Below are 53926 nucleotides of genomic sequence, written 5' to 3'. Positions count from 1 at the left end.
CTGCCCTACATGGACAGGCCAGCCGACACGAAAGCCGGGTGCAAGCACCGCTGTACCGACGCGGCCTTGCGCTACTTCAAGTCCGAAGTCATGGAGATGTGCCACCGGGAGGGGCTTTACCAAATCGACCTCTTGAACGGCAGCAAGAACCGCGTCACAGACCGGGAGTATTGGGCGCAGAAAAAGGGACAGGCCGCGCTGGACAAGCAGAACGCCCCCATGATTGCAGGCGGTATCACGCCCCGGCAGACCAAGTTTGAAACGAACAAAGAGAAGCTGCGGCAGACCATACGCGCCGCGCTGTCTGCGGCGGCCTCATTCGAGGATTTTTCCTCTCTGCTGCTGCGGGAGGGCGTGACCGTCAAGGAGAGCCGGGGGCGGCTTAGTTACCTCACGCCGGACAGGACAAAGCCCATTTCCGCCCGCAAGCTGGGCGACGATTTTGACCGCGCCGCTGTCCTTGCCGTTTTGGAGCAGAACGCCGCCAGAGCCGCAGAAAAGGCCGCGGCTATATCCAGCACCCCGCCCTCTATCCAAGACCAACTGCGGGCAGACAGAGCCGCCCGAACCGCCCCGAATGTGCAGCGGCTTGTGGACATTGAGCAGAAGAAAGCCGAGGGGAAAGGCCGGGGCTATGAACGCTGGGCGACCATGCACAACCTCAAACAGATGGCCGCGACGCTGAATGTGTATCAGGAATACGGCTTCACTTCCCCGGAGCAGTTAGAAGCCGCCGTTGATACCGCCTATCAGGAAATGCGCCAGACCAGCGGCGAACTGAAAGCACTGGAAACGAAGCTGCAAGGGAAAAAGGAATTGCAGCGACAGGTGCTGGCCTACGCCAAGACCAAACCCGTCCGCGACGGCCTGAAAGCGCAGAAATCCCCCAAAGCCCGCGAAGCATACCGGCAGGCGCATGAGAGCGATTTTATCATAGCCGACGCAGCCGCCCGGTATTTCAAGGCACATGGCATTACCAGGCTGCCCGCCCGGAAAGCGTTGCAGGACGAGATCGAGCAGCTTGTTTCCAAGAAATCCGGCCTGTATAACACCTATCACGCACAGAAACAGCGGTTTAAGGAGTTGCAGACCGTCAAGCGGAACATCGACCAGATTTTGCGCCGGGAGGAACCCCGCCGCAGAAAGGAGCAGAGCCATGAGCGATAACCTGCCCCGCATGGACTACCGCCAGCACCGGCGGGCGCGGCGGCTGGTGCATGAGTGCTGTAACTACGACGAGGGGAACTGCCTGCTGTTGGACGACGGGGAGCCTTGCGTATGCGTCCAGAGCATTTCCTTTTCCCTCATGTGCCGCTGGTTCCGTGTGGCTGTCCTGCCCCTTGACGGGGAGCTGGCCGCAGCCCTCTTGTACCGGGGGAGCCGGAAACGGTGCGCCGTCTGCGGCGCGGCCTTTGTCCCCAAATCCAACCGGGGAAAATACTGCCCCGGCTGCGCCGGACGCATGAAGAAAATCAAAGCCGCCGAGCGAAAGCAGAAACAAAGGCAGAAATGTCACGCTTTAGAGCCTTTCAAACCCGCATAAATCAAGGCTTTTTTCGTGGGTGTCAAAGGGTACGCGATACATTTATCCTTTTCCCCCGGAAACAGCGTTCTAAATGCGTACAAACCGTCAAAATCAACCCGAACACAGGGAGGTGATCCTATCGCTGATTATATCATGGCAGACACGAAGCTGCCCGCCTATCTGCCCTATCCCCGTTTCCTGCTGAAAATGGAGATTTCCCAGACCGCCAAGCTGCTCTATGCGCTGCTGTTAGACCGCTCCACCCTCTCCCAGAAGAACAAGTGGCAGGACGGCGAGGGCAGGATTTATATTATCTATCCCATCGCGGAGATAGCCGAAATACTGGATAAAGGCAGCACCACCATAAAGGGGGCGCTGAATGAACTGGACATGGCGGGGCTGCTGGAACGGGAACGGGGCGGCTTCTCCGCACCGAACCGACTGTATGTGAAAGTGCCGCGTGTGCCACAGGTACAGTTTTCCGACCAACTGATGGCCGGAAAACCGACCCTCATAGAGCCGGAAAACCGACCAACTGATGGTCAGAAAACCGACCTTATGATGGTCGGAAAACCGTCCCCTAACCAAACTACTATAAACAACCTTACAGAGAACCAAACAAAGGGAGTGAGTGGGGAGCCGCCCGCGCCCTATGGCCGATACCAGAATATTTTTCTGTCACAGACCGAATACGACGAGTTGCAGGCAGAGTACCCCGACAGGCTGGAACGGTTCATCGAGGAAATGAGCCGCTACCTTGCCGCCAGCGGGAAAAGCTACCAGAACTATGCCGCCGCCCTTCGGATATGGGCGGGGAACGACAAAAAGGGCGCCCCGAAAAAGGGCATCCCTGACTACTCATGCAAGGAGGGCGAGAGTTTATGAAGAACGAAATCAACGCTGTTTTGGAGAATATGACGACTGCCACCCCGGAGCCGGAGGACTACACCGGCGAGGACGGTTTACTGTACTGCGGCAGGTGCCGCAAGCCGAAAGAAGCCTATTTTGCGCCGGATAAGGCCGCTATCTTTGGCCGCGACCGCCACCCGGCAGAGTGCGACTGCCAGAGAGCCGCCCGCGAGGAACGGGAGGCCGCCGAGAAGCGGCGCAGGCACTTTGACACCGTGGAGGAACTGAAACGCCGGGGCTTTACCGACCCCACCATGCGGGACTGGACTTTTGAGAACGACAACGGCAGGAACCCGCAGGCCGGGATTGCCCGCCGGTATGTGGAACACTGGGAGGATATGCGAGCCGACAATATCGGCTGCCTGTTCTGGGGCGGCGTGGGAACCGGGAAAAGCTACCTTGCGGGCTGTATCGCAAACGCCCTTATGGAGAAAGAAATCCCCGTCCACATGACGAATTTTGCCCTTATCCTCAACGACCTTGCCGCCAGCTTTGAGAACCGCAACGAGTACATTTCCCGCCTTTGCCGCTATCCGCTGCTTATCATTGACGACTTCGGCATGGAGCGCGGCACCGAGTACGGGCTGGAACAGGTTTTCAATGTGATTGACAGCCGTTACCGCAGCGGCAAGCCGCTGATCGTCACGACCAACCTCACGCTGGACGACCTGCGGAACCCGGAGGACACCGCCCATTCCCGGATTTATGACCGCCTGCTTTCCATGTGCGTCCCGGTACGCTTTACCGGCGACAACTTCCGGCAGGAAGCCGCGCAGCGGAAAATGGAGAGCATGAAGAAACTGATTACCGACTGAAAGGAGTATTGCCTATGACAGATAACAAGCAGCACGACACCCGCACCGCCCGCCGCCCCGACTGCGTGACGGAAATCCGCATGGGCAATTCCGTCCTTGTCGTGTCCGGCTATTTCAAGAAAGACACTACCACCACCGCCGCCGACAAAATGGCGCGGGTACTGGAAGCGGAAGCCGCTGCTACACAAAAACCGGCAATTTGACAAACCATAAAGAAGCAGATTTTACACTTTTGCCGCTATACAGCCCCCGCTATTCCGTGGTACAATAAAGCTACGGAATAGTGGGGCTGGCTGTCGGAAACGGAGGATTTTATGTTAAGACAAGCCACCCAAAACCTCATTACCGCCCTTTATCCGAGATTGTCCCATGAGGACGAATTGCAAGGTGAGAGTAATTCCATATCGAACCAAAAAAGGATACTCGAAGCCTTTGCAAAACAGAATGGCTTTACCAACCTGCGCTGGTACACCGACGACGGCTTTTCCGGCGCGAACTTCCAGCGCCCCGGTTTTCAAGCCATGCTTGCAGACATTGAAGCCGGGAAAGTGGGTACGGTCATCGTCAAGGACATGAGCCGGTTAGGGCGAAACTACTTGCAGGTAGGGTTTTACACGGAAATGCTGTTCCCTCAAAAGGGAGTGCGTTTTATCGCTGTCAACGACAATGTGGACAGCGCAAACGGCGGCATGGACAACGATTTTACCCCTCTGCGAAATCTGTTCAACGAATGGCTGGTGAGAGATACGAGCAAGAAAATCAAAGCAGTAAAACGAGCAAAAGGCATGAGCGGCAAGCCCGTTACCAGCAAGCCGGTCTATGGCTATCTCATGGACGAGGACGAGAACTATCTCGTTGACGAGGAAACCGCGCCGGTTGTCCAGCAGATATACCAGCTTTGCCTTGCCGGGAATGGCCCGACCAAGATTGCCCGTATGCTTACGGAGCAGCAAATCCCTACGCCGGGAACGCTGGAATACCGCAGGACGGGCAGCACCCGCCGCTACCACCCCGGCTATGAGTGCAAATGGGCGACGAACACCGTTGTTCATATCCTCGAAAACCGGGAGTACACCGGCTGTCTGGTAAACTTCAAGACGGAGAAGCCCTCTTACAAGGTCAAGCACAGTGTAGAGAACCCCGTAGAGAAGCAGGCCATTTTTGAGAACCACCATGAGCCTATCATAGACCGGGAAACATGGGAGCGCGTGCAGGAGTTACGCAAGCAGCGCAAACGCCCGAACCGCTATGATGAAGTGGGGCTGTTCTCCGGTATGCTGTTCTGCGCCGACTGCGGTCATGTGATGTACCAGCAGCGGTATCAGAACAAGAACCGCAAGCAGGACTGTTACATCTGCGGCAGCTACAAGAAGCGCACCCGCGACTGTACGGCGCACTTTATCCGCACCGACCTGTTGACCGCCGGTGTCCTCTCCAATCTCCGGCAAGTGACCGAATACGCCGCCAAGCACGAGAGCCGCTTTGTGAAGCTGCTTATCCAGCAGAACGAGATCGGCGGCAAGAGAAAGACCGCCGCAGCCACCAAGCAGCTTGAACAGGCGCAGGAGCGCATTGCCGAAGTGAGCCGCATTATCAAGCGGCTGTATGAGGACAATGTGAACGGCAAAATCAGCGACGAGCGTTTCATGGAACTGTCGGCAGACTATGAGCAGGAACAGCGGGAACTGAAAGACCGCGCCGCCGCTTTGCAGGCCGAACTGGACAAGTCGCAGGCCGCCACCGTCAACGCGGAAAAGTTTATGGGTATCGTCCGAAAGCACCTTGCCTTTGAGGAACTTACCCCCACCCTCTTGCGGGAAATGATTGAGAAAATCGTCGTGCATGAGTGTAGCTATGACGAGAACGGCACCCGCAGGCAGGACATTGAGATTTATTACAGCTTTGTCGGCAAGATTGACTTGCCCGAAGCCTAACGCCCGACCTATCCGACACAATGGCCAAGTGCCGGATAGGAACGGCAAAATTTTTTACACTTCTATTACTTCTTTATCACACATAAGCAAAAAGCCAGGGTATGAAGCAGCTCATGGCGGGCGGCGGCATCATTCTGCTGGGCACCACCCTGATCCCTCTGCTGAGCGGCCTGTTCTAAGGTAACGGCCTATGGATTTTCTCACCGACTGGCTCACGGACTGGCTCAAAGAGCTGTTGATTGGCGGGATCATGGGGAACCTGGAGGGGCTCTTTGATTACGTCAATACCCAAGTCGGAGAGATCGCGGTACAGGTGGGGACTACCCCGGCGGCGTGGAACGCCGGGGTATTTTCCCTCATCCGCCAGCTTTCCGAAACGGTGATCTTGCCGATTGCCGGGCTGGTACTGACCTTTGTTGCCACCTATGAGCTCATTCAGATGCTTTTGGAAAAGAACAATATGCACGAGTTTGACGTGGCGAATATCTACAAATGGATGTTCAAAACGGCTTGTGCCATCTTCATTCTCTCAAATACCTTTGACATTGTGATGGCCGTCTTTGACGTGTCGCAGACGGTGATCGCCCAGGCGGGCGGTCTAATTCAGGGCTCCACGGACATCACGCCGGATATGATGACAGAGCTTCAAACCACCCTGGAGGGGATGGACTTAGGACCACTTCTCGGCCTATGGCTCCAGTCCTCGATTATCGGCGTTACCATGTGGGCGCTGGGCATCGTCATTTTTGTGTTGGTATATGGCAGAATGTTGGAAATCTATTTACTCACCAGTTTGGCCCCCATCCCTATGGCAACGATCTCCCATCGGGAGATGGGACAGATCGGGCAGAACTATCTGCGCTCCCTGTTTGCCGTGGGCTTCCAGGGGTTGCTCATTCTGGTGTGTGTTGCAATCTATGCGGTGCTGATCCAGGGAATTGCCACGGGCGGAGATCCCATCGGGGCGATCTGGGGCACCGTGGGCTATACGGTTTTGCTCTGCTTCATGCTGTTCAAAACCGGGACGATAGCGCGCAGTATCTTTAGCGCGCACTAAGGAGGTTTGATTTTATGGCAAATATGCAGACGGCGGCACAAGGGGCCCCCGTTATGGACGAGGCGGCGATGGCGGAAATGCGCCGCCTGATTTTCGACGCGCCCATCCAGGAGCTGGCGGATGCCCAGGGCATTTCCATTGACGAGGCCGTACAGCTCCGGGTGGAGAAAAACCTGGAGGCCGCCGAGGTGCCCATCGAGGTGTCGGTGCGGCCCATTGAGCCCCAGGGCAAGCTGATTGGCTTTGCCAGCGTGAATATCGGCGGCATCGTGATTGACGATTTTAAGGTAGTCAACGGGAAAAACGGGATTTTCCTGGGGGAACCCAGCAAGCCCGATCCCACAACCCGGACAGGCTACCGCTCCACAGCGCGGGTGACAAACCGGGCCTTGCAGGAGCGGCTGAGCGCGGCGGCGGCAGACGGCTATAACGTGGCTGTGGAAAAGCTGATTGCCCGCGCCGAGGCCCTGCGCCCGAAGCCTATCCGGGAGCAGATGGCAAACGCGGCGAAGGAGGCCGCCCGTGAAAATGCCGCCCGGCCCGCCCCGGCAAAGGGCAAGGAGGCCAGGGATGACCGATAAGGGCACCTCTGGACAAAGTGTCCAGAAGTCCCCGGAACCCCCGGAGGGGCTGTTCCTCATGGATGGCATCGAGGGCCTGCGCTCCCTGCCCCGCCATTCTGTGGATATGCTCTTGACCGATCCGCCCTACGGCACAACCCGGAACTTTTGGGATGCTCCCCTGCCGCTCCCGGAGCTGTGGGAGGCGGTGAAATGGGCGGTCAAGCCGGACGGCGCGATCCTGTTTTTCGCGCAGTGCCCCTATGACAAGGTGCTGGGGGCATCCAACCTGTCCATGCTCCGCTATGAGTGGGTGTGGTACAAAAGCCGCTCTACGGGCTTTCTCAATGCCCGCCGCGCCCCGCTGAAAAAGACGGAGAACATCCTGGTATTCTACCAGAAGCTCCCTCTTTACAACCCGCAGTTTGAACAGGGCAAGCCCTACAAGCGGAGTCTGACCAACAACGGGGACAGCCCGAACTATGGAAAATTCGTCCGTACCACGGGCGGCTCGGAGGACGGCCTGCGCTTTCCGGGGAATGTGCTCACGTTCCCCACCGTCCAGCGCACCGTCCACCCCACGCAGAAGCCGGTGTCCCTGTGTGAGTATTTCATCAAGACCTATACGCGGCCCGGCGAGCTGGTGGCGGACATCTGCGCGGGCTCTGGCACAACGGCGGTGGCCGCCCTCAATACGGGCCGCCGCTTCATCAGTTTTGAAACCGTCCCGGCCTACTATGCTGCCGCCAGCGAGCGCATCCGTGTGGCAGGCGCGGCGGTGGAGGCTGGGGAGAAAGGAGTGTAACTATCAGGAAATATTCTGTGATCTACGCCGATCCCCCCTGGCGGTATGCTCAAAAGGGCTTGCAGGGGGCGGCGGAAAAACACTACCCCACAATGGGGATTGACGAGTTATGCACGCTCCCGGTGGCGGATTTGGCCGCCCCGGACAGCGTGCTTTTTTTGTGGGCTACGTTCCCGCAGCTCCCGGAGGCCCTGCGGCTCATCAAGGCGTGGGGCTTCACCTACAAGAGCGTTGCTTTCGTCTGGTTGAAGAAAAACCGCAAGTCCGAGGGCTGGTTCTATGGCCTGGGCTTCTGGACGCGGGGCAACGCGGAGGTCTGCCTGCTGGCAACACGGGGACACCCGAAACGGCAGGCGGCAAACGTCCACCAGTTTATCATTTCCCCCATCCAGGAGCACAGCCGCAAGCCGGAGGAGGCCCGTGAAAAGATCGTGGCCCTTATGGGCGACGTGCCCAGGGTGGAGCTGTTCGCCCGGCAGTCCCCGCCCGGCTGGGACGTGTGGGGGAACGAGGTGGAAAGCACCCTCCCGGACTTCTGGACAAAGTGTCCAGAGGTGGCCGGGGACAGAAAGGAGTGATTGAAATTCCCTATGTAAATGTTCCCAACGACTTATCCAAAATCAAGACCAAACTTGCCTTTAACCTGACGAAACGCCAGCTTGTGTGCTTCGGGATCGCGGCGGCGGTGGGCATCCCGTCCTACCTGCTGGCCCGGAGCGCCATCGGCAACACCGGGGCCATGTTCCTGATGATGGGGGTGGCGCTCCCGGCGTTCCTGCTGGCGATGTATGAGAAAGACGGGCTCCCCTTTGAAAAGGTGGTGCGGAACGTCCTGCGGGCGAAGTTCCTGCGGCCTGGGGTGAGGCCCTACCAGACGGAAAATATCTATGCCCCGTTCACCCAGCGGGGCGCTGTGCGAAAGGAGGATGCGATTGCAGAAAGCAAAAAGCCCAAAGCGCGGCCCCGGAAAGGCCGCTAACCGGAAAGCTGTTTTGTCCGCCCAGCAGACTATTCCCTACTTGGTGATGCACCCGGACGGCGTGTGCCAGCTCCCCGGCGGGCTCTACACAAAGACGGTGGAATATGAGGACATCAACTATTCGGTTGCGTCTACGGAGGATCAGACGGCGATTTTCAGCGGGTGGAGCTCGTTCCTCAACTACTTCGACAGCTCCCTGCCATTCCAGCTCTCCTTTATCAACCGCCGCTCCCGTTCCAGGAGCCGCTACAAGGTAAACATTCCCCCGGCCCAGGATGACTATGACAGCATCCGGGCGGAGTTCACGGGGATGCTGAAAAACCAGATTGCCAAAAGCAACAACGGCATCGAGCGGTCAAAATATATCACCTTTGGCCTGCCCGCCGAGGGGATCGCGGAGGCCCGCCCCCGCCTGGAACGGGTGGAGGCCGATGTGACAGGCAACCTCAAACGGCTGGGCGTTCCCTCCGTCCCGATGGACGGGCAGGCGCGGCTGGCCCTGCTCCACGGCCAGATGCACCCCGGCAACCGGGAGCCGTTCCGCTTCTCCTGGCAGGACATCCCCAAAACCGGGCTTGGCACAAAGGACTACATCGCGCCGGACAGCTTCGACTTCCGGCAGGCCCGGACGTTCCGCATCGGCCAATACTGGGGTGCGGCGTCCTACTTGCAGATTTTGGCGTCCGAGCTTTCTGACAAGCTCCTGGCGGAGATCCTGGAGTTGGATGCGGAAATGACCGTAACCATGCACATCCAGACGGTGGATCAGCTCAAGGCCATTAAGACCATCAAGGGCAAAATCTCCGACATCGGCAAAATGAAGGTGGAGGAACAGCGCAAGGCGGTGCGGGCCGGGTACGATCCCGACATCCTGCCCCCTGACCTCATCACGTTTTCAAAGGATGCGGCGGAGCTTTTGGCTGACCTGCAGTCCCGAAACGAGCGGATGTTCCTGCTCACGTTCACGGTGGTAAACCTTGCCCCCACCCGCCAGCGGCTGGAGAATGACGTGTTCACGGTGGGCGGTATCGCACAGAAATACAACTGCGCTTTGAAGCGGCTGGACTGGCAACAGGAACAGGGCTTTGTGTCCTCGCTGGCCCTGGGCTATAACGAGGTGGAAATCCAGCGCGGCATGACTACCAGCTCCACGGCGATCTTCATTCCCTTTATGACCAGGGAGCTGCGGATGGCCGGGCCGTCCCTCTACTACGGCATGAACGCTCTTTCCCACAACGTCATTATGGCGGATCGGAAAAAGCTGAAATCGGCCAACGGCCTGTATCTCGGCTCCACGGGCTCCGGCAAGAGCTTCGCCGCAAAACGCGAGATCATCAACGTGTTTCTGGCTATCCCAAAAGACAGGATCATCATTGTCGATCCGATGGGGGAATATGCCCCGCTGGTGCGTAGGCTGGGCGGCCAGGTGGTGGAGATCGCGCCCGGCTCCCCCAACCATATCAACCCGATGGACATCCAGCTTGATCTGGACGATGACGAAAGCCCGCTTTCCATGAAAGCGGATTTTTTGTTGTCCCTGTGCGAGCTGGTGGTGGGCGGCAAGGACGGTTTGCAACCCATCGAAAAGACGGTGATTGACCGCTGTGTGCGGCTCATTTACCGGGACATGGCCCTGGGCCTGGGGGACGGCAAGCCGCCCTTGCTCCAGGACTTGTACGAGGAGCTTCTCAAACAGCCGGAGCCGGAGGCACGCCGGGTGGCAACCGCCCTGGAGCTCTACTGTACGGGCTCCCTTAACCTGTTCAACCATCAGACTAACGTAAAACTGACGGCGCATATTGTCTGCATCGTCCTCAAAGGGCTGGGAGAAAACCTCCGCAAAATCGCTATGCACGTTACCAACGACTTTGTAACTTCGGCGGTCAATGTGAATTTCCACAACGGCGTTTCTACCTGGTGCTACTTTGACGAGTTCCACATCCTGCTCCGGGACGCGCTTACCGCCAGCTACTTTGTGGCCGTGTGGAAGATGCTCCGCAAAAAGGGCTGCGTCCCCTCAGCTTTAACGCAGAACGTGAAAGACCTTTTGGCCAGCCGGGAAATCGAGGCCATTCTGGACAACACCGACTTTATGATCCTGTTGTCCCAGGCTCAAAGTGACCGGGCGATTTTGGCGAAACAGCTCGGCATTTCCGAGCATCAGCTCTCCTATATCACCCACTCCAATTCCGGCGAGGGCCTGCTGTTTTATGGCGATGTGACCATCCCCTTTGTGGATAGGTTCCCCCGTGGGGAGATCTATAACCTGCTGACCACGCGCCCGGAGGACTTGAAGAATGAAGCGAAAACCGAATAAACCCGAACAAGAGCCCAGGGAGCGCCCCGGCTCCTGGGAGGAGCCCGCCGATCCCGGCGGCGCTTCTTCCGGGGCCGCTGGGGACGGCTCTCCAGGCGGTGCCGGGACAGAGGGCACTTCTGGACAAAGTGTCCACAAGTCAAAGTTCCGGCAGAAAAGCAAACAGGAACAGGCCGCCGCTTCTAAGCTCCGCATGGAAAAGCGCGGGGAAAAGCTGGAGGCGGCCAAAGACAAGCTGGCAAAACAGAAGCCCCCGAAAAAGCCAGGCCCCATCCGGCGGGTGGGCCGCGCCGCTGGCGGGGCCGCTCACGGTTTTGTACATGGGAAGATTTATGAGAACGAGCAGGAAAACGTGGGCATCGAGGGGGCCCACCGCTCCGAGCTGGTGGGCGAGGCCGCCCTGCGGCATGGCTCCCGGTTTGTGAAGCGGAAAGTCCGGGAACACCCGGCAAAGGCCGTCCAGCGGGCTGAGTCAAAATATGTCAAGGCCACGGCGGACTATCACTTCCGCATGGCCGCCCAGGAACACCCGGAGATGTCCGGCAACCCCGTTTCCCGGATGTGGCGCAGGCACCGCTTGAAAAAGCAGTACCAGAAGCGGGCGCGGCAGGCGGTCAAGACCGGGGCGGCAGGCGCGGCGAAAAAGACAGCCGCCGCCACGGAAAAGGCCGGGGCAAAGGCGGTGGGCTTTGTGAAGCGGCATCCCGTAGGGGTAGTGCTGGCCCTGGCCTGTGTACTCCTGCTCTTTATGATGCAGTCCTGTTCGTCCTCCCTGGTGACGCTTGGCAACGCCGGGGCGGGCGCGGTGGGCGCGACTACTTACCCATCCCAGGACGAGGAAATGCTGGCGGCGGAGGCGGCCTACTGCGGCATGGAGGCGGAGCTCCAGGACTACCTGGACAGCTACGAAAGCACCCATGACTATGACGAGTATCACTTCGACTTGGACAGCATTGAGCACGATCCCTATGTGCTGATCTCCATTCTGTCTGTGCTTCATGAGGGGGCATGGACGCTGGATCAGGTGCAGGGGACGCGGGAAACCCTCTTTGACCGCCAGTACATTCTCACCGAGGATGTGGTGGTTGAGGTGCGCTATCGGACGGAAAGCCGAACGGACAGCGAGGGCAACTCCTACACGGTAGAGGTGCCCTACAATTACTATATCTGTTATGTCACGCTGGAAAACCGCAACCTGTCCCATCTGCCCCTGGAAATGATGAACGAGGAGCAGATGTCCCGGTACTCCCTCTATATGTCCACCCTGGGAAACCGGCCTGACCTGTTCCCGGAGTCGGCCTATGTGGGGAAATACGTTACCAACCCGCCCGCCGGATATGACGTGCCGGGGGAATATCTGGACGATGAAACCTTTGCGGCCATGCTCACCGAGGCGGAGAAATACCTGGGCTATCCCTATGTGTGGGGAGGCTCCAGTCCGGCCACGTCCTTTGATTGCTCCGGCTTCGTGTCTTGGGTGATCAATCACTCCGGCTGGAATGTGGGCCGCCTGGGGGCTCAGGGGCTCTATAACATCTGTACCCCTACCAGCAATCCAAAGCCCGGCGATCTGGTGTTCTTTGTCGGCACCTATGACACGGCGGGCGTGTCCCACTGTGGCATCTATGTGGGGGACGGGATGATGATCCACTGTGGCGATCCCATCCAATATGCAAATTTGAATACAAGTTACTGGCAATCTCATTTTTACGCCTACGGGCGTTTACCCTGATAAGGAGGTATCTATGGCGGTAAGCAAAAGCCAGAAAATCCAGGCCGAGATTGATAAGGTCAAGGCCAAAATCAGCGAACAGCAGGCCCGGCTCAAGGAGCTGGAAAAGAACAAGCAGGAGGCCGAAAACAGCGAGATCGTGGACATCGTGCGGGGCATGAGCATTTCCCTGGAGGAGCTCCCCCTGGTGCTCCAGCGGCTCCGGGACGGCACTTCTGGACAAAGTGTCCAGAAGTCCGAGGATGGCGGAAAGGAGGAAAATTGAAGATGAAACGCTTTCGGGTGATGGCGGCGGCGCTGTGTGCCGCCGTTCTTTTATGCGGATTTAGCGTCCCGGCCTATGCCTATGCGGACGGCGGCGAGGGCGCGGACTATGGTGATCCCACCATGACCGAGGAAACCCAGGCCCCGGAGCCGGAGCCCACCATCGAACCGGGCGAGGGCTTTTCGGAGGAGGGCAACCTTGTAACCCGCGATCTGCTCTATGACGAGCACACCAACAAGCAGTTTATTACGGTGCAGACGGCGGGCGGGAATACCTTTTACATCGTCATTGACTACGACAAGCCCGTGGACGAGGAGGGCGAGCAGTATGAAACCTACTTCTTCAGCGTGGTAGACGAGGCCGATCTGCTGGCCGCAGCCGAGGCCGCCGGGGTGGAGCAGGCGGTCTGCTCCTGCTCTGAAAAATGCGCGGCGGGTGCCGTGAATACGGAGTGCGCCGTCTGCTCGGTCAATATGAATAAATGCGCGGGCGCTGAGCCGGAGCCGGAACCCACGGAAACCGAGGAACCCGCCCCGGAGGAGGCCGAGCCGGAAACGGGCGGCAACATGGGGATGCTCCTGGCAGTGCTGGCCGTGGCCTTAGTGGGCGGCGGCGCGGCGTTCTATTTCAAGGTACTGCGTCCCAAACAGCAGAAAGCCGCCGAGCCCCAGGAGGACTACGGCGGGGAGCTGGATGACTATGACGGGCCGGACGGCTACGGGGACGAGGACGATGACGGCCCGCCCTGGGACGAGGAGGACGATGACGGAGAGGAGGCTGAAAAATGAGGTTTACCGACAGCCCCTTTGAAAAAATGATGAAGCAGAAGCCCCGTCCCCAGGCTCCTGCCCCGGCAAAGCCGCCCAGGGGCTCCCGGTGCTCCGGGTGTCCCTACTGGCGGGGCATCGGCTGTGTGTCCTGCTACCGGGAGCTCATGCGGGCCCCGGCTGGCGGGAGGTGACGGCTTGGCCCGTGAACTGACACGCGAGGAAAAAAGGGCGATCCGCGCCCTGGTAACAAAGTGGTGCGCCAACTATGACCGGGAGTGCGGGTGTCTGCCCCTGGACTGTGAGTGCTATATGCTGGGGAAATGCTGGACGGGCGCTTACTGCCGCTACTTCCGGGAGGCCGTCCTGCCCCTTGATCCGGCGCTGGAGGCGGCCCTCTTGACCGAGGGGCCCAGGCCGGAGTTTAAGCCCTGTCCCATCTGCGGCGGGGCTGTCCCCGCTGATGGGCGCATGGCCTACTGTTCCGAGTCCTGCGCCCGGATTGCCCTGCGGCGGCAAAAGCGGGACTATATGCGGAAAAAGCGGAGGTGATGTGTGGAAAATTAGGCCCCGGAAAACCCGCTTGTATCAAGGCTTTCCGGGGCCACTTTTGGGGTGGGCCGTATCTTTCTATGGCTTACCTCTGGTTTGCTCAAATGCTTTCCACATCTATCCCCGCCACTTCTGGACACTTTGTCCAGAGGTGCGGGACATTTAAGGAGGTGTTATTCTGGAGGAAAATCAAGGCTATGTGATCCGCCGCACAATCCTGTTTGACAATCAATGCGGCTTTGCCCTGGGGGAAAACAGTAGGGCCCCTAACCCCTTTGTGACATGGCAGTTTAACGAGCAGGACGGACACCGGGATTACTTTTGGGGCCACTATATGAATGAGCCGGATAAGGCAGAACGGGACTTACTCAACCGGGCCGGGGACTACCAGCGGCGCTACCATGTGCAGGAGGTGGAACAGGCCCCGGACAAGGAAACCTATCTGTATTACTCCACCCAGCGGCCTATCGACATCGGCACCTACCCGAACAGCTACTTTAACCGCCCCGTCCACATGGATTTATACTTTGCCCGCCAGCAAGTGACGGGCGAGGCGTTCCAGGCGTGGGGAGCCATCACCTATGCCCATCCCCTGACGGAACGGGAAATGCAGGACTATGAGCTCCGGCCCTCCCGCAATAACCTGGATATTCGGCGGCAGATGGATGCTCAGGCCCAGGTGGTGGGAAAATGGGAGGACGCTCACCGCGTCCCGGATCAAAAGCGGCTGACGTGGTTCTACCCGGACTTCGGCAGTTATGTGGTGAAAGAATACATTACCCCGGATCAACTGGCCGTCCGCGTCCGCAGCATTGAACGCCAGGAGGCGGCGCGGGCCCACAAGGAAGCCAAACGCCAGCCCCCGATTGCGGAGCAACTGAAAGCGGCCCAGCGGGAGGCCCAGGAGCACCGGGCCCCGGACGGCCCCAAAAAGAAAGCCCCTGACCGGGGCGACAGATAGGAGGAAGATTATGGACAAAAAGCGTGAACAGGATTTTGCCAACCAGGAGGCCCTGCGGCTCTCCGGGGTATTCAATACGCCGATCCCCGCCCAGCCCCCGGAACGGGAAAAGGCGCTGGACAAGGTAAAGGAACCGCCCCGCGTCTGCCGGAGCCTGGAACGGGAGGAGCGGTGACAAAGAAACGCCGCCGCCCCATCCATCTCCATGTGATGGTGTCCGAGGAGGAGCTGGCGCTGATCCGGGAGCGCATGGCCGAGGCGGGCATCCGCAATATGGGGGCCTATATGCGGAAAATGGCCCTCAATGGATATGTGCTCCATGTTGACCTGTCGCCCGTCCAGGAGCTGGTGTCGCTTCAGCGGCGGTGCTCCAACAATCTAAACCAGGTGGCGATCCAGGCGAACACCTACGGCGGCATTTACCCGGAGGAGATCACAGCCCTCCAGCGGGACTATGAAAAGCTGTGGCGGCCCCTTTCCGATCTGCTGGAAAAGCTCTCCGCCATCGTGCGGCTCTGACCTGCCGGGGAGCGGTTTTGCCGTTCCCCGGCTATCTCGACTTCTGGACATTTTGTCCAGAGGTGGGGATAGCCGAGGCATCCTTGTTGGCCCCCTCCCGCAGAGTTATAATATACATATAGAGGCGAACAACGAACTTTTGTAGGAGGTATGAACCATGCGGACAATCTTAAAAATCATCGCGGCTCCCTTTGTCCTGGCCCTGATCCTCATTGTGGTGGTGCTTACGTTCCTGTCCTGCGTGGCGGGGGCGGTGTGCATTGTGGCTTGTGTGGGCCTGTCCCTGCTGGCGATCCTCTGCCTGCTGGCCGGGCAGACAGTAGGCTGCATCGCCATGTTTGTGCTGGCGTTCCTGGTTTCCCCCTTTGGGCTCCCGGCCCTGGGCGGCTGGCTGGTGGAGCGTCTGCATGGTGTGAAGTATGCGGCGATGGACTTTATGGCGAGCTGATACTTATGGAGAAAGTGTCCAGAAGTTCCGGGCGGCGGGTGAAACAGACCGCCGCCCGCTTTTTCTGCTGGGAAAGGAGGTGCGGCTATCGCTACAACTTACATCCGGCCCTACAAGGTAGCGGCGGGGAAAACGGCTGTCCAGACGATGGAGGATCGGTTTGCCTACGGGCTCAATCCGAAAAAGCTGGGGGCTGTGTCTGCCTACCTCTGCGATCCGGCATCGGCCCCCGCTGAGTTTCTCCTGACAAAAAGCCAGTACCAGGCGGAAACGGGCCGGGCCGTGGAGCGCGGGGCCCTGTTCTTTCAGATCCGGCAGGCGTTCCCTCCCGGTGAGGTCACGCCGGAGGAGGCCAACAAAATCGGCTATGAAACGGCCATGCGCTGGACAAAGGGCAAGTACCAGTTTTTCGTCTGTACCCACATCGACAAGGGGCACATTCATAATCACATTTATTACAACTCCACGGCCCAGGACTGCTCCCGGAAGTTTCACAACTTCATCGGCTCCAGCTTTGCGGTGCGGCGGCTCTCTGACCGGGTGTGCATTGAGCACGAGCTGTCTGTTATCCAAAATCCCAAACAGCACAGCAAGGGCCGCTTTCTCCATTATGGCCAGTGGATTGGAGAAAAGCCGCCCACCGCACAACAGAGGGTGCGTCTGGCCATCGTGGAGGCCCTGGGGAAAAAGCCCGCCGACTTCCCGGCGTTCCTGCGGTTTATGGAGGAGTCCGGCTTTGCGGTGAAGCATGGGCGGGGCGGCGTGATCTCGTTCCTGGCTCCTGGGCAGGATAAGTACACCCGCCTGCGGGCTTCTGTCCTGGGCCCCGGCTTTGATCCCGATGACATCCGGGCAGTGATTGCCGGGGAGCGTCCGATCCCGGAGCTCCCGAAGGACAGCCCAGCTCCGCCCCGGCGCGTCAATCTGATCATCGACATTCAAGAGCGCATGGCCCAGGGCAAGGGCCCGGCCTATGAACGGTGGGCCAAAGTTTACAACCTCAAACAGATGGCCGCCGCGCTCCAGTATCTCCGGGAGCATGATCTGATGGATTATGACGCGCTGGCGGCCAGCACCGAGGCGGCGGTAGATCGCGCCCACAAGCTGGCCAGGGAGCTGCGTGACACGGAGGCCGCCCTTGCCAAAACTTCCGAGCTCATGGGTGCGGTGGTACAGTACGCAAAGACACGGCCCGTGTTCGATGGTTACAAGGCGGCCCGGTACAGTAAAAAATATCTTGCCCAGCACGAGGCGGAGCTGGCGGACTACCGGGCGGCCAAAGCTACTATGAGCGATCTCCTGGGCGGCGCAAAGCTCCCGAAAATGGACACGCTGAAAAAGGAGCGGCGGGCGCTCTCCGAAAAGAAAAAGGCCCTCTATGCTGAATACCGCAAGGCCCAGGCGGATATGCGGCAGGCTGTTGCGGTCAAGGCGAACATTGACCATCTGCTCGGCCATACGGACGGGCGAGAAAATAAGGCCCAGGAGCGATAGCTCCGGGACGCAGACAACCAGGGACTTCTGGACAAATTGTCCAGAAGTCCGGCGGGTTTGGGGAGCTCCCCAACAAGCATTTTTGCGGGGCCCTCGGCCCTGCAAAAATTTCGAGTGTGCCCACACTCGAATTGCTTGCCGTTTTGTGCAAGCCCCGAAAATGGCGCAAAAAAACGGAGGTACACGCTTTTCTTACGCATCCTCCGTTTCGCGGGCTTTTTGCAGTCCCTCTGCTGTGTATTTCATTACGGTCAGCTCTTTTTCGTCCATTGAATTAAGCATGACATCTATCTGTTTCCGGCAGGTGCTCTCTCCGTTGAGCTTGTCCGGGAAAAAGAATTGATCCACGGAAATCTCCAGCAGGGTGACAAGCTGGTAAAAAACATTGAGGCTTGGTTTCTGGCCCCGGTTTTCCATATACATGATGGAGCGCGGGGTGCGATCCACAAGCTGAGCCAGGTACTCCTGCGTCCAGCCCTTTGCCTCCCGTTTTCGTTTGATCTCACGGCCCAGGGCGTGAAAATCAAGATGTTTGTCGTATTGGTACATTCTCATATCACCCTATATTATTCTACATTTCGGGTGAGCCTATGAGAACGAAATGCAATTTGACTTGAAGTAGTATTTTATTTCATATTATTGATCGAAAAGCCTGCTTTTATATTTGGCGATCATTTGTTGTGTAACTGTGATTTCAGTTTCAACAATAAGCGCATTGTGCTGCACATTTCCGATGACATAATACGGAATATCCTTTTCCACCTCCAATTCTTCTATTTGCCTTGTAAGCCCTTTGCTATTTTTTTTCAAATAATCAAGGCGTTCTTCCAAACACTTTATAGCTTCGTCTACTCCAATACTTTCGGCAAAAAAGCTCGCAATCATAAATGGAATAAGATCGTAATCAAAATGAGTAAGAAAAAATTTAATAGCTGTATTCCATTCTTTCGTGCCAGCATCGGTTAGCGAATAGACTGTTTTATCAGGCATATTTCCATCTTTTTGTACTCTGCCAGTGATATATTGTTTTTTTTCTAAGGATTTAAGTGTTGCATAAACTGTGGAGTCTGCAATATCATACCAATCTTTTAATTGAAAGCGCGATAGCATTTTGATAAGTTCATACGCATTAACTGGATGTTTTTGGATTATCCCTAAAATAATAGTTGCCGTTTTCGTAAGCATAGTTTTACTCCCTTGACATTAGTCTTGAATTGTAGTACTCTATATATAGAGTACTACAATTACATATTAACTTTAGTATATCAGCAAAAGCAAGGAATGTAAAGGAGGAAAACTATGCCGCAATTAAACAAAGGCGGGAAATATGTATTTGGATGGTCGGTAATAGGAGCAGAAGGGACAATACATTTTCCGACAATGGCGCTATCTGAATACAATTTGACCAGTGAACCGGAAATCATTATTTTCACTGGTAGTAAAATAACTGGCGGTTTTTGCGTCACAAATCAAAGGATGTTAGCATCTTCAAAATTAAAGCACATCATAGATGATTTGCCGGGATTGACAGGGGAACATTCAAGTAGTGCGGGTCAGTTTATTCCATATAAGGGAAGAAGCTATGCATGGCTTCCATTATCCAAAGAAGGAACAGTGCAGCTACCCCAAAAAACGCTGAAATTTCTTAATCTTAAAGCCGGTGATCGGTTAATGTCCATTCGTAGTAGCGACATCGCTTTTACAATGGGAGCTAAAGGGCCTCTTATTGAAAAGGGAATGAATTATCCTGGACAGATAGAAGTTTTCTGACTTTTCTAAACCTCATACAAGATTTACCGCCCAACGGGATAATAAAAAAACCGTTGTTTCGGCGGCTGGATCATCACGCGCCAAAACAAAATACAGTAGCCTTACGGCGGTTTTGAAATAACAAATTTCAAGCCGCCGTTTTCTTTTTGAAAAATTAGAATACGGGGGGTGTGTTAAAGTCGCCCTTTTTTAAGGATACGGCGGTGTCCGGGAGGTATCGCCGTGTCCTTTTCTCTTTTCCATCCCCCTAACCTGTCAAAAAAAGCTCATCCCCCGAACAGGATCAGTCCGGCGGTGGATGTGCAATTTGGCAGTACATAAATGAATTTGTCATTTCGTGCGCTTGCGTGGCCTTGTGTCGCGCAGGCGCATTTTGTTTGTCCGACTTCTGGACACTTTGTCCAGAGGTGCGGAGCGGCTCCCCTGGGTGCCGCTCTCCGCCAGTCCCCGTTTCGGTCACTCGTTCACCCAACACCGAAACGGAGGTTTATAATGACTACCATCAATCTGAAAGATTTTTATTATTGGTACACGCAGGATCAGTTTATCGAAGTCACCGAGGAAGTGGCCGAGGCGCTCCGGGCCAGCGTCCGCTATGAAGCGGCCTACCAGCGGCGGCTCACCCGGCACAAAGCGCAGTATTCCTTGGACTGTGAGGACGGGATCGAATACTCGGCCTGCCTGCATGAGCCCACGCCCCAGGAGCTTCTGGAACGCATGGAGCTGTTTATCCGGCTCTGGAACGCCCTCAACTCCCTGCCGGAGATCCAGGGCCGACGGATCGACGCTCATATCATTCTTGGCATAAGCATCAAAGAAATTGCCGAGGCCGATGGTGTGCATGAGGAGTCCGTCCGGCAGTCCATCAAGCGCGGTCTGGAACGCATGAAAAAAACTTTTTGATTTTTGCTGTTTCCCCACTTGGAATTGATGCAAAAATGTCTTGGTTATTAGAGAGGGAAATATAAACCTCTCCGCAACGGAACGGCGGCGGCCCTGAGCATAGCGCGGGGAGCCGGGCGGCGGGTGCGCTGTGACTTCTCTCCACGGAGAACGAGCGACAAACACCAGCGCCGCAGGTGGGCCGGGCCAACCCACGGCCACGATCCGCCATTGGACAGGCTGGCCGCCTGTCCCTCCGGGCCGCCGTTCCTCCGTTGCGTGGGGATGCCGCGCTGAGTATGGTTGTCTTTGGACAGGTCAAGGAAATGGGCGCGGCACCCCCTAATTTATCAAGAAAGAGGGAAACGCTCTATGAACTATGATCCAGAACTGGCGGCCCTGCTCTCCCAGCCGTGGAGTAACAATGCCTGTCGCGGCTATGTGATCTACGCGATGGAGAACTGCGGTTTTTCGCCCCAGGACATCCGGCGTGTGGTGGCTGAGCTCTATGAGGTCTTTGACATCCGTGGACTGGAAGAGGCCCAGCAGCATTACGAGCGGAGTCCCTATTGACTTCTGGACACTTTGTCCAGAGGTACATATCCGGCCAAAGGCCAGCACTTTCGCGGTGCTGGCCTTTGCCATGTTTCAAAACATTCTTTGATTGTATGGGAGGGATTTTATGCAGGCACAGGTCAAATACGAAAGTGAAGTCAAAACTGCTGTTCTCGGAGATCGCACGATCACCGTCAAAAATCTCACCCCCGTTCTTTCCCCGCAGGAACAGGATAAGCGCAACCGCGAGATTGAACAGCGGCTGTTTGACGTGTTCCGCAAATATGCCGGGCGGGGGTAGGCCAGAGTCATCCTTGTGGTAAGGGGGCGGCAGAGGTACAATATAATTGTAGGTTGGCTCCCGTTTAACGGAAGGGAGCTAATTATGGATAGTAGAATAGATGCAATTTACGGGCGGCAGTCGATTGACAAAAAGGACAGTATCAGCATTGAAAGTCAATTTGAGTTTTGCCGTTATGAGCTTAAAGGTGGTGAGGGTAAGGAATACAAAGACAAGGGCTACTCTGGCAAGAACATTGAGCGCCCCGACTTCCAGCGGCTTCTGCAGGACATCAAGCTGGGCTTGATTAAGCGGGTGATCGTCTATAAGCTGGATCGGATTAGCCGTTCCATCGTGGACTTCGCAAAGCTCATGGAACTGTTCAAGCAGTACGATGTGGAGTTTGTGTCCTGCACAGAAAAGTTTGACACTTCCACACCGATGGGCCGGGCGATGCTCAATATCTGCATTGTCTTTGCCCAGCTTGAACGCGAAAGCATCCAGATGCGTGTGCAGGACGCTTTCTATTCCCGGTGTACCAAAGGCTACTATATGCGGGGCCGGACGCCATACGGTTTTGATACTGAGCCCATCGTCATGGACGGGATCAAGACAAAGAAGCTGGTGGAAAATGCGGAAATGGATTTTGCCGAACTGATGTATCAAATGTATGCGGAGCCGGGCAATTCCTACGGCGATATAACCCGGTACTTTGTGAAGAACTCCATCATGGTCTACGGCAAGGCTTTACAACGGGCTTTTATCTCCAAACTGCTGAGAAACCCCGTCTACGTCCAGGCCGATATGGACATCTACGAATACTTCAAGGCCCAGGGCGTAAAAATCGAAAGTCCCCCGGAAATGTTCACAGGGGACAATAGCTGTTATCTCTATCAGGGGCGCGAGGGCGAGGAGCCGATCCTTGTGATTGCTCCCCACCAGGGGCGCATCCCCTCTCAGCTCTGGCTGACTGTTCAGCGCAAGCTCTCACAAAACACCACATTCCAGAATGGCCGGAAATGCCATAACACATGGCTGGCCGGGAAAATCAAGTGTGGGCGCTGTAGTTATGCGCTAACTGCCTTGAGAGCTCAAAACGGCGTTGTTTACCTACGATGCAAACAGCGGGCGGACAATGGGAGCTGCGAGGGTGCCGGTACACTGACCGCGCAAAACATGGAGGCGTTTGTCTACGGCGAGATGGTTAAGAAGATGCGGAAATTCCACACGCTGAAAGGCGGTAAGGAACAAAGCTACAATCCGAAGCTGACCGCCGCCCGCGTTGCCCTGGCAAAGACGGAAAGTGAGATCGAAAAACTTCTGGACACTTTGTCCGGCGCTAATCCGCTTCTCCTGCAATACGCAAACACCCGCATTGAGGAACTGGATGCGGAACGGCAGAAACAGCTCCGGCTGGTCGCAGACCTCACCGCTAATTCTGTTTCCGCTTCACAGATTGATAGCATTACGGGCTATCTCGATGACTGGGAGTCCGTGAGCTTTGAAGATAAGCGCAAGGTGGTTGATATACTCATATCACAAATTGACGCTACCAGTGAGAGTGTTACAATCCACTGGAAAATCTAAAACCTTTTCACTTGGCATTATGCCCTTGTAAAAAATAGTTTTCTGGATCGCGGTGAATCTTCGTGCCGGCCGGTAATAGACCAGGGCAAAGAAGATAGCCAGCGCAGTGGCTGCAAGGCTGACCGGATAGACGGTCATAATGGTCCAGAAGGTAGGATTCTGCGGGAAGATGAGCTGAATCCATCCAAACCGGATTCCGCATACGCATATGGTTGTAATGACGGCAGGCGCAAGAGAGATTCCAAAGCCCCGGAGATATCCGGCCATAACCTCATAGAGAAGGCTGAAAGAGTGGGCCGATACTACCAGCATCAGACGGATATAGCCTGTCTCAATTACCTCCGGATTGCTGTCGAAGATGGAGAGCAGTGGTTTTCCCCAGAAAAGAATGGCCGCGATTGCCACTCCCAGGATGCAGATGCCTTCTCCCAGACAGAGCAGCAGTGTTTTTTTGCACCGCTGAGGGTTGCCGGCTCCGAAGTTCTGGCCGACGAAGGTGGTGCAGGCCTGGCTGAAGGAGTTGAGAATGTCGTAGGTGAAGACTTCTATGTTGTAGGCTGCGCTGGACGCTGCCATGACTATGGTTCCCAGACTGTTGATGGCAGACTGAATCACGATATTTGCCACGGAGAATACCGCGCTTTGGATTCCGGCGGGCAGGCCGATCTGGAGAATGCGGCGCAGGCTTGTGGGATCGATCCGCAGGCTTCGGGGTTCCACACGGATTTCCAGCGTTGTGGTCCGGAGTCTTTTGTACAGAATCAGAGAGCTGACCGCGTTTGAGATTACAGTAGCAGTGGCTACGCCATTTACAGTCATGTGCAGTACAATGACGAAAAACAGATTCAGTATGACATTCAGGACGCCGGATGCCGCCAGAGCAAGCAGAGGGATCTTCGTCTCGCCCACACTGCGGAAAATGGCTGCTTCGAAGTTATACAGCAGGATTACGGGCATTCCCAGGAGATAAATCCGCAGATACAGAAGAGCCAGAGGGAAGACCTCATCCGGCACATGGAGCAGGCCAAGCAGCGGAGCGGCAATCAGCTCGCCGATAATGGTGACGGCGGCGCCTCCAAGCACGGCTGCCACAATCGAGGTATGAACAGCCTTGTGTACGGAAGCTTTGTCTCCGTGGCCGATAGCATGGGCGATGACCACATTGCTGCCCAGGGCGATTCCGATGAACAGATTTACAATCAGGCTGATGATGGAACTGTTTGATCCAACGGCTGCCACGGCAAGGGTGCTTTCCGCGCCGGTGAAATTTCCGACGACAGCCACATCCGAGGCGTTAAACAGCTGCTCCAGAATGGCAGTGGCAGCCACCGGCAGGGCAAACTGCGGTATTTTATTCCAGATAGGACCATGAAGCATGTCCAGCTGACGCTGGCTGGTTTGGGTACTCAATGTCGATTCCTCTTTTCCTATGTATTTTCCGGTTCTCAGTATAGAACTCTTGAATCAGAAGATCAAGTAGTGATATTCGAGTAGAACTAGTTGTTTGCCGCAGTACATCAGCCTGCCGGACAAGCCCGGGCGGAAGTAATAATGAACAGTCATGTGGGGGTGGGAAGCATGAAAAAGGGTACTTATTGGATACTAACGCTGATATCTGCAGTCTTGCTGTCTGGATGCAGAACCCCACGGAAGAAGAGATTATTCTATGTATCACGGCGGAGAATGTCGATGTGAGAATTCAATGATAATAATAAGTTGGATTTATGGAGGGCGAGAGGCAGCATGGCAGGAAGAAACATATGCAGCTACTGTGGAAAGAAACTGGAAGGAAAGTTCTGTTATGGTTGTGGGGATGGGAAAACGAAGGAAATATATTGTTCCGTTGAATGCCTGGAAAAGCACAGAATGGCACTTGAAAAAGTCAGAAAGAATATGAAGTGGTTTGCAGCAGGCATCGCCGTTTCTGTTCTGCTGATGCTCTCCAGTGCGTTTCTGAGCGCTGGAGGAAAGGAAAGCGGAAAAATTACAGGGGGCTGCGGGATGCTTTTGCTAGGGCTTACTGTTGTCCTGTTTCCCTACTGTACCCCGGAAACATATGCGATGTTTGGATACGTGAAGACGAACCGCCTTGGAAGAGTTATAGGGGTGCTTGTTGCAATATTTGGCCTGTGGATGCTCTTTGAGGGGTAAAGGTATCTGTGTTCAGCCTGAAACGGCGGGAGAAAGCTTTTGCTCCTGAGACAAACCGAAGGCTTCTTATAATCCCGATGTTCTGGCCTCTTCGCGGACAGGGTCTGATCCGGGGCGGACTTTCAAGTCCGAATCCGGGCGGACCCTGTCCGTGAAGGGACAGACATGGGATTTAAGAAGCCGTGGCCATCTCCTTCACCTTCACAAACGCCTGATTCACAGCCGGAATTGCAAGCACAATCAGGGTAATCAGCGCTTCACATCCGAGGTAGGCGCCATTGTAGGCCAGCGAGTACACCGGCGCGCTCATGCCGGTTCCATCCGCGTAAGACGCGAAGAAGATGAGTCCAGACAGGAAAGCGAAGAAATAACGGCCCAGAACACCGGCGATATAGCCCTTGATCAGGCCGTTCTTTTTATTGCAGAACAGGCCGGACAGGCCCAGAGCGCCAAAAGCCAGCAGATAATCGGTAATCATCTGGGGAAGGCTGATGATGTAGGGGTCGGAAATCAGCTGCAGAAGTCCGTAGGCGATGCCTGTCATAAGACCGGTGCGCAGTCCGTACCAATATCCGATGCAGCAGATGAACAGCATGGAGAACAGGGTGACAGAGCCGCCCATGGGAGCTTCAAAAATCTTCAAAAATGAAGTGATCATACCCAGAGCCATGGCGACAGCCGAAAAAACGAGATGCTTGGTTTTGATCTTTTTCTCTCCTCCAAGGAAGCAGGCGAGAACCAGAAGCGCCAGCATCAGAATGACCAGGACACCGTAGCCCAGACCGGTCAGAGAGTACGAGGTTCCCCATTCATCGGTAACCTGATTGACGAAAAGTGACATAAAAAAATCCTCCTTTGTAGATAAAAATATCACAGGAGGGGATACGAAAAGCTGCTTCCTTACGCCGGTACTAACCGGTTCAAGTAATGAGGGTCAACACATCTGTGTTTTCTCAGCCTTAGGCTCCCCTAGCATTGCGCTATGTGATTAACTGGAGTATACTCCAGCAGAAGATAGATGTCAAGTCCAGCAGAGGCAGAAGAATATCTACGCGCCTGAGATAGCGTCGGTGTACCAAGGGACAATACGTTCAAAAATGGCTGAATTTGCGCCCCTGCTGCGTTACTTTCACTCCGTGTACGCCCTGTACGCGTCGTTCAAGTGCCTTGCAGGGACGCAAATCAGCTTATTTTTGACTCTGCGACCTCAGCCCTCGGAAATTCGCCTGTTTTCAAGGCAGACAATGGCGGCGTACTGAACGTACGCTAACTGAGGATAACGCAGAAAACAGGTGAATTTACAGGGCTGAGGCGTATTGCCCCTTGTATACCGACGCTAGTCTTTCGTCTGAGACAAACCGGAGGCTTTAAGAAAATCCCGATGTACTGGCCTCTTCGCGGACAGGTCTGATCCGGGGCGGACTTTTCAGTCCGAATCCGGGCAGACCTGTCCGTGAAGGGACAGACATGGGATTTCTTAAAGCTGCCCCACATGGGATTTCTTAAAGCCGCCTCATTGAAAACAGAACAGTTTCATGGTAACATAGCAGGAGAAATACACGCCCGGCAGCCAGAGAAAGTTATGACGGCTTTCCCCGGCAGCCGGAACAGGAAACGGAGCAGACGGTATGAAAACAACACCTCAGAATAAAAAAATCATTATCATCGGCAGCGCGGTCTGCTGCCTTCTGATTCTTTTGTTAAGCTGGCATCAGCGATCCTGGCGTACCATGGATGTGATTCTGTTCATGGGACAGAGCAATGTGAGCGGGGCGGGCGGCGACGCTTCCCAGGCTCCGGAGCTTATTGAAGGCGCCGGGTATGAGTTCCGGGCGGTGACAGATCCGGATCATCTCCATGTGCTGGAGGAACCTTTTGGAGAAAACGAGAACAGAGGAGCTCTGGATGATACGGAGATTCTGGAGCGGAAAGGGACGATGGCAACGGCTTTCGTCAATGCCTACTATGAAGAGACGGGGACGCCTGTAGTGGCCATATCCGCGTCGGTGGGAAGTTCTTCCCTGAACGGCTGGCTGAACAGCGGACGAAAAGAAGAGGCGGCTGCCCGGCTGGAGGAGGCAAAGGAATGCCTGCGAAAAGAAAAGATACATATCCGGCATACTTATATGCTCTGGTTTCAGGGGGAGGCAGACGCAAATCTGAAGACGACCGGAGAGGAATATAAGGGAATGCTGAGACAGCTGGTGTCCTATATGGAGGAACAGGGCGTGGAGGCCTGCTTCCTGATTCAGCTGGGGCCGGATCTCACAGACCCTGCGAAGCATCAGGAGATTATGCAGGCCCAGCTGGAGATCTGTGACGAGGAAGATGACATTATTCTGGTATCGGAGCTTCCGGCGTCTCTGACCGGAGAAGGCATGAAGGATGAAGGCGGTATCCATTTTACCCAGAAAGCGCTGAATCTGATCGGAGAGGATGCCGGAAAAAATGCGGGAGCCTATGTGGCTTCGCTTTCTCAGGAAGCAGAAGGGACGGAATAGAAATCTGCCGGAAGACGGAGGAGAAGTCTCGGAAGCAGAGAAAGTTGAGAGAGAAAGGACGGCAGAGAGGCAATGAGGGGAAAATCAGTCTGGAATATGCTGTGGGAGCTGGTGTCTCCTATTCTCCTGTATGTACTTTTGACGATGATTCTGACAGGAATTCTGGAAATGGCGGTCTATCCGCTGGCGGAGCCTGAGAATGCCATGTGGCTTCTGACGCTTGTGAATGCATTTCAGATCCCGGTGTTTCTGTGGATATACAGAAGGCAGAGAATCAGAGAGGCTGTGAGAGCCGGAGAACCCTTGCCGGAGAGGGCGGGATTCTGGAAAACAGGCGGAAGCAGGGCGGCCTGGAAAAAGAGTTTTGGGCCGGGGGATCTTCTGCTGGCAGTTCTGGGCGGATTTTTTCTTGCAAGAGGCTTTAACGGTCTGATTGGTCTGACGCCTCTGCCCCATCTGTTTTCGGGATACCAGTCTGTGACGGATGCTGTCTATGGAGGAAGCCTTCTTTCCCAGGTGATGGCCAGCGTAGTGACGGCTCCGGTTCTGGAGGAACTTCTGATGCGCGGCCTGATTTACAGCCGCCTGCGCTCGTTTTTTTCGGATGTAAGGCCGGCAGTTCTGGCGGGAGCCCTTGTGTTTGCGCTGTTTCACGGAAATGTGGTGCAGGGAGTTTATGCGTTTCTCATTGGCCTGTATTTTGTGTGGCTCTATGAGGCGTATCATTCGCTGGTGCTTCCGGTACTGGCTCATGCGGCAGCGAATGCCTCATCGGTTCTGCTGGAGCAGACAGGATGGCTGGACGGACTTTACGCGGATCTTCCCCTGTATTTTCTGACGACTGCGCTCTGTCTCGGCGCAGGAGCCTTCTGCTGGAGCAGAGCCCGAAAAATCCGATAGAATACGGGAGAAATTTTCTGGGAAGAGTGGAAGAAATTGTGCTTGAAAAGAAGTTGTGAAAAGAAAACCACGAAAATTCAGAAACAATTAAGGGAATAATAGAGAAATTGTCTGATTATCTGACAAAACAATCAAAAGTCACACTTTACATGCAAAAAAAATAGGTGTATAGTAGCACACAAAGCAAAGAAATCTGGAGGGATGGTATGAGCCAGCGAAGCAGTGGATTATACGACCCGAGATTTGAGCACGATAACTGCGGTATCGGTGCGGTAGTCAATATCAAGGGTAAAAAGAGCCACGGAACAGTGGCGGACGCATTGAAAATTGTAGAGAACCTGGAACACAGGGCCGGCAAAGACGCCGAAGGTAAGACGGGCGACGGAGTAGGAATCTTATTACAGATTTCCCACAAGTTTTTCTCCGAAGCAGTCAAACCTCTCGGCGTCTTTTTAGGTGGAGAAAGAGATTACGGAATCGGTATGTTTTTCTTCCCCCAGGACGAGCTGAAGCGGAATCAGGCCCGCAAGATGTTCGAGATCATTGTGGAAAAGGAAGGCATGGAGTTCCTGGGCTGGAGAGAGGTGCCCACCGTTCCGGCGGTGCTGGGAAGCAAGGCTCTGGAGAAGATGCCGTGCATCATGCAGGGCTTCGTAAAACGGCCCGCGGATGTGGAAAAGGGACTGGATTTTGACCGGAAGCTCTATGTGGCCCGCCGTGTCTTCGAGCAGTCCAATGATGATACCTATGTGGTATCCCTTTCCAGCCGGACGATTGTATACAAGGGCATGTTCCTGGTGCACCAGCTCAGATCCTTCTTTGCGGATCTGCAGGATGAGAATTACGAGTCGGCTATCGCCATCGTACATTCCCGTTTCAGCACCAACACGAACCCAAGCTGGGAGCGGGCCCACCCGAACCGTTTCATCGTGCACAACGGCGAGATCAACACGATTCAGGGAAATGCGGATAAGATGCTGGCCCGGGAGGAGACCATGGAGTCGCCTTATCTGAAAAAGGACCTGAACAAGGTGCTTCCGGTGGTGAACGCCTCCGGTTCCGACTCGGCCATGCTGGACAACACACTGGAATTCCTGGTGATGAGCGGCATGGACCTGCCTCTGGCCGTGATGATTACGATTCCGGAGCCCTGGGACAATAACAGAGCCATGTCTCAGAAGAAACGGGATTTCTACCAGTATTACGCCACCATGATGGAGCCCTGGGACGGCCCGGCCTCCATTCTGTTCAGCGACGGAGATGTGATGGGAGCCGTTCTGGACCGCAACGGTCTTCGGCCTTCCCGTTATTACATCACCACAGATGATACGCTGATCCTGTCCTCTGAGGTGGGCGTGCTGGATATCGATCCCACGAAGATTCTCGTGAAAGAGCGCCTGCATCCCGGAAAAATGCTTCTGGTGGATACGGTAAAAGGCGAGGTCGTGGACGACGAGGCGCTGAAGGAAAGATACGCTTCCGCTCAGCCCTACGGCGAGTGGCTGGACCGCAACCTGGTGCAGCTCAAAGATCTGAAGATCCCCAACGAGCGGGTGCCGGAGTTTACAGCGGACGAGAGAAGAAGGCTTCAGAAATCCTTCGGGTACAACTATGAGGAATACCGCAATTCCATTCTGGATATGGCGAAGAACGGCAGCGAGGGCATCGCCTCCATGGGTATCGATACGCCCATCGCGGCCCTGTCCGACAAGCATCAGCCGCTGTTCAATTATTTCAAGCAGCGCTTCGCCCAGGTAACGAACCCGCCCATCGACGCGATCCGTGAGGAGATTGTGACCTCCACGACGATCTATGTGGGCAAGAATGGAAATGTGCTGGAGGAGAAGCCGGAGAACTGTCGTCTCCTGCGCATCAATCATCCGATTCTGACGAATACGGACATTTTGAAAATTAAAAATATGAAAGTGCCGGGCTTCAAGGTCGAGGTGCTTCCGATTACCTATTATAAGAACACAAGTCTGAAGAAGGCTATGGACCGCCTGTACATGGATGCGGACCGGGCGTACCGGGAGGGCGTCAATATCCTGATTATCTCTGACCGGGGCGTGGATGAGAACCATGTGGCGATTCCCTCCCTGCTGGCTGTGGCGGGTCTGAACCAGCATCTGGTTACTACCAAGAAGCGGACCGGCGTGGCCCTGATTCTGGAGAGCGGCGAGCCCAGAGAGGTGCACCAGTTCGCGACCCTGCTCGGCTACGGCGCCTGCGCCATCAATCCCTATCTGGCCCAGGAGACTATCCGGGAGCTGGTGGCTTCCCATCTGCTTGACAAGGATTATTACGCGGCGGTGGATGATTACAACAGCGCGATTCTCCATGGAATCGTAAAGATTGCCTCCAAGATGGGCATTTCCACGATTCAGTCCTACCAGGGCTCCAAGATATTCGAGGCCATCGGCATTGACAGTAAGGTTGTGGACGAATACTTTACCGGAACGGTCAGCCGGGTGGGCGGCATTACGCTGGACGATATCGCAAAGCAGGCGGATGAGCTTCACTCCGCAGCCTTTGACCCGCTGGGCCTGAATGTGGACCTGACGCTGGAAAGTGTGGGACGCCATAAGAGCAGAAGCGGCGGGGAGAAGCACCTGTATAATCCCCAGACCATTCATCTTTTACAGGAGTCCACAAAGCGCGGCGATTATCAGATGTTCAAGGAATATACAGAGCTTATTAATGGAGAGACGAACCGGGGATATTTAAGAAGGCTTCTGGACTTTAATTATCCGAAGAAGGGCGTACCCATCGAGGAAGTGGAGAGCGTAGAATCCATCGTAACCCGATTCAAGACAGGCGCCATGTCCTATGGATCCATTTCCCAGGAGGCTCACGAATGTCTGGCCATTGCCATGAATACCCTTCATGGAAAATCCAATTCCGGAGAGGGCGGCGAGAGTCTGGAGCGTCTGGAAATCGGTCCGGACGGACTGAATAAATGTTCCGCCATCAAGCAGGTGGCTTCCGGACGTTTCGGCGTGACGAGCCGCTACCTGGTCAGCGCCAAAGAGCTGCAGATCAAGATGGCCCAGGGCGCGAAGCCCGGAGAGGGCGGCCATCTGCCGGGCGGCAAGGTATACCCCTGGATTGCGAAGACGAGACATTCCACACCGGGCGTATCCCTGATTTCACCGCCGCCGCACCACGATATTTATTCCATCGAGGATCTGGCCCAGCTCATCTACGATCTGAAGAATTCCAACCGGGACGCGCGGATTTCCGTAAAGCTGGTGTCAGAGGCAGGCGTAGGAACCGTAGCGGCCGGCGTGGCAAAGGCCGGGGCCCAGGTTATCCTGATTTCCGGCTACGACGGAGGAACAGGCGCGGCTCCCCGAAGCTCCATCCACCATGCGGGAATGCCCTGGGAGCTGGGACTGGCGGAAACTCACCAGACCCTGATTCAGAATGGTCTCCGGGGACGCGTCCGCATCGAGACCGACGGAAAGCTGATGACTGGCGAGGATGTGGCCATTGCGGCCATGCTGGGCGCCGAGGAGTTCGGTTTTGCCACAGCGCCGCTGGTAACCATGGGCTGCGTAATGATGCGTGTCTGCAATCTGGACACCTGCCCGGTGGGCGTGGCGACCCAGAATCCGGAGCTTCGCAAACGATTCCGCGGAAAACCGGAATACGTCATGAACTTTATGAAATTCATTGCCCAGGATCTGCGGGAATACATGGCCCGTCTCGGTGTGCGCACCGTGGATGAGCTGGTAGGCCGTACCGATCTGCTGAAGATGAAAGAGGATCTGAAGGGCCGCGCGGCGTCCATCGACCTGTCCGCGATTCTGAACAATCCCTATGCGGGCAGGGGCCAGAAGGTGACCTTCGATCCGAAGCAGGTATACAATTTTGAGCTGGAGAAGACTCTGGATCAGAAGGTGCTGTTCAAGAAGCTGCTTCCCGCGCTGGAGAGCGGAAGCAGGCGGAGCATCGAGCTGGATGTGAGCAATACAGACCGTGCCTTCGGTACCATGTTCGGTTCCGAGATCACGAAGCGGTATCCGGAAGGCCTGGAAGAGGACACCTTTACCGTGAAGTGCAAGGGCGCCGGAGGACAGAGCTTCGGAGCCTTCATCCCCAAGGGACTGACCCTGGAGCTGGAAGGGGACAGCAACGATTACTTCGGCAAGGGACTGTCCGGCGGAAAGCTGATCGTCTATCCGCCCAGAGGCGTGCACTTTAAACAGGATGAAAATATTATAATAGGAAACGTGGCGCTCTATGGAGCTACCAGCGGCAAGGCCTATATCAACGGCGTGGCCGGAGAGCGTTTCTGCGTGAGAAATTCCGGAGCCATCGCCGTCGTAGAGGGCGTGGGCGACCACGGCTGCGAGTACATGACCGGCGGCCGGGTGGCGGTCCTTGGAAAGACCGGAAAGAACTTCGCGGCAGGCATGAGCGGCGGCATCGCCTATGTGCTGGATGAAGACCGCGACCTGTACACAAGACTGAATAAAGATATGGTTATGATAACAGAGCTGACAGACAAGTACGACGTGCAGGAGCTCAAGGAAATGATTGAAAACCATGTGGCCTATACCAATTCGGTAAAGGGAAAGGAGATTCTGAGCAATTTCGCCGAGTACCTGCCGAAGTTCAAGAAGATCATTCCCTATGACTATTACCGGATGCAGATGGCGATTATTCAGATGGAAGAGAAGGGCTTAAGCAGCGAGCAGGCCCAGATCGAAGCCTTTTACGCCAACAAGAATCAGTAAGGAGGGGAGACGACATGGGAAAACCGACTGGATTTATGGAGTATGCCCGGGTAGACAAGAAAGCCCAGTCTCCGAAAGAGAGAATCAAACATTTTAATGAATTCCATACCCCTCTTTCCAAAGAGGAGCAGCAGCGCCAGGGAGCGCGCTGCATGGACTGCGGCGTGCCGTTCTGTCAGGCAGGCGTGATGATTGCAGGGATGGCTTCCGGCTGTCCCTTACGGAACCTGATTCCGGAGTGGAACGATCTGCTGTATATGGGAAACTGGGAGCAGGCCTACAAACGTCTCAAGAGGACCAGCAGCTTTCCGGAATTCACCGGAAGGGTCTGCCCGGCTCTCTGCGAGAAGGCCTGTACCTGCAATCTGAACGGGGAACCGGTGAGCACCAGGAGCAATGAGCTGGCCATTATTGAAAATGCCTATAAGGAAGGCTACGCGGTGCCGGAGCCGCCGAAGAACCGGACCGGCAAAAAGATCGCCATCGTCGGCAGCGGCCCCTCGGGCCTTGCAGCCGCCGATCAGCTGAATCACAGGGGCCATTCGGTTACGGTATTCGAACGTTTTGACCGGATAGGCGGGCTTCTGCGCTACGGCATTCCGAACATGAAGCTGGAAAAACACATCATCGACCGGAAGATCGATATGATGAAGGCGGAAGGTGTGGAATTTGTCGTAAACACTGATATCGGAAAGGATAAGAAAGCCGCTGATCTCCTGAAAGAGTATGACCGGGTGATTCTGGCCTGCGGCGCCTCCAATCCGAGAGACATCAAGGCCCCGGGCCGGGAGCTGAACGGCATCTATTTCGCGGTGGATTTTCTGCGGGCCACCACCAAAAGCCTGTTGGATTCCAACTTTGCCGATAAGAAATTCATCTCTACGAAAGGGAAGAATGTCATGGTCATCGGCGGCGGCGACACAGGCAACGACTGTGTGGGAACTGCCATCCGCCTGGGCGCGAAATCTGTAGTGCAGCTGGAGATGATGCCGAAAGCCCCGGATACGAGAGCGGAGAACAATCCCTGGCCCGAATGGCCGAGAGTCTGCAAGACCGATTACGGCCAGGAGGAAGCCATCGCCCTGTTCGGCAAGGATCCGCGTATTTATACCACGACGGTGAAGGAATTCGTCGGCGACAAGTCCGGAAACCTGAAAAAGGTTGTCTGCTGCAGGCTGGAGAGCAAAAAGGATGAGAAAACCGGCCGCATGATGATGATGCCCATCGAAGGAAGCGAGTTTACGATGGACATTGACGTGGTGCTGATCGCGGCAGGCTTCCTGGGAAGCCAGGACTACGTGACGAAAGCCTTCGGCGTGGAGGTCAATGCCAGAACGAACGTGAACACGGAGCCCGGGCAGTATAAAACTAACGTGGACCGGGTATTCACAGCAGGCGATATGCACAGGGGCCAGTCCCTGGTGGTGTGGGCCATCCGCGAAGGGCGCGAAGCGGCCTGCGCGGTGGATCTGGACCTGATGGGGTACACGAACCTGCAGGTGCAGTAGTATAAAAATCTTAACGAAATTTTAATATTATTGCGGTTCTTTATTGACAAGCAGCAGAGAAATGGATATAATTGTTATAAAATTTACACAAAACATAAGCCGGAAAGCAATTTCTGTTTGTTGGATATGCTGTTTTTTCGTTAAAATACCGTAAAGAAAATCACTTAAAGGCAGTAGAAAGGGACTTTCTTTAAGTGATTTTTTTATGTCTGTATCACATGGAAAATAATAGCATAAACCGGGGACGGCCGGCCCGGTAATGATGCTTTCCGCAGCCCCTGGAGAGGGGCTCTAATCATTACTACGCTGCGAGACGAAGGAGAATGTTATGGTTATTACAAATGGGTTTACCTACATTGCGTTTCTGATGTTCCTGGCCGGCGGCCTGCTGGCCCTGGAAAAGTACACCAAGTGGAAAGTCTTTAATGTGATTCCGCCGCTGGTGTGGATTTATGTGCTGAATATGGTGTTCTGTACGATGGGTCTGTATAACTCCGATGGAGTTTCCGCGGCTTACGGTGTCCTGAAGAACAATCTGCTGTACGCCATGATCTTTGTCATGCTTCTGCGCTGCGATTTCCGGAAGCTGGCGAAGCTGGGCGGACGTATGATCGCGATTTTCCTGGGCTGCTCCCTGACGCTGGCCATCGGTTTCTTAATTGGATATCCGCTCTTTATGGGCGCGCTGGGCGGCGGAGAGAAGACCTGGGCGGCAGTAGCGGCTCTGTATGCTTCCTGGGTAGGAGGTTCCGCGAACATGGCTGCCATGATGGAGGCGCTTCCGGTGGATTCAGGAGCTTACAGCTGTGCGCTGGCTCTGGATACGGTGTGCTATTCCGTATGGATTGCCCTCCTGCTCTTTGCAGTGCGTTACGCTTCCAAGTGGAATAAGGCCGTAAAGGCAGATACCTCCAAGCTGGACGCAGTGGCTGCCGCTGCCAACGCCGAGGTGGAGAAGGATAAGAAAAAGAAAGCTACTTCCGGCGACTGGATTTTCCTGATTGGTCTTTCCCTTCTGGTTTCCGCCCTGTCTCAGATGGTAGGAGGCGCTATGGCCACCGGTTTGGACAACATCGGTCTGTCCATGTTTGACACAGGCACCTGTACGACTGTTTTCGTGACAATCCTCGGACTGATCTGCGCGTTGTCGCCTCTTGGAAAGCTTCCGGCAGTAGAAGAGCTGTCCAATATTTACCTGTATGCAGTCGTATCTCTGCTGGCGTCTACCGCAAGCCTGACGGATCTGGTATCCGCTCCTATGTGGGTCGTATACGGCGTATTTATTCTGGTGATTCATGTGGTGCTGATGTTTGTTCTGTCCAAGGTATTCCACTGGGATCTGTGCATGGTTTCCACGGCTTCCCTGGCCAATATCGGCGGTTCCGCTTCCGCTCCGATCGTGGCTACGGCCTATGACGCTTCCTTTGCCGGCATCGGCGTACTGATGGGAGTGCTTGGCGCGGCCATAGGCAACTTCTGTGGATTGGGAATGGGCGGACTATTGCAGATATTCCTGTGATGTCTGCTGTGTGAAAAACGTGTTTGAATTAAGGTCCAGATTTACAGGCCCCGCCCCGGTTTCCGGGACGGGGCCCGGGATTATCCCGGTTTGGCTCCGGAAGGGAGACGTCCGGAGAACAGGGAGGAAATGCTTTGAATATCAATGAAAATTTTCGATATCTTCATATGGGACTTCCGGAAGATATTCTGCGCCGAAAGCTTGGTGGTGATTTTGAGGGGGCGGTAAGGCTGATTGACAGACGCCTGCAGAGCCCGGAGACGCCGGAAGCGCTCCGGCGCTGCCTGACGGCGGAGCGGGAGATGATTCTCCGGCTGCCGGGAGACTATCCTTTTACCAGAGAGCAGGCTCTGGCCCGGGCCCGGGAGAAGATTCCGGATTTTACAGAAGAAGAGTTTGATGAACGGGTGGATTCCGGCAAAATCGGATGGATTTATCAAAAGGGAGAGATGCGCTTTTTTGACCGTTTTTTTGAAACGCTCTGCAAGACGGAGCCGGGTTTCGCGGAGCGGGCCGGGGTGGTTATGCGGGGTGTGGAAAGCGCGGGAAAGGAGTCTTACGAGACGGGAGAGCTGAAGCGCTGTATCCGGAAGATGAAAGGAGAGGGCGGCGCAGGCCGCCGGATCTGTGTGCAGGCTTCTCTCCGGATAAAGGATGAGCTGTTTGTTCCCGGCATGAAGATCCGGGCCCATCTGCCGGTTCCCGCAGAGTGTCCGGAGCAGACGGAGATTACGTTTGAAGAGCTTACGCCGGGCGGAAGAATTGCGCCGGGAGACGCGCTTCAGCGGACGGTCTTCTGGGAAGAAGAGATGCAGGAGAACCATGCGTTTACAGTCCGGTATTCCTACGTCCGGAGAGCCGCATATCAGGATACAGAGCAGATGAAAGGAGAAGGGCCCCAGCCTGATTTTTATACGCAGGAGGAAGCGCCCCATATTCTGTTTACGCCCTATATCCGGGAGCTGGCTGCCCGGCTGACGGAAAGGGAGACAGATCCGCTGGAAAAGGCCCGGAGATTTTATGATTTTATCACGCTGCATATGACTTATACTTATATGCCTTCGTATTTCAGTCTGGAAAATATTGCGGAAAACTGTGCCCGCAGTTTTACCGGAGACTGCGGAGTGTTCGCGCTTCTGTTTCTGACGCTGTGCCGGTGCGCCGGCATTCCTGCCCGCTGGCAGAGCGGCCTTACCGCAGAGCCGGATTTCTGCGGGGCTCACGACTGGGTCCAGTTCTATGTGGCGCCTTACGGCTGGCTGTACGCGGATACGTCGTACGGGATTGCGGCAGTGCGGGCGGGAGACGAGGAGAGAAGAAAGTTTTATTTCGGCAATATCGATCCCTTCCGCATGACGGCGAATCAGGCGTTCCAGGCGCCGTTTACGGTGGAAAAGCAGCACTGGAGAGCTGACCCCTACGACAATCAGGTAGGCGAGATGGAGACGGAAGAACGGGGCCTGAGATATGAAGAATTTGAGCGCAGCAAGCAGGTGCTGGCCTGCCAGGAGCTGTAAGAAGGAGTGATTTGGTGGATTTTCGGAAACGGATAGAGGAAAAAAGAGAGGATCTGATCGCAGATCTCCAGGGGTGCATCCGGATTCCCAGCGTATACGCTCAGGATGACAGCGGATATCCTTATGGAAAAGCGGTTCAGGACTGTCTGGAATATATGCTGGATACGGCCCGGAAGCTGGGCTTTTCCGTATACAATATGGATAATCAGCTCGGCTGGTGCGAGTACGGCGAGGGAGAAGAGATGGCGGCGGTGCTCTGCCATCTGGATGTGGTTCCCGAGGGAGACGGCTGGACGGTTCCGCCCTATGAAGGGCTGGTGGCTGACGGCCGCATCTATGGCCGGGGAACGATGGACGATAAGGGACCGGCCATGGCGGCTCTGTACGCCCTGCTGGCGCTGAAAGAGTCCGGCGCGGAGCTGAAACGGAGGGTGCGCGTCATCTTCGGACTGAACGAAGAGACAGGCAGCGCCGATATGAAATATTACCTGAAGCACGGCGGGGAGGTTCCGGTCATGGGATTTACGCCGGACGGAGAATATCCGGTGATCAACGGAGAGAAGGGTCTGGTAAACGAGACCTTCGCCTGCAGGTTCCGGCAGAGCGGAGAGATTCGTCTGGCGGAGCTGGAAGGCGGAGAAGCCCACAACATCGTTCCGGCAGAAGCTCACGTCCGCCTTTCCTGTCCGCGGGAGCTGGCAGAACAGATCGCAGCCATGCAGGAAGAAAAAATCACCTGCACCCTGACAGAGGACGGCGTCCGGATCGAGGCTGCCGGAGTAAGCGCCCATGGCGGTACGCCCTGGGAGGGAGAGAATGCCATCGGGCGGCTGATGCTGTTTCTGAACCGTCTGCCTCTTACCGGGGAGCTGGCAGGAATCGTGAGGCTGCTGGCGGAAAAAATTGGAATGGAATGCGACGGCGCCTCCCTTGGCATTGCCATAGCGGATGAGGTGTCCGGAGGCCTGACCATGAATCTGGGCGTGGTACAGGGAAGCGTGCAGGGAGAGGAATGCGAGATTCATGTAAAGCTGAATTACCGTTACCCTGTCACAAAGAGCTTTGAGGACTGCGGCCCGAAGGTGGAGGCTGCCTTTGAAGAAGCCGGATTCCGGAGCGTTTCCCTGAATCACAAGGCAGGTCTGTATATGGAACCGGACAGTCCTTTGGTGAGCAGGCTTCTGGAAGTATATGCGCGCTGCACGGGACAGGAAGCGACGCCCAAGTGTATCGGCGGCGGAACCTATGCCAAGATGATGCCGAACACGTTGGCTTTCGGTCCCATTTTCCCGGGAGACGAGGTGAGGGAGCACAAGCCCGATGAATATATGGAGCTTGACCGGCTGATTGACAATGCGGAGATTCTGGCTCAGGCCATGTATGAACTGGCCCGCTGATTCCGAAGTTTCTGGATCTAGGCTGTGTATGAGCCGGATGCTGAGAGGCGGGAAGGCGCCTGAATTGGAATGAATATAAAAGAAAGAGAGATGACAGAAGATGAAAATCACAGAAGTAAAACTGGGGAAGATTTCCGTCCCCCTGCGCGTGCCGTTTAAGACGGCCCTGCGTTCTGTATCAAGCGTAGAGGACATTGTGGTAGAAGTACATACCGATACGGGAGCGGTAGGCTATGGAGAAGCGCCGCCCACCGGAGCCATCACAGGCGACACCACCGGAGCGATTCTGGGAGCTCTCCAGGATCACATTATCAAAACGGTAGTGGGCCGGGATGTGGATGATTTTGAAGATCTGATGCTGGCTCTGAACAAATGTATCGTAGGAAATACCAGCGCGAAGGCAGCCATGGACATGGCTCTCTGGGATCTGTACGGACAGCTTTACAAGATTCCGGTCTACAAGCTGCTGGGCGGCAGCCGCAAGGAGATCATCACCGATATCACCATCAGCGTAAACGATCCGGATGAAATGGCCCGGGATGCGGTGGACGCTGTCCGCCGGGGCTACGACACTCTGAAAATCAAGGTGGGCGCCCATCCGGAACTGGATGTGGCGAGACTGACTGCGGTACGCCAGGCGATCGGCAACGATACCCGTATCCGCATCGACGCCAATCAGGGCTGGGAGCCCAAGCAGGCAGTCCGTCTGCTGAACCAGATGCAGGAGAAGGGGCTGGATATCGAATTCGTAGAGCAGCCGGTCAAGGCCCACGATATCGACGGCCTGAAATATGTGACAGAGCGCTCCTATGTGCCGGTGCTGGCGGACGAAAGCGTCTTCTCTCCGGAAGACGCTGTGCGCATCATGCAGACAAGGGCGGCGGATCTGGTCAACATCAAGCTGATGAAATGCGGCGGCCTGTATAATGCCCTGAAGATCGTTTCTGCGGCGGAGGTATACGGCGTGGAGTGCATGATCGGCTGTATGCTGGAGGCCAAGATCAGCGTAAACGCGGCGGTTCATCTGGCCTGCGCAAAGAAGATCATTACCAAGATCGATCTGGACGGACCGGTACTCTGCAGCGAAGATCCGATTCTGGGCGGCGCGGTATTCGACGAGCAGCGGATTACGGTATCTGACGAGCCGGGCCTTGGCATCAAGGGTGTGGAGAAGATGACGTATCTGGACTGATCTGAATCAAAAAGTACAGACAGAGTGAAAAACAGGACTGAAAAAATGAGAAATCATGATTCAGTCCTGTTTTTGAAATAAGGAATAATTTGTCTATAAGCGGCACAAATAAACAGACATTAGCAGATGTTATATGCTTTTTTCTTTACATTATAATAAGAGAGTGCTAAACTCTTTAACGTAATCTTAACACTCCGCGGCGACAGAAAAGGCCGGAATGGAAATATCCGGATACTTTTCTGCATGCGGATATTTTTATTCCCGCGGGCAGCGGGGTATTTGACTTTGTACAACAGGAGGAAGGAGTATTATGAATGACATTTTAACAGACCTGCTTGCCATCATTGGCGTAGTGCTGAATGGACTGCCTCAGGGACTTCTGGCTCTCGCCTATGGTTTCGCGTCTGTGCCTACAGCGCTGGCGTTCTTTGTGGGCGTGGCAGGAAATACGCTGACGCAGAGCGTGGCGCCGATTTCATTTCAGGCAGAGACCATCACTTATGCGGGAACAGCAGGAAAGAACCGTTCTGAGCGCTGCACAATGATCTTTATCGGCGGCGTGATCATGACGATTATTGGAGTATGCGGTCTTTTAACAAAAATTGTAAACTTTGTGGGTGAGGATGTGGCGTACGGCATGATGGCCGGCGTAGGAATTATCCTGACAAAGGCGGCTATCGATATGATTAAGAGCGACGCTCTGTCCGGAGGCGTGTCTCTGGCGGCGGCTCTGATTACCTATTATTTTACAAAGGACAGCGCTAACACTCTGGTATATACCATTGTGATTTCTGTGGTGGCTTCCTGCATCGCAAGCGCGGTTTTCAAAAAGGAGAAATCAAATATCGTGGTGGAGGACGACAAATTTGTCCGCCAGAAATTCACGATTAATTCCAGCGTCATTCTGGGCGCTCTGGGTATGGTGTGTCTGAATATCGGTTCCAACATTTCCTTTGGCGGAATCACAGCAGGTATGGCGACCAGCGGAAATTACAATGTGGATCACCTGACAGTGATTTCTTCTGTAGCTGATATGTGTTCTTCTTTCTTTGGAGGAGCTCCGGTAGAGTCTATCATTTCCGCTACAGCAAGCGCGCCTCATCCCGTATGGGCAGGCGTCATTATGATGGCGGTCATCGGCCTGATCCTGATTTTCAAGCTGCTTCCGAAGATTGGAAGATACGTTCCTTCTTCTTCTATCGCAGGTTTTCTGTTTGTGCTGGGCATCTTTAAGACAGTTGTTCTGGATGCTCCGACAGCTTTTGCGACCAATGCGGCAGTAGGCGGCACAGCTATGGTGGTGACAGCCGTTACGAATCCGTTCCTGGGCATGGTGGCCGGAGTGGCTGCGAAGCTTCTGGGACTGTAAAAGCTTCCGGAATCATAAGAAAGGAGACGACAGAACATGAAAGAGTATAAGATAGAACTGTGCGGCGTGGAGAGAACGCTTCCCTTTATTCCTATCAACGACACCACAGCTTTTGCGAGCTTTGTGGTGCTGGGAGATACAGAGCTGGTGAGCGCCTGCGCGCCCGAGCTGGTAAAGAGAATCGGACAGGTGGACGCGGTGGTGACCGCAGAGGCAAAGGGAATCGCTCTGGCCTATGAGATCAGCCGTCTGCTGGGCCTGAAAGAGTTTATCGTAGCCAGAAAGAGTACAAAGACTTATATGAAAAACGTAGTTTCCGCTTCCGTGCATTCCATTACGACGGCAGGTGAGCAGCATCTGTACCTGGACGGCGTGGACGCTGACAAAATCCGCGGAAAGCGCGTATGCCTTCTGGACGATGTGATTTCCACCGGAGAGTCCCTGCATGCCCTTGAGGTGCTGATGGATAACGCGGGAGCTTCCGTGGTAAAGAAAGCGGCGATCCTCGCAGAGGGCGACGCGGCTTCCAGAGACGATATCATTTTCCTTCAGAAGCTGCCGCTGTTCCATAAGACAGCTGAAGGCGAGTATGAGATAATATAAGATAAGATAAAAGAAACAATGGATGCCCCTGACTGACAAGGATACCTGTACCTGCTGCCGGTCGGGGGCAGTTTTTTCAGAAGAAGTAGCACATGAAAAAGAAAGAGGAGGAAGACGTTTATGAGATACCCTGAATATCTGTCCGCAGGTGGCACCATCGGTTTTGTGGCTCCATCCTTTGGCTGCGCCATGGAGCCTTACCGGACCTGTTTTGAGAACGCCTGCAGAACCTTTGAGAAACTGGGATACCGTCTGGACCTGGGACTCAACTGCCGGGCCGACGAGGGCATCGGCATCAGCAATACGCCGGAGAAGTGCGCTGCGGAGCTGATGGAATATTACAGGAAAGAGGAAAATGACGTTCTCATTTCCTGCGGCGGCGGAGAGCTGATGTGCGAAGTCTTGAGCCATATGGATTTTGAGGCTCTGAAGGCTGCGAAACCCAAATGGTATATGGGCTTTTCTGACAACACCAATATGACTTTTCTGCTGGCGACGCTCTGCGATACGGCGTCCATCTACGGTCCCTGCGCGTCCTCCTTTGGTATGGAGCCCTGGCATGAATCCCTGCAGGATGCCTTTGATCTTCTGACCGGGAAAAAGGACGCCGTGTATGGATATGACAGGTGGGAGCCGGCGGAGGCAAAGGAAAGCCTGAGAGCAGAGGAGACTCCCCTGGCGCTTTACCGTCTGACAGAAAAGAAAATCCTGAAGAGCTATGTAGGACATTCTGCCGTACCTGCGGAAAAGAAACTGCAGTTTGAGGGGCGGCTGATTGGCGGATGCATGGACTGTCTGGTCAATCTGCTGGGAACCCGGTTCGACAGGACGGCAGAGTTCACAGAGCGTTATAAGAAGGAAGGGCTCATCTGGTTCCTGGAGGCCTGCGACCTGAATGTATTTTCCATCCGCCGCGCCATGTGGCAGATGGAGGAGGCCGGATGGTTCCGGTACGTAAAGGGCTTCCTGATCGGAAGACCGCTCTGCTTCGGCCAGGAGCTGATGGGGCTGGACGCGTATCAGGCGGTGCTGAAGGTGGCCGGAGAGAAAAACGTTCCCGTCATCATGGACGTGGACCTTGGTCATCTGTCTCCCATGATGCCCCTGATTACAGGCAGTCATGGAAAGGTCAGCGTCTGCGGAAATGATATCTCTATTCAGTTCAGCTGAAAAAACGCCCCTCCGGCAGGCATGCGTTCTGGCAAAGCCTGTCGGAGAGACGTTTTTGTATGTCATTGTACCCGCGGCTGAACAGGGATTCTGTCGGCCGCGGCAGGATTCATGAATATTCTTTAATAGCCGATTTCCTTCAATACCCTGTCGATGGTGCGGGCGAGGGAAACACTGAATTCTTCTGTCACATAAGGCGTCTCGCCTTCGGTAATGCAGCGTCCCAGCTGTTCCACTTCCAGGCGGTAGTTGTGGGGAACCTCCACGACTTTGAGTTCCTCTCTGCCGTCAAAGGTCTTGATCTGGTAGGACAGATTTCCCGGACAGTTAAAACCGAAATTCACAGAAGAAATCGAGCCTTCCGTGCCGTGAATCTGGAAACGGTCCAGACAGCCGTTCTTTTCGGTCGCAAGCACCATACCGCAGTCGAAGCTTGCCTTTGCGCCGTTTGCATATTCAAAGATTCCGGTCGTGTAGATATCGATCTGATCTTCGTTGAAAGTGCTGATGGCTTTCACTGTCTCCGGTTCTGTGCCCATCATGCGCTGAATCAGGCTGATGGCGTAGACACCCAGATCATAGGTGCAGCCGCCCAGGCTTTCTTTGCGCATGCGGATGTTTGATTTCAGATAATCGGAGGTGATAAGAGCCGCCTCTGCGTAACGGAGCTCTCCGATGGTTCCGGATTCGATTTCTTTTTTTACTGCTTTGATGAAGGGACTGTGCTGGTAAGCAAATGCCTCCATCAGATATACATGGTTTTCCTTTGCCGCGCGGAACATTTCTTCCGCCTCTTTCGCGGTAGGAGCAAGAGGTTTTTCACACAGAACATGCTTGCCATGCTGCAGCGCCTTGATGGTCCATTCATAGTGCAGCGTGTTGGGAAGAGGGATATAGACGGCTTCGATTTCCGGATCTTCCAGCAGTTCTTCATAGCTTCCATAAGCCTTCTGAAAACCGTACTTTTCTTTAAAGGCATTGGCCTTTTCGGAATTCCTTCCTGCAATCGCAGTCAGCTCACAGTTATCCGCCAGCTGCATGCCCAGCGCGGTGTCGCGCTCAAAAATATACGCGGTTCCCAGGACGCCCCATTTTACTTTTCTCATAGTTTACTCTGCTCCTTTCTGAAATCAAATAAATCCATTTTATTGTAACACGCGGAACAGGATTTTTCTACCGTTTTTTCGTCTGGACTGTGCAAAGTGCATATAATAAAATAAAAGATAATTTTTATATTGACTTTAATAATATTAAAGTATATACTTAATTTTATTAAAGGAGGGGTGCAGATGCCTGTTATCACAAGAAATTCTGTTTTTAGTGACATTCTGGGGATTGGAATAATAGTTGGGGAGATAAAGATATGGCAATAGAATACGTGCCGGAATGGATGGCTGATTTGGAACCGGAGGATGTCTCCTTTATCCGGAATTTCATTCTCGCGTCAGGCTCGCTGAAAGAGATTGCGCATCAGTATGAAGTTACTTATCCTACGGTCCGTCTGCGCCTGGATCGGCTGATTCAGAAAATAAAAATCAGCGAAGAGACAGAAAATGATCCATATGTGGCGCTGATTAAAAGACTGGCTGTGAATGACAAGCTGGATTTTGATACGGCAAAGATTTTAATTACAGAGTACAGGAAGCTTCGGAAGGAGGAGTAGGTTATGGAACTTATGACGACGTCAATATGGTTTGTCTGGATGCTGTTTATCGGGATCACGGCAGGGCTCATTGTGCTTGAAGTGTTTCTTGCCAGAGCAGAGCGCTGGTGGCCCGGTCTGATCCCGCCGCTTTTCACATTTTTGTGGGCGCTGTTTATGTGTCTGAATGTGGCGTCTGTGGGCGACGTCGTGAGTATGTTGGGAGCGCTGCTGATTACGTTTTTGATTCTGAATATTCCCACATGGGTTCTGCTGGCGATTTATTTTGTGTGCCGGGAGAAGAAAAGGAAGAAAAAAATGCTGGATAAGATGAATTTGCATGATTTGAACTAGCAGACAGAAAAGGTGAAAATTATGTTGATATCCTGATGCCGGGGCGGCAGCCGTACACGGTTTTTGTACGGCTGCCGCCCCGGTTCTCTTTGCAGTATAGTTATAAATTCCATTTCAGGCAAGCTCTGCTTTTTCATAAAAGTAGACAGATGCCGCAGCGGAAGCGGCCAGCAGGCCGAGGCTGGATAGGAAGAGAGCAGCCAGCAAACCGGGACCGATCCGGAAAGAGAGCAGTTCCGGCGGAAGATATTTGATGAACATGGGAAGAAGAAAAGAGATTCCCAGAATCGCAAACATAAAGAAGTATTTTGTAAATTCATAACCAAACCGGTACTGAACAGGCAGGTAGAGCCCCAGAAGGAGTGAGACTGCCGCAAAGATCGGGACTGCTTCGGACAGGCCGAAACCGCCAAGGTCAGGGAGGATAAGCGTTTCAAGCCAGTAAATAAGGCAGCAGCCCAAATAGACTCCCAGGAAATAGATGTATTTTGCCAGTACCAGGTCCCGGCGACGGTAAGGCAGGGCGCAGAGGTAGGCGGAGGCCTTCGGATACATGGCTTCTTTCTGGAAGGCCTGAAGCAACGCAAAGAGAATGGAAAAGAAGGTCATCAGGATAAAGGCCAGGGTCCCGGCAAAGGCTGCGGCCGCGCCTGATATCTGGTGGTGTACAAAGAACGGATAGAAACAGCAGAGGGCTCCCATGAGGAGCAGGTATTTCCAGGTAAGCAGGATATCTTTCTTAATCAGCTGAAGCAGCATATTTATCCCCTCCTTCGATTCTGCAGAGCATAATGTCTTCAATGGACGCCCGTTCCAGAAAGGCACCGGGCATGGCTTTTTGGATTTCTCCGGCCTGGTCTGTGACAGCTGTGAAGCCGAAAGCAGTCCGGGAGAGATTGTGAAGCAGCGGCAGTACGGCATCGGAAAGATCCTGCACGTCTCCCTTTACAATCCGGTAGCGTTCCAGCAAAGAGTCCTTTTCCTCCTGAAACACGATTTTTCCGTGATCTATCAGTACCAGCATATCCGCCAGCTGGTCCAGATCAGAGGTAATGTGAGTGGAAAAGAATACACCCCTTCCTCCACGCTCCATATATTCCCTTAAGATATCCAGAAGCTGCCTGCGGATCAGCGGATCCAGTCCGCTGGTGGGCTCGTCCATGACCAGGAAATCGGCCTGGTGAGAGAGAGCCAGCGCAAGAGCATATTTCATACGCATCCCTTTGGAGAGGGTGTTGATCTTCTGGCGGGGGTTCAGGGAAAAGCGTTCAAGATAGCGCCGGAATTCTTTTTCATCCCAGGAACGGTAGGAAGAAGCCGCGAGAGCTTTCATTTCCTGCAGAGTGAGCTCGGCATAGAAGCCGCCGCTGTCGAACACAACGCCCAGCCGCTCTTTGATGTGCCGTTCCTCTGTGTCCATATTCATATCAAAAAAGCGGATTTCTCCCGAGTCCTTTGACGTGAGGCCGAGAATGGTTTTCAGAGTGGTAGTCTTGCCGGCTCCGTTGACACCGATGAAACCGGTGATACAGCCTTCAGGCAGAGAAAACGAGATGTCCTGCAGAGAAAAATGTTTATAGGATTTGTTGAGATTTCGGACTTCTAAAATATTTTTCATTTTCCCGGTTCCTCCTCATATAAGATCTCCATCATATCGTTTAGCTCCTGTCTGCTGATTCCCAGAGATTTTGCAGTCTGAATCATATCCTGCATTTTCTGTTCCACGAGCCGGCGCTTTGCTTCTATCAGAAGCTCTGTATTTCCGATGGATACAAAGGTTCCGATTCCCACCTGACTGTTAAGATAGCCCTCCTTTTCCAGATCATCATAGACCCGGCGGATGGTAAGAACACTCACCCGCAGATCATTGGCGAAGGAACGGATGGAAGGGAGAGGGTCTCCCTCTTTCAGTTCTCCTTTCAGAATGGCATCTGTGATCTGGTCTTTGATCTGCTGATAGAGCGGGGTATCGGAGGTATTTGAAATCAGTATTTTCATAACCTTCTCCTGCTGTGTTGTCAATGTGTCTGGCATATGATTTTCTGTACGTCTGAAATAGAAAATCAGTGTGATGTTCTTATAAGCACACTATATACTATAAGCACTTCTATGTCAATAGTTTTAAGATGGGTATAAAACAATACCGGTACAAAACGGAGGAACTGAATTCTGCGTTTTGTACCGGTGCGTTTTTGAACAGAGTGCAGAGCAGTCAAAAGGGGATTATACCCTGCACAGCTCGCTTAAAGGATGGAAGGTATAGCCCATTTCTTCCCATTTTGTCAGAAGCTCGTTGAGAATGTCTGCGTTGGTCTGGGAGGTGTTGTGGAGCAGCACCACGGCGCCCGGATGAATTCTGGGTATCAGCTTTTCAAAGGCCTCCTCCTTCGTGGGCTGGTCGTCCTGATACCAGTCCACATAGGCCAGGCTCCAGAAGAAGGTCTGGTAACCCAGGTCATGGGCCATCTGCAGATTGGTTTCACTGTAAATGCCCTGGGGCGGCCGGTAGTATTTCGCCATGGGCTGCCCGATAGTTTCCTCATAGAGGGCTTCCAGCGACTGGAGCTCTTCGGCAAAGTCGGTTTCCGTACTGATTTGGGACATGTCCGGATGATGGTAGGTATGATTTCCGACGGTGTGACCTTCCTCGACCATTCGTTTCACCAGTTCCGGGCTTGTTTCCAGATAGTTTCCCACGATAAAAAAGGTAGCCGGAGCGTCATGCTTTTTCAGGGCGTCCAGAATCGCAGGCGTGCAGCCGCTCTCAAAGCCACAGTCGAAGGTGAGATAAATCTTCTTTTCCTCGGTTTCTTCTATATAATAAGCGTCGTACTGGGAAAGATAGGAGGCGGAGGCATTGGCCACGGGGGCCTTTCCTTCCTCCTGAAAGCTCAGGCCCCAGTTTGCGGAGGCAGTACTTTTCGCCGTGATCATGGCGTCCGCTGCGGTAAAGCGGGAGAAACCCTGACCGATAAAATAAGCGAGGACCAGGAGAATAAGAGAGCCTGAGGTATGCAGGATATTTTTCAAGGGCAGTTTCATATGCAAAAAATCCGTTTTTGATAATATATGATGAGCACAGAAAATTCAGACTGTTTTATATGCCCTTTGGCAGATTGCCGCCGATTTGGTGTAAGATGTGTTTGATATCATGTCGTATTTATAATACTATAAAAATAGGACAGGGAACGGGACGGATTTCGGGCAGAAGTAAGAATTTGAAGCGGAAGGCTGTGAGGATGGTATCATACGGAGGGGGAAGGAAAATGAAACGAGAATGGATCTTGTGGAATGTTCTTTGCAGTTCGGAGCGGGGTGCAGGGAATGAACGGATAGAGCAGATAGAGAAAAACGGATATTGCTGGAGCTACAGAATTTTTATTTTGGTGATCTGTATCCTGGGTTTCCTGCTTTGGATTTTCCCTGCTTTTGCTGTGGCGGATGGCAGCGACGGAATGGTTCCTGCAGACAGCCTGTGGTTTATGGCCCTGCTGGGAATCTCCATAACAGAGATGGCGCGTTTCCTGTACAGCTGTTTCCATGGGGAGCAGGAGTCTTTCGAACGTACCAGCGGATTGTGGTGTTTTGCGTCTCAAGGGATATTGGCCGGGATATGGGCGCTGGCCGGGGCATATGGATTCTGGAGCCTGCAGGATTACCGTACATGGATTGCCTTTGCTTTGGGAGCCATCGTCTTCTGGCTGCTCTGTCATCTGGCATATCTTCATTATGCGATGTCCACAGAGGAGGGAAAAGAAAAAAGAGCGAAGACGTTCGGAATCGCGGTTGTGGTGATTTGCGTGCTGGCACTGGCAGGGTACGGAGTATTTGCCATAACAGGGATTACCCATGAGAATACCGGAAACCTGACAGAAGAAGAAAAAGGATATGCGGATGCGATAGAATGGGGCAGGGAAGGATATGAGAAACTGGAAAGCGTAAAGATGGAATGCTTCTACAGGGATGCGGATGCAGAAGAGAATGCGGTTTTCCAGAATGGCGGTATAGCACACTCCTTTTACTGGATTACGCCGGATATGCTGTATACGATGGTGCTGGAACCAGATACAGAAGAGATATACCGGGAGTTTTTCAGAGATTCAGAGATGGAATGGCATATTGCTGAGGAGAAGAGATGGATTTCTGAACGGGACTACCAGGAAAACAGGGGAAGCCTGTCCGAAAATACACAGCCCTATACCGGCATCCTGTCACTGCAGCTCGAGGCCATTGAAAGTATCACAAAGGAACGTCGGGACGGGCAGACAGTGTATACCGTAGAGTACGGGGCAGATTATGAGACGGCACCGGAGAGAATCGGCGTGGTCGATGAGAGCGGCATTATCGGAGCGATGGAGGAGTATACCCTGAATGAATATGGGGTGATGACAGGATACGTTCTGGAAGAGTACGAGCTGACTGGTGAAGGAGAAAAAAGATGTGCGGAACGGAAGGCATTTACAGTGCTGAGTGCGGATGTGGAACAGAACGAGGCTGAGGTACGGGAGTTGGTCGGACAGTATGAGAAGGGATGAGGGAAAAGATATTCATTTTACCGGGGCCGGGTGCTGTGCATAGGTCAGGGAAAAGTCAGCCAGAGATTCCGGCTGGGATAAAAAAGAATCAGGCAGGAATGTCAGTCGGAAAACAGCCGGAGAGAAGATTTTCCCCTCTCCGGCTGTTTTCGGATCATCTGTTCGTATCCTTGGGCCGCATCTGCTCTTCAGGCAGCACACTCCATTTATAAATATAAAATTCTTTCCTTTTCTCCTTTACCGTGTTAAAATCTCTTTAAAGCCTGATCTCCTGGTTGAAAAAAAGGAGCTTTTGGTCTATATTATTAATAATATGTAATTTTATGAAAAAAGAAGGGATGATGAGAGAATGAAATTAAAGCTGGCAGTGATACCCGGCGACGGTATCGGCCCGGAGATTGTCCGGGAAGCGAGGAAGGCGCTGGATAAGACGGCTGAGAAATTTGGCCATGAAATCGAATATACGGAGCTTCTGATGGGCGGAGCTTCCATCGATGTGCACGGCGTGCCGCTGACGGACGAGACAATTCAGGCAGCGAAGAGCAGCGACGCGGTGCTGATGGGTTCCATTGGAGGCAACGCGGCCACATCACCCTGGTATCAGCTTCCGCCGGACAGACGTCCCGAAGCGGGGCTTCTGAAGCTTCGCAAATCTCTGGGTCTTTTCGCAAATCTGCGTCCGGCCATCCTCTATAAAGAACTGCGACACGCCTGCCCGCTGCGGGAGGAAATCAGCGAAAAGGGCTTTGACATGATGATCATGCGGGAACTGACAGGCGGCCTGTATTTTGGAGAGCGCAGGACAGAAGAGATAGACGGCGTGCTGACGGCCGTTGACACTCTGGTATATAACGAAAACGAGATCCGCCGGATTGCGAAGAAAGCCTTTGATATCGCAGGCAAGAGAAGAGGAAAGGTCTGCAGCGTGGATAAGGCCAATGTGCTGGATTCCTCCCGTCTCTGGAGAAAAACAGTGGAGGAAGTGGCAAAGGATTATCCGGATATCGAGCTGTCCCATATGCTGGTGGACAACTGCGCGATGCAGCTGGTAAAGGCTCCCTCCCAGTTTGATGTGATTCTGACGGAAAATATGTTTGGAGACATTCTCTCGGATGAGGCCAGCATGGTGACAGGTTCCATCGGAATGCTTGCCAGCGCCAGCCTGAATGATACGAAGTTTGGCCTTTATGAGCCCAGCGGCGGTTCCGCGCCGGATATCGCGGGCCAGGATATTGCCAATCCCATAGCGACGGTGCTGTCTGCGGCAATGCTGCTGCGTTACAGCTTTGACCTGGACAGGGAGGCAGACGCCATTGAAGCGGCCGTTCAGCAGGTGCTGACGGAAGGGTACCGCACCGGAGACATTATGTCGGAGGGCTGTACGAAAGTGGGTACGGCCGAAATGGGAGATCTGATCGCTGCGCGAATCTGAAAGACAGTAAGCGGACGTTGTGAATGAAAGTATGAATTATGAATGAAAGGGACTGCCGGAGATGCCGCCGGGACTCCCCGCAGATACAGAAATGGAAGAGGAGGATATACAGATATGAGAAGTGACGCAGTAACAAAAGGGATGCAGCAGGCTCCCCACAGAAGCCTGTTTAACGCTCTGGGCATGACCCAGGAAGAGATGGACCGGCCGCTGGTCGGCATCGTAAGCTCTTATAATGAAATTGTTCCCGGACACATGAATCTTGACAAGATTGTGGAAGCTGTAAAAATGGGCGTAGCCATGGCAGGGGGAACGCCGATTGTATTCCCGGCTATCGCAGTCTGCGACGGAATTGCCATGGGCCATGTGGGAATGAAGTACTCCCTGGTGACCAGAGACCTGATTGCGGATTCCACAGAGGCCATGGCTATGGCGCATCAGTTTGATGCCCTTGTGATGGTTCCCAACTGCGATAAGAACGTACCCGGACTTCTGATGGCGGCGGCCCGCATCAATGTACCCACGGTCTTCGTCAGCGGCGGCCCCATGCTGGCAGGTCATGTAAAAGGACAGAAGAGAAGTCTTTCCAGCATGTTTGAGGCCGTAGGCGCTTATGCGGCCGGTACCATGACCGAGGAAGACGTGCGTGAGTTCGAGGAAAAGGTATGTCCGACCTGTGGTTCCTGCTCGGGAATGTACACGGCAAACAGCATGAACTGCCTGACGGAAGCACTCGGCATGGGCCTGAAAGGAAACGGCACGATTCCTGCCGTATATTCTGAGAGAATCAAGCTGGCAAAGCACGCAGGCATGCAGGTGATGGAGCTTCTGAAGAAGAACATCCGTCCCAGAGATATTATGACAGAGAAAGCGTTTCTGAACGCATTGACCGTAGATATGGCTCTTGGCTGCTCCACGAACAGTATGCTGCATCTTCCCGCTATCGCTCATGAGGCGGGAGTAGAGCTGAACATGGAGATTGCCAATGAGATGAGCGCGAAGACTCCGAATCTGTGCCATCTGGCGCCGGCAGGCCCCACCTACATCGAGGATCTGAACGAGGCTGGCGGTGTCTATGCCGTGATGAACGAGCTGAACAAGAAGGGGCTTCTGTATACGGATCTGATGACTGTGACCGGAAAGACTGTGGGAGAGAATATCGCAGGCTGCGTAAACAAAAATCCGGAGGTAATCCGTCCTATTGACAATCCTTACAGTGAGATCGGCGGAATCGCCGTCCTGAAGGGCAATCTGGCCCCGGATACGGCAGTGGTGAAGCGCTCGGCCGTAGTGCCTGAGATGATGGTCCATGAAGGACCGGCCCGAGTCTTCGACTGCGAGGAGGATGCAATCGAGGCGATCAAAGGCGGAAAGATTGTGGCCGGAGATGTAGTTGTGATCCGTTACGAAGGACCCAAAGGCGGACCGGGTATGCGTGAGATGCTGAATCCCACCTCTGCCATCGCCGGTATGGGACTTGGTTCTACGGTGGCTCTGATTACGGACGGCCGTTTCAGCGGAGCTTCCAGAGGAGCGTCTATCGGCCATGTGTCTCCGGAGGCGGCTGTGGGCGGTCCTATCGCTCTGGTGAAAGAGGGAGACCGGATTCTCATCGATATTCCGAATAATAAGCTGGAACTTCTGGTATCCGAGGAAGAGCTGGCGGCCAGAAAGGCTGCATGGCAGCCGAGAGAGCCGAAGGTGACCACAGGCTACCTGGCCCGTTATGCCAAGATGGTTACTTCCGGAAACCGCGGAGCGGTTCTGGAACTGTAACAGATACAGGTACAGGTTCTGTTACAGGGGACATATCTGGTATGACACAGCTGCGGCTGTCTTTTGACAGCCGCAGAATCAAAATAGAATGGGGAGATGAAACATGCAGCTGAAAGGAGCAGAGATTGTAATTGAATGTCTGAAAGAGCAGGGAGTAGACACGGTATTCGGATATCCGGGAGGCGCAATTCTGGATATCTACGATGCGCTGTATAAGCACAGCGATGAGATCCGCCATATTCTCACCTCCCACGAGCAGGGAGCGTCTCACGCGGCGGACGGCTATGCCCGCGCTACAGGCAAAGTAGGCGTCTGCATGGCGACCTCCGGCCCGGGAGCCACGAACCTCGTGACAGGAATCGCGACGGCTTATATGGATTCTGTTCCGGTGGTGGCGATCACGGCAAATGTAGGGAAGAGCCTGCTGGGAAGAGACTCCTTCCAGGAGGTAGATATTGCCGGAATCACCATGCCGATTACGAAGCATAATTTTATCGTAAAAGACGTGGGAATGCTGGCTCCGGTGCTCAGAAGGGCCTTCCACATCGCGCGCAGCGGCCGTCCGGGACCGGTTCTTGTGGACATCACCAAGAACGTCACGGGAGCGGAGGCTGAGTACGAGCGGAAGGAACCGGAACCGATCGTCCGCGTGACGGATACTATCCGTGAGGAGGATGTGGAACGGGCGGTTGAGATGATATCTCAGGCAAAGCGGCCGTTTATCTTTGTGGGCGGCGGAGCGTCCATTTCAAACGCGTCCCGGGAGGTGGCGGAGCTGGCCCACAAGATCCAGGCTCCGGTGTGCGATTCTCTGATGGGCAAGGGAGCGTTCCCGGGAGAAGATCCTCTGTATACGGGTATGCTGGGCATGCATGGCACAAAGCCGTCCAATTTCGGAGTGGTGCACT

54 protein-coding genes, 1 pseudogene and 1 riboswitch (1 of these 56 only partly in view) are annotated in these 53926 nt (G+C 54.3%); of the genes and pseudogenes, 46 read left to right on the top strand and 9 right to left on the bottom strand.

Going from position 1 to position 53926, the window contains the following annotated elements; all coding sequences use genetic code 11:
* The 23 genes and pseudogenes from B5E82_RS11945 to B5E82_RS11840 form a co-directional block, all read left to right on the top strand.
* A partial coding sequence (locus tag B5E82_RS11945) for a relaxase/mobilization nuclease domain-containing protein (RefSeq protein ID WP_206415698.1) occupies window positions 1–1167 on the top strand: 1167 nt, incomplete at its 5' end.
* Window positions 1157–1543 carry a cysteine-rich VLP domain-containing protein gene (locus tag B5E82_RS11940; protein WP_002571014.1) on the top strand — a complete coding sequence of 129 codons (387 nt, stop codon included), beginning with the start codon at window positions 1157–1159 and terminating at the stop codon, window positions 1541–1543. The genes B5E82_RS11945 and B5E82_RS11940, both read left to right, overlap by 11 nt.
* Before the next feature lie 132 nt (window positions 1544–1675).
* Complete coding sequence (locus tag B5E82_RS11935) at window positions 1676–2410, top strand: replication initiator protein A (RefSeq protein WP_038283483.1); 735 nt, start codon at window positions 1676–1678, stop codon at window positions 2408–2410.
* On the top strand, window positions 2407–3249 hold the full coding sequence (locus B5E82_RS11930) for an ATP-binding protein (protein WP_002571012.1): 843 nt from the start codon (window positions 2407–2409) through the stop codon (window positions 3247–3249). Before B5E82_RS11935 ends, B5E82_RS11930 begins: the two co-directional genes overlap by 4 nt.
* A 14-nt stretch (window positions 3250–3263) precedes the next feature.
* Window positions 3264–3452, top strand: a complete 189-nt coding sequence (locus B5E82_RS11925) for a transposon-encoded TnpW family protein (RefSeq protein WP_002571011.1) — start codon at window positions 3264–3266, stop codon at window positions 3450–3452.
* Between the two features lie 111 nt (window positions 3453–3563).
* A complete protein-coding gene (locus B5E82_RS11920) occupies window positions 3564–5183 on the top strand; it encodes a recombinase family protein (RefSeq protein WP_002571010.1) in 1620 nt (539 codons plus the stop codon).
* An 86-nt stretch (window positions 5184–5269) separates the two neighbouring features.
* Window positions 5270–5362: pseudogene (locus B5E82_RS18515) on the top strand (Maff2 family mobile element protein); the annotation flags it as partial.
* An 11-nt stretch (window positions 5363–5373) separates the two neighbouring features.
* Window positions 5374–6240 (top strand): VirB6/TrbL-like conjugal transfer protein, CD1112 family, encoded by an 867-nt coding sequence (locus B5E82_RS11910; RefSeq protein ID WP_087307753.1) that lies wholly within the window; start codon window positions 5374–5376, stop codon window positions 6238–6240.
* Window positions 6241–6254: 14 nt separating this feature from the next.
* Entirely contained in the window at window positions 6255–6821 is a 567-nt protein-coding gene (locus B5E82_RS11905) for a septation protein SpoVG family protein (RefSeq protein ID WP_087307752.1), read from the top strand.
* A complete protein-coding gene (locus B5E82_RS11900; RefSeq protein WP_087307751.1) occupies window positions 6811–7605 on the top strand; it encodes a DNA-methyltransferase in 795 nt (264 codons plus the stop codon). Before B5E82_RS11905 ends, B5E82_RS11900 begins: the two co-directional genes overlap by 11 nt.
* A gap of 2 nt (window positions 7606–7607) precedes the next feature.
* Window positions 7608–8183 (top strand): MT-A70 family methyltransferase, encoded by a 576-nt coding sequence (locus B5E82_RS11895; protein ID WP_087307750.1) that lies wholly within the window; start codon window positions 7608–7610, stop codon window positions 8181–8183.
* 5 nt (window positions 8184–8188) lie between these two features.
* Window positions 8189–8584, top strand: coding sequence for a PrgI family protein (locus B5E82_RS11890; RefSeq protein WP_087232295.1), 396 nt, complete (start codon window positions 8189–8191; stop codon window positions 8582–8584).
* Window positions 8532–10901: a VirB4-like conjugal transfer ATPase, CD1110 family gene (locus tag B5E82_RS11885; protein ID WP_442911310.1), complete on the top strand. Its 2370-nt coding sequence runs from the start codon at window positions 8532–8534 to the stop codon at window positions 10899–10901. The genes B5E82_RS11890 and B5E82_RS11885 overlap by 53 nt, the downstream gene beginning before the upstream one ends.
* Entirely contained in the window at window positions 10882–12633 is a 1752-nt protein-coding gene (locus tag B5E82_RS11880) for a C40 family peptidase (RefSeq protein WP_087307749.1), read from the top strand. The genes B5E82_RS11885 and B5E82_RS11880 overlap by 20 nt, the downstream gene beginning before the upstream one ends.
* Before the next feature lie 13 nt (window positions 12634–12646).
* The gene (locus B5E82_RS11875) at window positions 12647–12898 is read left to right on the top strand and encodes a DUF4315 family protein (RefSeq protein WP_087232213.1); all 252 of its coding nucleotides are present in this window, start codon (window positions 12647–12649) and stop codon (window positions 12896–12898) included.
* Between the two features lie 2 nt (window positions 12899–12900).
* Window positions 12901–13686, top strand: coding sequence for a DUF4366 domain-containing protein (locus B5E82_RS11870; protein ID WP_087307748.1), 786 nt, complete (start codon window positions 12901–12903; stop codon window positions 13684–13686).
* The gene (locus B5E82_RS18225) at window positions 13683–13859 is read left to right on the top strand and encodes a hypothetical protein (protein WP_164488694.1); all 177 of its coding nucleotides are present in this window, start codon (window positions 13683–13685) and stop codon (window positions 13857–13859) included. Before B5E82_RS11870 ends, B5E82_RS18225 begins: the two co-directional genes overlap by 4 nt.
* A gap of 4 nt (window positions 13860–13863) precedes the next feature.
* The gene (locus B5E82_RS11865; protein ID WP_087307747.1) at window positions 13864–14217 is read left to right on the top strand and encodes a cysteine-rich VLP domain-containing protein; all 354 of its coding nucleotides are present in this window, start codon (window positions 13864–13866) and stop codon (window positions 14215–14217) included.
* A gap of 199 nt (window positions 14218–14416) precedes the next feature.
* On the top strand, window positions 14417–15178 hold the full coding sequence (locus B5E82_RS11855) for a hypothetical protein (RefSeq protein ID WP_087307745.1): 762 nt from the start codon (window positions 14417–14419) through the stop codon (window positions 15176–15178).
* A gap of 10 nt (window positions 15179–15188) precedes the next feature.
* Window positions 15189–15353 carry a hypothetical protein gene (locus B5E82_RS18220; RefSeq protein WP_164488693.1) on the top strand — a complete coding sequence of 55 codons (165 nt, stop codon included), beginning with the start codon at window positions 15189–15191 and terminating at the stop codon, window positions 15351–15353.
* Complete coding sequence (locus tag B5E82_RS11850; protein ID WP_022512589.1) at window positions 15350–15697, top strand: plasmid mobilization protein; 348 nt, start codon at window positions 15350–15352, stop codon at window positions 15695–15697. Before B5E82_RS18220 ends, B5E82_RS11850 begins: the two co-directional genes overlap by 4 nt.
* A gap of 157 nt (window positions 15698–15854) precedes the next feature.
* The gene (locus B5E82_RS11845) at window positions 15855–16145 is read left to right on the top strand and encodes a CD1845 family protein (RefSeq protein ID WP_087307744.1); all 291 of its coding nucleotides are present in this window, start codon (window positions 15855–15857) and stop codon (window positions 16143–16145) included.
* 147 nt (window positions 16146–16292) lie between these two features.
* On the top strand, window positions 16293–17639 hold the full coding sequence (locus B5E82_RS11840; RefSeq protein WP_087307743.1) for a relaxase/mobilization nuclease domain-containing protein: 1347 nt from the start codon (window positions 16293–16295) through the stop codon (window positions 17637–17639).
* A 192-nt stretch (window positions 17640–17831) separates the two neighbouring features.
* On the opposite strand, the gene B5E82_RS11835 is transcribed toward B5E82_RS11840, so the two are convergent.
* Window positions 17832–18188, bottom strand: a complete 357-nt coding sequence (locus B5E82_RS11835; protein ID WP_066540967.1) for a helix-turn-helix transcriptional regulator — start codon at window positions 18186–18188, stop codon at window positions 17832–17834.
* Between the two features lie 87 nt (window positions 18189–18275).
* A complete protein-coding gene (locus tag B5E82_RS11830) occupies window positions 18276–18824 on the bottom strand; it encodes a PadR family transcriptional regulator (protein WP_087307742.1) in 549 nt (182 codons plus the stop codon).
* A gap of 114 nt (window positions 18825–18938) precedes the next feature.
* Between B5E82_RS11830 and B5E82_RS11825 the strand changes: the two genes are divergently transcribed.
* The 5 genes from B5E82_RS11825 to B5E82_RS11810 all read left to right on the top strand — a co-directional run bounded on the left by B5E82_RS11825 (window position 18939) and on the right by B5E82_RS11810 (window position 22713).
* Window positions 18939–19409 (top strand): hypothetical protein, encoded by a 471-nt coding sequence (locus B5E82_RS11825; RefSeq protein WP_087307741.1) that lies wholly within the window; start codon window positions 18939–18941, stop codon window positions 19407–19409.
* A 492-nt stretch (window positions 19410–19901) separates the two neighbouring features.
* On the top strand, window positions 19902–20312 hold the full coding sequence (locus B5E82_RS11820; protein WP_087307740.1) for a sigma-70 family RNA polymerase sigma factor: 411 nt from the start codon (window positions 19902–19904) through the stop codon (window positions 20310–20312).
* Between the two features lie 351 nt (window positions 20313–20663).
* Entirely contained in the window at window positions 20664–20864 is a 201-nt protein-coding gene (locus B5E82_RS11815; RefSeq protein WP_087307739.1) for a hypothetical protein, read from the top strand.
* A 109-nt stretch (window positions 20865–20973) separates the two neighbouring features.
* On the top strand, window positions 20974–21147 hold the full coding sequence (locus B5E82_RS18215; RefSeq protein WP_164488692.1) for a hypothetical protein: 174 nt from the start codon (window positions 20974–20976) through the stop codon (window positions 21145–21147).
* 84 nt (window positions 21148–21231) lie between these two features.
* Complete coding sequence (locus tag B5E82_RS11810) at window positions 21232–22713, top strand: recombinase family protein (RefSeq protein WP_087307738.1); 1482 nt, start codon at window positions 21232–21234, stop codon at window positions 22711–22713.
* Here B5E82_RS11810 and B5E82_RS11805 read toward each other — a convergent pair.
* Window positions 22663–24123 carry an MATE family efflux transporter gene (locus B5E82_RS11805; protein ID WP_206415686.1) on the bottom strand — a complete coding sequence of 487 codons (1461 nt, stop codon included), beginning with the start codon at window positions 24121–24123 and terminating at the stop codon, window positions 22663–22665. The genes B5E82_RS11810 and B5E82_RS11805 overlap by 51 nt on opposite strands.
* A gap of 333 nt (window positions 24124–24456) precedes the next feature.
* Here B5E82_RS11805 and B5E82_RS11800 point away from each other — a divergent pair, with 333 nt between their 5' ends.
* Entirely contained in the window at window positions 24457–24864 is a 408-nt protein-coding gene (locus B5E82_RS11800; RefSeq protein WP_087307737.1) for a hypothetical protein, read from the top strand.
* Window positions 24865–25036: 172 nt separating this feature from the next.
* On the opposite strand, the gene thiT is transcribed toward B5E82_RS11800, so the two are convergent.
* Complete coding sequence (gene thiT, locus B5E82_RS11795) at window positions 25037–25705, bottom strand: energy-coupled thiamine transporter ThiT (RefSeq protein ID WP_087307736.1); 669 nt, start codon at window positions 25703–25705, stop codon at window positions 25037–25039.
* Between the two features lie 39 nt (window positions 25706–25744).
* Window positions 25745–25845: riboswitch (TPP riboswitch) on the bottom strand.
* A gap of 647 nt (window positions 25846–26492) precedes the next feature.
* Here thiT and B5E82_RS11790 point away from each other — a divergent pair.
* The 11 genes from B5E82_RS11790 to B5E82_RS11740 all read left to right on the top strand — a co-directional run bounded on the left by B5E82_RS11790 (window position 26493) and on the right by B5E82_RS11740 (window position 43279).
* Entirely contained in the window at window positions 26493–27365 is an 873-nt protein-coding gene (locus tag B5E82_RS11790) for a sialate O-acetylesterase (RefSeq protein ID WP_087307735.1), read from the top strand.
* A gap of 72 nt (window positions 27366–27437) precedes the next feature.
* Complete coding sequence (locus B5E82_RS11785) at window positions 27438–28265, top strand: CPBP family intramembrane glutamic endopeptidase (RefSeq protein ID WP_087307734.1); 828 nt, start codon at window positions 27438–27440, stop codon at window positions 28263–28265.
* A 206-nt stretch (window positions 28266–28471) separates the two neighbouring features.
* Window positions 28472–33004 (top strand): glutamate synthase large subunit, encoded by a 4533-nt coding sequence (gltB, locus tag B5E82_RS11780; protein WP_087307733.1) that lies wholly within the window; start codon window positions 28472–28474, stop codon window positions 33002–33004.
* Between the two features lie 14 nt (window positions 33005–33018).
* The gene (locus B5E82_RS11775; RefSeq protein ID WP_087307732.1) at window positions 33019–34512 is read left to right on the top strand and encodes a glutamate synthase subunit beta; all 1494 of its coding nucleotides are present in this window, start codon (window positions 33019–33021) and stop codon (window positions 34510–34512) included.
* Between the two features lie 328 nt (window positions 34513–34840).
* Window positions 34841–36031: a DUF819 family protein gene (locus B5E82_RS11770; RefSeq protein ID WP_087307731.1), complete on the top strand. Its 1191-nt coding sequence runs from the start codon at window positions 34841–34843 to the stop codon at window positions 36029–36031.
* 134 nt (window positions 36032–36165) lie between these two features.
* Window positions 36166–37548 carry a transglutaminase-like domain-containing protein gene (locus B5E82_RS11765; RefSeq protein WP_087307730.1) on the top strand — a complete coding sequence of 461 codons (1383 nt, stop codon included), beginning with the start codon at window positions 36166–36168 and terminating at the stop codon, window positions 37546–37548.
* Window positions 37549–37562: 14 nt separating this feature from the next.
* On the top strand, window positions 37563–38945 hold the full coding sequence (pepV, locus tag B5E82_RS11760; protein ID WP_087307729.1) for a dipeptidase PepV: 1383 nt from the start codon (window positions 37563–37565) through the stop codon (window positions 38943–38945).
* A gap of 100 nt (window positions 38946–39045) precedes the next feature.
* Entirely contained in the window at window positions 39046–40137 is a 1092-nt protein-coding gene (locus tag B5E82_RS11755) for a dipeptide epimerase (protein WP_087307728.1), read from the top strand.
* Window positions 40138–40447: 310 nt separating this feature from the next.
* Window positions 40448–41506: a guanine permease gene (locus B5E82_RS11750; RefSeq protein ID WP_087307727.1), complete on the top strand. Its 1059-nt coding sequence runs from the start codon at window positions 40448–40450 to the stop codon at window positions 41504–41506.
* 36 nt (window positions 41507–41542) lie between these two features.
* Window positions 41543–42109: a phosphoribosyltransferase family protein gene (locus B5E82_RS11745; protein WP_087307726.1), complete on the top strand. Its 567-nt coding sequence runs from the start codon at window positions 41543–41545 to the stop codon at window positions 42107–42109.
* A gap of 120 nt (window positions 42110–42229) precedes the next feature.
* Entirely contained in the window at window positions 42230–43279 is a 1050-nt protein-coding gene (locus B5E82_RS11740; RefSeq protein ID WP_087307725.1) for a S66 family peptidase, read from the top strand.
* 122 nt (window positions 43280–43401) lie between these two features.
* Here the strand turns inward: B5E82_RS11740 and B5E82_RS11735 are convergent, their stop codons facing one another.
* Window positions 43402–44385 (bottom strand): Gfo/Idh/MocA family protein, encoded by a 984-nt coding sequence (locus B5E82_RS11735; RefSeq protein WP_087307724.1) that lies wholly within the window; start codon window positions 44383–44385, stop codon window positions 43402–43404.
* Between the two features lie 257 nt (window positions 44386–44642).
* Between B5E82_RS11735 and B5E82_RS11730 the strand changes: the two genes are divergently transcribed.
* Both B5E82_RS11730 and B5E82_RS11725 read left to right on the top strand, forming a co-directional pair.
* Window positions 44643–44942: a DUF2089 family protein gene (locus tag B5E82_RS11730; RefSeq protein ID WP_087307723.1), complete on the top strand. Its 300-nt coding sequence runs from the start codon at window positions 44643–44645 to the stop codon at window positions 44940–44942.
* A 3-nt stretch (window positions 44943–44945) separates the two neighbouring features.
* A complete protein-coding gene (locus B5E82_RS11725) occupies window positions 44946–45275 on the top strand; it encodes a hypothetical protein (protein WP_087307722.1) in 330 nt (109 codons plus the stop codon).
* Between the two features lie 114 nt (window positions 45276–45389).
* On the opposite strand, the gene B5E82_RS11720 is transcribed toward B5E82_RS11725, so the two are convergent.
* The 4 genes from B5E82_RS11720 to B5E82_RS11705 all read right to left on the bottom strand — a co-directional run bounded on the left by B5E82_RS11720 (window position 45390) and on the right by B5E82_RS11705 (window position 48317).
* A complete protein-coding gene (locus B5E82_RS11720; RefSeq protein WP_087307721.1) occupies window positions 45390–46034 on the bottom strand; it encodes an ABC-2 transporter permease in 645 nt (214 codons plus the stop codon).
* Window positions 46015–46893 carry an ABC transporter ATP-binding protein gene (locus B5E82_RS11715; RefSeq protein WP_087307720.1) on the bottom strand — a complete coding sequence of 293 codons (879 nt, stop codon included), beginning with the start codon at window positions 46891–46893 and terminating at the stop codon, window positions 46015–46017. The genes B5E82_RS11720 and B5E82_RS11715 overlap by 20 nt, the downstream gene beginning before the upstream one ends.
* Entirely contained in the window at window positions 46890–47273 is a 384-nt protein-coding gene (locus B5E82_RS11710) for a GntR family transcriptional regulator (RefSeq protein ID WP_087307719.1), read from the bottom strand. The genes B5E82_RS11715 and B5E82_RS11710 overlap by 4 nt, the downstream gene beginning before the upstream one ends.
* Before the next feature lie 225 nt (window positions 47274–47498).
* Window positions 47499–48317: a polysaccharide deacetylase family protein gene (locus B5E82_RS11705; RefSeq protein ID WP_087307718.1), complete on the bottom strand. Its 819-nt coding sequence runs from the start codon at window positions 48315–48317 to the stop codon at window positions 47499–47501.
* A gap of 224 nt (window positions 48318–48541) precedes the next feature.
* Here B5E82_RS11705 and B5E82_RS11700 point away from each other — a divergent pair, with 224 nt between their 5' ends.
* The 4 genes from B5E82_RS11700 to ilvB form a co-directional block, all read left to right on the top strand.
* Complete coding sequence (locus B5E82_RS11700) at window positions 48542–49810, top strand: hypothetical protein (RefSeq protein WP_087307717.1); 1269 nt, start codon at window positions 48542–48544, stop codon at window positions 49808–49810.
* A gap of 349 nt (window positions 49811–50159) precedes the next feature.
* Complete coding sequence (gene leuB, locus B5E82_RS11690; protein WP_087307715.1) at window positions 50160–51242, top strand: 3-isopropylmalate dehydrogenase; 1083 nt, start codon at window positions 50160–50162, stop codon at window positions 51240–51242.
* A 114-nt stretch (window positions 51243–51356) separates the two neighbouring features.
* Window positions 51357–53018 (top strand): dihydroxy-acid dehydratase, encoded by a 1662-nt coding sequence (gene ilvD, locus B5E82_RS11685; protein WP_087307714.1) that lies wholly within the window; start codon window positions 51357–51359, stop codon window positions 53016–53018.
* A 103-nt stretch (window positions 53019–53121) separates the two neighbouring features.
* Window positions 53122–53926, top strand: partial view of a biosynthetic-type acetolactate synthase large subunit gene (gene ilvB, locus B5E82_RS11680; RefSeq protein WP_087307713.1) — the beginning only. 872 nt of this gene lie beyond the right edge of the window; 805 of the gene's 1677 nt are visible here — the first part of the coding sequence; the start codon lies at window positions 53122–53124; its stop codon lies beyond the right edge, outside the window.

It is taken from the genome of Lachnoclostridium sp. An138, from assembly GCF_002160765.1.
GTDB lineage: Bacteria > Bacillota > Clostridia > Lachnospirales > Lachnospiraceae > Laedolimicola > Laedolimicola faecalis.
The sequence above is the reverse complement of the archived record's forward strand: the minus strand, read 5'-3'. Positions and strand labels throughout refer to the sequence as shown.

Excerpts from the sequence above, each read along its gene's own strand:
- B5E82_RS11940 (WP_002571014.1), top strand. The coding sequence starts at position 1,157 with ATGAGCGATAACCTGCCCCGCATGGACTACCGCCAGCACCGGCGGGCG.
- B5E82_RS11930 (WP_002571012.1), top strand. The coding sequence starts at position 2,407 with ATGAAGAACGAAATCAACGCTGTTTTGGAGAATATGACGACTGCCACC.
- B5E82_RS11925 (WP_002571011.1), top strand. The coding sequence starts at position 3,264 with ATGACAGATAACAAGCAGCACGACACCCGCACCGCCCGCCGCCCCGAC.
- B5E82_RS11920 (WP_002571010.1), top strand. The coding sequence starts at position 3,564 with ATGTTAAGACAAGCCACCCAAAACCTCATTACCGCCCTTTATCCGAGA.
- B5E82_RS11910 (WP_087307753.1), top strand. The coding sequence starts at position 5,374 with ATGGATTTTCTCACCGACTGGCTCACGGACTGGCTCAAAGAGCTGTTG.
- B5E82_RS11905 (WP_087307752.1), top strand. The coding sequence starts at position 6,255 with ATGGCAAATATGCAGACGGCGGCACAAGGGGCCCCCGTTATGGACGAG.
- B5E82_RS11900 (WP_087307751.1), top strand. The coding sequence starts at position 6,811 with ATGACCGATAAGGGCACCTCTGGACAAAGTGTCCAGAAGTCCCCGGAA.
- B5E82_RS11885 (WP_442911310.1), top strand. The coding sequence starts at position 8,532 with ATGCGATTGCAGAAAGCAAAAAGCCCAAAGCGCGGCCCCGGAAAGGCC.
- B5E82_RS11880 (WP_087307749.1), top strand. The coding sequence starts at position 10,882 with ATGAAGCGAAAACCGAATAAACCCGAACAAGAGCCCAGGGAGCGCCCC.
- B5E82_RS11875 (WP_087232213.1), top strand. The coding sequence starts at position 12,647 with ATGGCGGTAAGCAAAAGCCAGAAAATCCAGGCCGAGATTGATAAGGTC.
- B5E82_RS11870 (WP_087307748.1), top strand. The coding sequence starts at position 12,901 with ATGAAACGCTTTCGGGTGATGGCGGCGGCGCTGTGTGCCGCCGTTCTT.
- B5E82_RS18225 (WP_164488694.1), top strand. The coding sequence starts at position 13,683 with ATGAGGTTTACCGACAGCCCCTTTGAAAAAATGATGAAGCAGAAGCCC.
- B5E82_RS18220 (WP_164488693.1), top strand. The coding sequence starts at position 15,189 with ATGGACAAAAAGCGTGAACAGGATTTTGCCAACCAGGAGGCCCTGCGG.
- B5E82_RS11845 (WP_087307744.1), top strand. The coding sequence starts at position 15,855 with ATGCGGACAATCTTAAAAATCATCGCGGCTCCCTTTGTCCTGGCCCTG.
- B5E82_RS11840 (WP_087307743.1), top strand. The coding sequence starts at position 16,293 with ATGGAGGATCGGTTTGCCTACGGGCTCAATCCGAAAAAGCTGGGGGCT.
- B5E82_RS11835 (WP_066540967.1), bottom strand. The coding sequence starts at position 18,188 with ATGTACCAATACGACAAACATCTTGATTTTCACGCCCTGGGCCGTGAG.
- B5E82_RS11830 (WP_087307742.1), bottom strand. The coding sequence starts at position 18,824 with ATGCTTACGAAAACGGCAACTATTATTTTAGGGATAATCCAAAAACAT.
- B5E82_RS11825 (WP_087307741.1), top strand. The coding sequence starts at position 18,939 with ATGCCGCAATTAAACAAAGGCGGGAAATATGTATTTGGATGGTCGGTA.
- B5E82_RS11820 (WP_087307740.1), top strand. The coding sequence starts at position 19,902 with ATGACTACCATCAATCTGAAAGATTTTTATTATTGGTACACGCAGGAT.
- B5E82_RS11815 (WP_087307739.1), top strand. The coding sequence starts at position 20,664 with ATGAACTATGATCCAGAACTGGCGGCCCTGCTCTCCCAGCCGTGGAGT.
- B5E82_RS18215 (WP_164488692.1), top strand. The coding sequence starts at position 20,974 with ATGCAGGCACAGGTCAAATACGAAAGTGAAGTCAAAACTGCTGTTCTC.
- B5E82_RS11810 (WP_087307738.1), top strand. The coding sequence starts at position 21,232 with ATGGATAGTAGAATAGATGCAATTTACGGGCGGCAGTCGATTGACAAA.
- B5E82_RS11800 (WP_087307737.1), top strand. The coding sequence starts at position 24,457 with ATGGCAGGAAGAAACATATGCAGCTACTGTGGAAAGAAACTGGAAGGA.
- thiT (WP_087307736.1), bottom strand. The coding sequence starts at position 25,705 with ATGTCACTTTTCGTCAATCAGGTTACCGATGAATGGGGAACCTCGTAC.
- B5E82_RS11790 (WP_087307735.1), top strand. The coding sequence starts at position 26,493 with ATGAAAACAACACCTCAGAATAAAAAAATCATTATCATCGGCAGCGCG.
- B5E82_RS11785 (WP_087307734.1), top strand. The coding sequence starts at position 27,438 with ATGAGGGGAAAATCAGTCTGGAATATGCTGTGGGAGCTGGTGTCTCCT.
- gltB (WP_087307733.1), top strand. The coding sequence starts at position 28,472 with ATGAGCCAGCGAAGCAGTGGATTATACGACCCGAGATTTGAGCACGAT.
- B5E82_RS11775 (WP_087307732.1), top strand. The coding sequence starts at position 33,019 with ATGGGAAAACCGACTGGATTTATGGAGTATGCCCGGGTAGACAAGAAA.
- B5E82_RS11770 (WP_087307731.1), top strand. The coding sequence starts at position 34,841 with ATGGTTATTACAAATGGGTTTACCTACATTGCGTTTCTGATGTTCCTG.
- B5E82_RS11755 (WP_087307728.1), top strand. The coding sequence starts at position 39,046 with ATGAAAATCACAGAAGTAAAACTGGGGAAGATTTCCGTCCCCCTGCGC.
- B5E82_RS11750 (WP_087307727.1), top strand. The coding sequence starts at position 40,448 with ATGAATGACATTTTAACAGACCTGCTTGCCATCATTGGCGTAGTGCTG.
- B5E82_RS11745 (WP_087307726.1), top strand. The coding sequence starts at position 41,543 with ATGAAAGAGTATAAGATAGAACTGTGCGGCGTGGAGAGAACGCTTCCC.
- B5E82_RS11740 (WP_087307725.1), top strand. The coding sequence starts at position 42,230 with ATGAGATACCCTGAATATCTGTCCGCAGGTGGCACCATCGGTTTTGTG.
- B5E82_RS11735 (WP_087307724.1), bottom strand. The coding sequence starts at position 44,385 with ATGAGAAAAGTAAAATGGGGCGTCCTGGGAACCGCGTATATTTTTGAG.
- B5E82_RS11730 (WP_087307723.1), top strand. The coding sequence starts at position 44,643 with ATGGCAATAGAATACGTGCCGGAATGGATGGCTGATTTGGAACCGGAG.
- B5E82_RS11725 (WP_087307722.1), top strand. The coding sequence starts at position 44,946 with ATGGAACTTATGACGACGTCAATATGGTTTGTCTGGATGCTGTTTATC.
- B5E82_RS11720 (WP_087307721.1), bottom strand. The coding sequence starts at position 46,034 with ATGCTGCTTCAGCTGATTAAGAAAGATATCCTGCTTACCTGGAAATAC.
- B5E82_RS11715 (WP_087307720.1), bottom strand. The coding sequence starts at position 46,893 with ATGAAAAATATTTTAGAAGTCCGAAATCTCAACAAATCCTATAAACAT.
- B5E82_RS11710 (WP_087307719.1), bottom strand. The coding sequence starts at position 47,273 with ATGAAAATACTGATTTCAAATACCTCCGATACCCCGCTCTATCAGCAG.
- B5E82_RS11705 (WP_087307718.1), bottom strand. The coding sequence starts at position 48,317 with ATGAAACTGCCCTTGAAAAATATCCTGCATACCTCAGGCTCTCTTATT.
- B5E82_RS11700 (WP_087307717.1), top strand. The coding sequence starts at position 48,542 with ATGAAACGAGAATGGATCTTGTGGAATGTTCTTTGCAGTTCGGAGCGG.
- leuB (WP_087307715.1), top strand. The coding sequence starts at position 50,160 with ATGAAATTAAAGCTGGCAGTGATACCCGGCGACGGTATCGGCCCGGAG.
- ilvD (WP_087307714.1), top strand. The coding sequence starts at position 51,357 with ATGAGAAGTGACGCAGTAACAAAAGGGATGCAGCAGGCTCCCCACAGA.